Source organism: Bradyrhizobium sp. ORS 285 (assembly GCF_900176205.1).
GTDB lineage: Bacteria > Pseudomonadota > Alphaproteobacteria > Rhizobiales > Xanthobacteraceae > Bradyrhizobium.
Map to the genome: position 1 here is coordinate 5,331,854 of NZ_LT859959.1, position 55,556 is coordinate 5,387,409.

The 55,556-nt window shown below is 65.1% G+C and carries 56 protein-coding genes (1 of these 56 cut by a window edge); 25 read left to right on the top strand and 31 right to left on the bottom strand.

Going from position 1 to position 55,556, the window contains the following annotated elements:
- From BRAD285_RS23915 to BRAD285_RS23935, 4 genes are all read left to right on the top strand, one after another.
- On the top strand, positions 1-416 hold the 3' portion of the coding sequence (locus tag BRAD285_RS23915; protein ID WP_006612454.1) for a DUF4159 domain-containing protein. It extends 2,407 nt beyond the left edge of the window; the window shows 416 of its 2,823 coding nt (coding positions 2,408-2,823); its start codon lies beyond the left edge, outside the window; it ends in the stop codon at positions 414-416.
- Positions 417-558: 142 nt separating this feature from the next.
- Positions 559-2,622: a hypothetical protein gene (locus tag BRAD285_RS23925; protein WP_006612455.1), complete on the top strand. Its 2,064-nt coding sequence runs from the start codon at positions 559-561 to the stop codon at positions 2,620-2,622.
- Positions 2,623-2,822: 200 nt separating this feature from the next.
- Complete coding sequence (locus tag BRAD285_RS23930) at positions 2,823-3,194, top strand: DUF2946 family protein (RefSeq protein ID WP_006612456.1); 372 nt, start codon at positions 2,823-2,825, stop codon at positions 3,192-3,194.
- 162 nt (positions 3,195-3,356) lie between these two features.
- A complete protein-coding gene (locus BRAD285_RS23935) occupies positions 3,357-5,684 on the top strand; it encodes a TonB-dependent receptor (RefSeq protein WP_006612457.1) in 2,328 nt (775 codons plus the stop codon).
- A gap of 131 nt (positions 5,685-5,815) precedes the next feature.
- On the opposite strand, the gene BRAD285_RS23940 is transcribed toward BRAD285_RS23935, so the two are convergent.
- The 4 genes from BRAD285_RS23940 to BRAD285_RS23955 all read right to left on the bottom strand — a co-directional run bounded on the left by BRAD285_RS23940 (position 5,816) and on the right by BRAD285_RS23955 (position 9,243).
- Positions 5,816-6,328: a GNAT family N-acetyltransferase gene (locus tag BRAD285_RS23940; protein WP_006612458.1), complete on the bottom strand. Its 513-nt coding sequence runs from the start codon at positions 6,326-6,328 to the stop codon at positions 5,816-5,818.
- Positions 6,329-6,422: 94 nt separating this feature from the next.
- On the bottom strand, positions 6,423-7,595 hold the full coding sequence (locus tag BRAD285_RS23945; protein ID WP_006612459.1) for a M20 aminoacylase family protein: 1,173 nt from the start codon (positions 7,593-7,595) through the stop codon (positions 6,423-6,425).
- 103 nt (positions 7,596-7,698) lie between these two features.
- Positions 7,699-8,631: a glycosyltransferase family 2 protein gene (locus BRAD285_RS23950; RefSeq protein WP_172889801.1), complete on the bottom strand. Its 933-nt coding sequence runs from the start codon at positions 8,629-8,631 to the stop codon at positions 7,699-7,701.
- Between the two features lie 48 nt (positions 8,632-8,679).
- Complete coding sequence (locus BRAD285_RS23955; protein ID WP_244422227.1) at positions 8,680-9,243, bottom strand: NUDIX domain-containing protein; 564 nt, start codon at positions 9,241-9,243, stop codon at positions 8,680-8,682.
- A 76-nt stretch (positions 9,244-9,319) separates the two neighbouring features.
- Between BRAD285_RS23955 and BRAD285_RS23960 the strand changes: the two genes are divergently transcribed.
- Complete coding sequence (locus tag BRAD285_RS23960; protein WP_035646719.1) at positions 9,320-10,204, top strand: metallophosphoesterase; 885 nt, start codon at positions 9,320-9,322, stop codon at positions 10,202-10,204.
- Positions 10,205-10,212: 8 nt separating this feature from the next.
- Here BRAD285_RS23960 and BRAD285_RS23965 read toward each other — a convergent pair whose 3' ends face one another.
- Positions 10,213-10,761, bottom strand: coding sequence for a hypothetical protein (locus tag BRAD285_RS23965; protein WP_006612463.1), 549 nt, complete (start codon positions 10,759-10,761; stop codon positions 10,213-10,215).
- 240 nt (positions 10,762-11,001) lie between these two features.
- Positions 11,002-11,208, bottom strand: coding sequence for a hypothetical protein (locus BRAD285_RS23970; protein WP_006612464.1), 207 nt, complete (start codon positions 11,206-11,208; stop codon positions 11,002-11,004).
- Between the two features lie 195 nt (positions 11,209-11,403).
- Here BRAD285_RS23970 and BRAD285_RS23975 point away from each other — a divergent pair, with 195 nt between their 5' ends.
- Positions 11,404-12,849, top strand: a complete 1,446-nt coding sequence (locus tag BRAD285_RS23975) for a short-chain fatty acyl-CoA regulator family protein (protein ID WP_006612465.1) — start codon at positions 11,404-11,406, stop codon at positions 12,847-12,849.
- Positions 12,850-13,682: 833 nt separating this feature from the next.
- Here BRAD285_RS23975 and BRAD285_RS23985 read toward each other — a convergent pair.
- The gene (locus BRAD285_RS23985) at positions 13,683-15,629 is read right to left on the bottom strand and encodes a caspase family protein (protein ID WP_006612466.1); all 1,947 of its coding nucleotides are present in this window, start codon (positions 15,627-15,629) and stop codon (positions 13,683-13,685) included.
- A gap of 7 nt (positions 15,630-15,636) precedes the next feature.
- Positions 15,637-15,810 carry a hypothetical protein gene (locus tag BRAD285_RS23990; protein ID WP_157681692.1) on the bottom strand — a complete coding sequence of 58 codons (174 nt, stop codon included), beginning with the start codon at positions 15,808-15,810 and terminating at the stop codon, positions 15,637-15,639.
- Positions 15,811-16,395: 585 nt separating this feature from the next.
- On the opposite strand from BRAD285_RS23990, the gene BRAD285_RS23995 reads away from it, so the two are divergent.
- Positions 16,396-17,898 carry a glucan biosynthesis protein G gene (locus tag BRAD285_RS23995; protein WP_006612468.1) on the top strand — a complete coding sequence of 501 codons (1,503 nt, stop codon included), beginning with the start codon at positions 16,396-16,398 and terminating at the stop codon, positions 17,896-17,898.
- Entirely contained in the window at positions 17,886-20,015 is a 2,130-nt protein-coding gene (mdoH, locus tag BRAD285_RS24000) for a glucans biosynthesis glucosyltransferase MdoH (RefSeq protein ID WP_035646725.1), read from the top strand. The genes BRAD285_RS23995 and mdoH overlap by 13 nt, the downstream gene beginning before the upstream one ends.
- Before the next feature lie 18 nt (positions 20,016-20,033).
- On the opposite strand, the gene BRAD285_RS24005 is transcribed toward mdoH, so the two are convergent.
- Positions 20,034-21,332, bottom strand: coding sequence for a TadE/TadG family type IV pilus assembly protein (locus tag BRAD285_RS24005; protein ID WP_035646755.1), 1,299 nt, complete (start codon positions 21,330-21,332; stop codon positions 20,034-20,036).
- A gap of 305 nt (positions 21,333-21,637) precedes the next feature.
- Between BRAD285_RS24005 and BRAD285_RS24010 the strand changes: the two genes are divergently transcribed.
- The 3 genes from BRAD285_RS24010 (at position 21,638) to BRAD285_RS24020 (ending at position 23,940) form a co-directional block, all read left to right on the top strand.
- Positions 21,638-22,042, top strand: coding sequence for a hypothetical protein (locus BRAD285_RS24010; RefSeq protein WP_006612472.1), 405 nt, complete (start codon positions 21,638-21,640; stop codon positions 22,040-22,042).
- 172 nt (positions 22,043-22,214) lie between these two features.
- A complete protein-coding gene (locus BRAD285_RS24015) occupies positions 22,215-23,390 on the top strand; it encodes a zinc-dependent alcohol dehydrogenase (RefSeq protein ID WP_006612473.1) in 1,176 nt (391 codons plus the stop codon).
- A gap of 13 nt (positions 23,391-23,403) precedes the next feature.
- Positions 23,404-23,940 carry a hypothetical protein gene (locus BRAD285_RS24020; protein WP_006612474.1) on the top strand — a complete coding sequence of 179 codons (537 nt, stop codon included), beginning with the start codon at positions 23,404-23,406 and terminating at the stop codon, positions 23,938-23,940.
- Between the two features lie 19 nt (positions 23,941-23,959).
- On the opposite strand, the gene BRAD285_RS24025 is transcribed toward BRAD285_RS24020, so the two are convergent.
- Positions 23,960-24,829: a hypothetical protein gene (locus BRAD285_RS24025; RefSeq protein WP_006612475.1), complete on the bottom strand. Its 870-nt coding sequence runs from the start codon at positions 24,827-24,829 to the stop codon at positions 23,960-23,962.
- A gap of 268 nt (positions 24,830-25,097) precedes the next feature.
- Between BRAD285_RS24025 and BRAD285_RS24030 the strand changes: the two genes are divergently transcribed.
- The 8 genes from BRAD285_RS24030 to BRAD285_RS24065 all read left to right on the top strand — a co-directional run bounded on the left by BRAD285_RS24030 (position 25,098) and on the right by BRAD285_RS24065 (position 31,079).
- Positions 25,098-25,586 (top strand): hypothetical protein, encoded by a 489-nt coding sequence (locus BRAD285_RS24030; protein ID WP_035646728.1) that lies wholly within the window; start codon positions 25,098-25,100, stop codon positions 25,584-25,586.
- A 151-nt stretch (positions 25,587-25,737) separates the two neighbouring features.
- On the top strand, positions 25,738-27,378 hold the full coding sequence (gene pgm, locus BRAD285_RS24035; protein WP_006612477.1) for a phosphoglucomutase (alpha-D-glucose-1,6-bisphosphate-dependent): 1,641 nt from the start codon (positions 25,738-25,740) through the stop codon (positions 27,376-27,378).
- Between the two features lie 117 nt (positions 27,379-27,495).
- Complete coding sequence (locus BRAD285_RS24040; RefSeq protein WP_006612478.1) at positions 27,496-27,747, top strand: hypothetical protein; 252 nt, start codon at positions 27,496-27,498, stop codon at positions 27,745-27,747.
- Positions 27,748-28,004: 257 nt separating this feature from the next.
- On the top strand, positions 28,005-28,241 hold the full coding sequence (locus BRAD285_RS24045) for a hypothetical protein (protein WP_035646731.1): 237 nt from the start codon (positions 28,005-28,007) through the stop codon (positions 28,239-28,241).
- Between the two features lie 48 nt (positions 28,242-28,289).
- Entirely contained in the window at positions 28,290-28,505 is a 216-nt protein-coding gene (locus tag BRAD285_RS24050; RefSeq protein ID WP_087877667.1) for a hypothetical protein, read from the top strand.
- 229 nt (positions 28,506-28,734) lie between these two features.
- Positions 28,735-29,970: a lytic murein transglycosylase gene (locus tag BRAD285_RS24055; RefSeq protein WP_006612481.1), complete on the top strand. Its 1,236-nt coding sequence runs from the start codon at positions 28,735-28,737 to the stop codon at positions 29,968-29,970.
- A 26-nt stretch (positions 29,971-29,996) separates the two neighbouring features.
- Complete coding sequence (locus tag BRAD285_RS24060) at positions 29,997-30,227, top strand: tautomerase family protein (RefSeq protein WP_006612482.1); 231 nt, start codon at positions 29,997-29,999, stop codon at positions 30,225-30,227.
- Between the two features lie 84 nt (positions 30,228-30,311).
- The gene (locus BRAD285_RS24065) at positions 30,312-31,079 is read left to right on the top strand and encodes an SDR family NAD(P)-dependent oxidoreductase (RefSeq protein WP_006612483.1); all 768 of its coding nucleotides are present in this window, start codon (positions 30,312-30,314) and stop codon (positions 31,077-31,079) included.
- A 34-nt stretch (positions 31,080-31,113) separates the two neighbouring features.
- Here BRAD285_RS24065 and BRAD285_RS24070 read toward each other — a convergent pair whose 3' ends face one another.
- Together BRAD285_RS24070 and BRAD285_RS24075 are read right to left on the bottom strand one after the other, a co-directional pair.
- On the bottom strand, positions 31,114-31,491 hold the full coding sequence (locus BRAD285_RS24070; protein WP_006612484.1) for a VOC family protein: 378 nt from the start codon (positions 31,489-31,491) through the stop codon (positions 31,114-31,116).
- Positions 31,492-31,624: 133 nt separating this feature from the next.
- Complete coding sequence (locus tag BRAD285_RS24075; RefSeq protein ID WP_006612485.1) at positions 31,625-33,028, bottom strand: ABC transporter substrate-binding protein; 1,404 nt, start codon at positions 33,026-33,028, stop codon at positions 31,625-31,627.
- Positions 33,029-33,297: 269 nt separating this feature from the next.
- Between BRAD285_RS24075 and BRAD285_RS24080 the strand changes: the two genes are divergently transcribed.
- Together BRAD285_RS24080 and BRAD285_RS24085 are read left to right on the top strand one after the other, a co-directional pair.
- Entirely contained in the window at positions 33,298-33,801 is a 504-nt protein-coding gene (locus BRAD285_RS24080) for a DUF1993 family protein (RefSeq protein WP_006612486.1), read from the top strand.
- Between the two features lie 160 nt (positions 33,802-33,961).
- Positions 33,962-35,059 carry an alkene reductase gene (locus BRAD285_RS24085; protein ID WP_006612487.1) on the top strand — a complete coding sequence of 366 codons (1,098 nt, stop codon included), beginning with the start codon at positions 33,962-33,964 and terminating at the stop codon, positions 35,057-35,059.
- 169 nt (positions 35,060-35,228) lie between these two features.
- Here BRAD285_RS24085 and BRAD285_RS24090 read toward each other — a convergent pair whose 3' ends face one another.
- From BRAD285_RS24090 to BRAD285_RS24100, 4 genes are all read right to left on the bottom strand, one after another.
- Entirely contained in the window at positions 35,229-35,537 is a 309-nt protein-coding gene (locus BRAD285_RS24090) for a hypothetical protein (protein WP_050886871.1), read from the bottom strand.
- A 216-nt stretch (positions 35,538-35,753) separates the two neighbouring features.
- Positions 35,754-36,173, bottom strand: coding sequence for a hypothetical protein (locus tag BRAD285_RS24095; RefSeq protein WP_035646734.1), 420 nt, complete (start codon positions 36,171-36,173; stop codon positions 35,754-35,756).
- Positions 36,174-36,181: 8 nt separating this feature from the next.
- Positions 36,182-36,304 carry a hypothetical protein gene (locus tag BRAD285_RS36540; protein WP_006612490.1) on the bottom strand — a complete coding sequence of 41 codons (123 nt, stop codon included), beginning with the start codon at positions 36,302-36,304 and terminating at the stop codon, positions 36,182-36,184.
- A 303-nt stretch (positions 36,305-36,607) separates the two neighbouring features.
- Entirely contained in the window at positions 36,608-38,983 is a 2,376-nt protein-coding gene (locus BRAD285_RS24100) for a TonB-dependent receptor (protein WP_006612491.1), read from the bottom strand.
- 340 nt (positions 38,984-39,323) lie between these two features.
- Between BRAD285_RS24100 and BRAD285_RS24105 the strand changes: the two genes are divergently transcribed.
- Positions 39,324-39,959 carry a response regulator transcription factor gene (locus BRAD285_RS24105; protein ID WP_006612492.1) on the top strand — a complete coding sequence of 212 codons (636 nt, stop codon included), beginning with the start codon at positions 39,324-39,326 and terminating at the stop codon, positions 39,957-39,959.
- 121 nt (positions 39,960-40,080) lie between these two features.
- Here the strand turns inward: BRAD285_RS24105 and BRAD285_RS24110 are convergent, their stop codons facing one another.
- Entirely contained in the window at positions 40,081-40,437 is a 357-nt protein-coding gene (locus BRAD285_RS24110) for an EF-hand domain-containing protein (RefSeq protein WP_006612493.1), read from the bottom strand.
- A gap of 219 nt (positions 40,438-40,656) precedes the next feature.
- Positions 40,657-41,130 carry a hypothetical protein gene (locus tag BRAD285_RS35490; RefSeq protein ID WP_139020635.1) on the bottom strand — a complete coding sequence of 158 codons (474 nt, stop codon included), beginning with the start codon at positions 41,128-41,130 and terminating at the stop codon, positions 40,657-40,659.
- A 254-nt stretch (positions 41,131-41,384) separates the two neighbouring features.
- On the opposite strand from BRAD285_RS35490, the gene BRAD285_RS24125 reads away from it, so the two are divergent.
- Together BRAD285_RS24125 and BRAD285_RS24130 are read left to right on the top strand one after the other, a co-directional pair.
- The gene (locus BRAD285_RS24125; RefSeq protein WP_006612495.1) at positions 41,385-42,230 is read left to right on the top strand and encodes a hypothetical protein; all 846 of its coding nucleotides are present in this window, start codon (positions 41,385-41,387) and stop codon (positions 42,228-42,230) included.
- Between the two features lie 51 nt (positions 42,231-42,281).
- Entirely contained in the window at positions 42,282-42,623 is a 342-nt protein-coding gene (locus BRAD285_RS24130) for a hypothetical protein (RefSeq protein ID WP_006612496.1), read from the top strand.
- A 67-nt stretch (positions 42,624-42,690) separates the two neighbouring features.
- Here BRAD285_RS24130 and BRAD285_RS24135 read toward each other — a convergent pair whose 3' ends face one another.
- The 12 genes from BRAD285_RS24135 to BRAD285_RS24190 form a co-directional block, all read right to left on the bottom strand.
- Positions 42,691-43,602: a TonB family protein gene (locus BRAD285_RS24135; protein WP_006612497.1), complete on the bottom strand. Its 912-nt coding sequence runs from the start codon at positions 43,600-43,602 to the stop codon at positions 42,691-42,693.
- On the bottom strand, positions 43,599-44,024 hold the full coding sequence (gene exbD / locus BRAD285_RS24140; protein ID WP_006612498.1) for a TonB system transport protein ExbD: 426 nt from the start codon (positions 44,022-44,024) through the stop codon (positions 43,599-43,601). Before exbD ends, BRAD285_RS24135 begins: the two co-directional genes overlap by 4 nt.
- 3 nt (positions 44,025-44,027) lie before the next feature.
- Positions 44,028-44,804, bottom strand: a complete 777-nt coding sequence (exbB, locus tag BRAD285_RS24145) for a tonB-system energizer ExbB (protein WP_006612499.1) — start codon at positions 44,802-44,804, stop codon at positions 44,028-44,030.
- Between the two features lie 333 nt (positions 44,805-45,137).
- On the bottom strand, positions 45,138-46,880 hold the full coding sequence (locus BRAD285_RS24150; protein WP_006612500.1) for an ABC transporter substrate-binding protein: 1,743 nt from the start codon (positions 46,878-46,880) through the stop codon (positions 45,138-45,140).
- 126 nt (positions 46,881-47,006) lie between these two features.
- A complete protein-coding gene (locus tag BRAD285_RS24155) occupies positions 47,007-47,336 on the bottom strand; it encodes a DUF2160 domain-containing protein (RefSeq protein ID WP_006612501.1) in 330 nt (109 codons plus the stop codon).
- 215 nt (positions 47,337-47,551) lie between these two features.
- Positions 47,552-48,358 carry a carbohydrate ABC transporter permease gene (locus tag BRAD285_RS24160; RefSeq protein ID WP_006612526.1) on the bottom strand — a complete coding sequence of 269 codons (807 nt, stop codon included), beginning with the start codon at positions 48,356-48,358 and terminating at the stop codon, positions 47,552-47,554.
- Complete coding sequence (locus BRAD285_RS24165; RefSeq protein WP_006612525.1) at positions 48,358-49,260, bottom strand: carbohydrate ABC transporter permease; 903 nt, start codon at positions 49,258-49,260, stop codon at positions 48,358-48,360. Before BRAD285_RS24165 ends, BRAD285_RS24160 begins: the two co-directional genes overlap by 1 nt.
- A 3-nt stretch (positions 49,261-49,263) precedes the next feature.
- Positions 49,264-50,343 (bottom strand): ABC transporter ATP-binding protein, encoded by a 1,080-nt coding sequence (locus tag BRAD285_RS24170; protein WP_006612524.1) that lies wholly within the window; start codon positions 50,341-50,343, stop codon positions 49,264-49,266.
- Positions 50,344-50,355: 12 nt separating this feature from the next.
- Positions 50,356-51,438, bottom strand: coding sequence for an ABC transporter ATP-binding protein (locus tag BRAD285_RS24175; RefSeq protein WP_006612523.1), 1,083 nt, complete (start codon positions 51,436-51,438; stop codon positions 50,356-50,358).
- Positions 51,435-52,988 carry a glycerol-3-phosphate dehydrogenase gene (gene glpD, locus BRAD285_RS24180; protein WP_035646778.1) on the bottom strand — a complete coding sequence of 518 codons (1,554 nt, stop codon included), beginning with the start codon at positions 52,986-52,988 and terminating at the stop codon, positions 51,435-51,437. The genes BRAD285_RS24175 and glpD overlap by 4 nt, the downstream gene beginning before the upstream one ends.
- 153 nt (positions 52,989-53,141) lie before the next feature.
- Positions 53,142-53,975, bottom strand: coding sequence for a DeoR/GlpR family DNA-binding transcription regulator (locus BRAD285_RS24185; RefSeq protein ID WP_006612521.1), 834 nt, complete (start codon positions 53,973-53,975; stop codon positions 53,142-53,144).
- Between the two features lie 155 nt (positions 53,976-54,130).
- Positions 54,131-54,322 carry a hypothetical protein gene (locus tag BRAD285_RS24190; RefSeq protein WP_006612520.1) on the bottom strand — a complete coding sequence of 64 codons (192 nt, stop codon included), beginning with the start codon at positions 54,320-54,322 and terminating at the stop codon, positions 54,131-54,133.
- A gap of 251 nt (positions 54,323-54,573) precedes the next feature.
- Here BRAD285_RS24190 and BRAD285_RS35495 point away from each other — a divergent pair, with 251 nt between their 5' ends.
- The gene (locus BRAD285_RS35495) at positions 54,574-54,996 is read left to right on the top strand and encodes a hypothetical protein (RefSeq protein ID WP_157681693.1); all 423 of its coding nucleotides are present in this window, start codon (positions 54,574-54,576) and stop codon (positions 54,994-54,996) included.
- Between the two features lie 203 nt (positions 54,997-55,199).
- Here BRAD285_RS35495 and BRAD285_RS24200 read toward each other — a convergent pair whose 3' ends face one another.
- Positions 55,200-55,550: an acyl-CoA thioesterase gene (locus tag BRAD285_RS24200; RefSeq protein ID WP_244422231.1), complete on the bottom strand. Its 351-nt coding sequence runs from the start codon at positions 55,548-55,550 to the stop codon at positions 55,200-55,202.
- Positions 55,551-55,556 lie beyond the last annotated feature (6 nt).

Genomic DNA, 55,556 nt, shown 5'->3' on the forward strand with positions numbered 1-55,556 from the left:
GCATGCAGTCGCTGCGCGAGATCTTGTCCTCGCTCGACGTTCCGGAGCTGGAGCCGGTGCCGCGCGAGCACGTGCTGACCAAGACGTTCTATCTGCTGCGCGACTTCCCCGGCCGCTTCACCGCGGGCCAGACCTGGGTCGAGGCGCTGCCGAAGGACGAGGACGAAGACAGCGCCTCCCGGCCCGCGCGCGGCGGCGACGGCGTGTCGCCGATCATCATCACCTCGAACGACCTCGCCGGCGCCTGGGCGATCCGTCCCGACGGACAGGCGATGCTGCCGATGGTGCCGGGCGAGCCGCGCCAGCGCGAATTCGCCTTCCGCGCCGGCGTGAACATCGTGATGTACACGCTGACCGGCAACTACAAAGCCGACCAGGTGCATGCGCCGGCCCTGATCGAACGGCTCGGGCAGTGATGATGCGAGTTGTTGGTCCCGGTCTAACAACAAAGGTCGTCATGCCCGGCCTTGAGCCGGGCATCCACGTCTCACCTTGTACGCAGAACGACATGGATGGCCGGGACAAGCCCGGCCATGACGACATGCTGGGATATGCCTCATGAACTACGGCATCGCGTTTACGCCTCTGGTCCCGACGATCGTGCTGTGGCTCGCGATCGGTGCCATCGTGATCATCGCCGCGCTGCTGCTGATCAGCCGCTCGCGCTCCGCCTGGATCCGCGTCGCCGCGCTGGCCCTGATCGCGCTCGCGCTGGCCAATCCGCAGTTCACGCGCGAAGACCGCGAGCCCCTCACCTCCGTCGCCGCCGTCGTCGTCGACAAGAGCCCGAGCCAGAACTTTGGCGACCGCACCAAGCAGACCCAGGCGGCCCAGGAAGCGCTGGTCGACAGCCTGAAGAAGATCAAGGGCCTCGAAGTGCGCGTGGTCGAGGCCGGCCAGGCGGACGGCGAGACCGACGGTACGCATCTGTTCGGCGCGCTGACCTCGGCGTTGTCGGACGTGCCGGTCGACCGCGTCGCCGGAGCGTTCCTGATCACCGACGGCCGCGTGCACGACATCCCCGGCAACATGGCCGCGCTGGGCTTCCAGGCGCCGCTGCAAGCGCTGATCACCGGGCAGAAGGCCGAGCGCGACCGCCGCGTCGCGATCACCGCAGCTCCTCGCTTCGGCATTGTCGGCCAGCCGCAGACTGTCAGCTTCCGTCTCGACGACCAGGGAGTCACCGGCGCCAGCGCCAAGGTCGTGATCCGCCGCGACGGCGAGGTCATCAGCGAACGCACCATGGCCAGCGGACAGACGTCGAAGATCGACGTCGACGTCAAGCATGAAGGCCAGAACATCGTCGAGATCGAGGCCTCCCCGCTCGACAACGAGCTGACCCTGGTCAACAACCGCGCCGTGGTGTCGATCGACGGCGTGCGCGACAAGCTGCGCGTGCTCCTGGTGTCGGGCGAGCCGCATTCCGGCGAGCGTACCTGGCGCAACCTCTTGAAGTCGGACGCCAGCATCGACCTCGTGCACTTCACCATTCTGCGGCCGCCGGAGAAGCAGGACGGCACGCCGATCAATGAGCTGTCGCTGATCGCGTTTCCGACCCGCGAGCTGTTCCAGCAGAAGATCAACGAATTCCAGCTGATCATCTTCGATCGCTACGCCCGCCAGGGCGTGCTGCCGATCGCCTATTTCGACAACATCGCGCGCTATGTCCGCAATGGCGGCGCTGTGCTGGTCTCGGCCGGCCCGGACTACGCGTCGAACACCAGCATCTGGCGCACGCCGCTCGACTCCGTGCTCCCGGCCGAGCCAGTCGGCGTCACCGAGAAGCCGTTCTATGCGCATCTCTCCGACGCGGGCAAACGCCATCCGGTGACGCGCGGGCTGGAAGGCTCGGCGTCGGAGCCGCCGCGCTGGAGTCGCTTCTTCCGCACTGTCGAGACGCGCAACGCCGTCAGCCCGCCGGTCATGACCGGCGCGGACGGCAAGCCGCTGCTGCTCTTGTCGCGCTTCGGCGCCGGCCGCGTCGCGCTGCTGCTGTCCGATCACATCTGGCTGTGGGCGCGCGGCTATGAAGGCGGCGGCCCGCATCTCGATCTGCTCAGGCGCATGTCGCACTGGCTGATGCAGCAGCCTGATCTCGACGAGGAAGCTTTGCGGCTGCAGATGCAGGGCAAGGATCTCGTCGTGGTCCGGCAGACCATGGGCGACACCGTGCCGCCGGTGACGGTGACCTCGCCGTCGGGCCAGACGCGCGAACTCACTCTTGCGCAGGGCGATCCCGGCGAGTGGCGCGCGACCTTGCCGGCCAACGAGCTCGGCCTCTGGCAGGCCACCGACGGCACCTTGAAGGCGCTGATCAATGTCGGCCCGACCAATCCGAAGGAGTTCTCCGAGGTCACCTCGACCACGGAGACCCTGAAGCCGCTGGCGCAGGCGACCGGCGGCGATGCCCGCCGCATTGCCGACGGCTCCAGCCTCGACATGCCGCGCATCGTGCCTGTGAGGTCGTCGACCTTGTTCAGCGGCGACGGCTGGATGGGCGTGCGGATGCGCGACGCCAGCGTCGTCAAGGGCGTCGGCGTATTGCCGATGTTTGCCGGCGTGATCGGCCTGCTGCTGCTACTCGGCGCGCTCGCTGCGACCTGGGTTCGCGAGGGACGCTGAGCCCGAGGCGCCCGCACCTGTTGGTGCGGGCAGCGTGGCGCGAAGAGCACAATGGCTCCGATTCTGCGCAAGCGTATCAGCGGCTCGATTGACGCCGCACCACCCCGCCTGCGATGTTACAATGTAACAACGGCTGAGCTGCTCAGCTGAACGGGGTGGCCGATCGACATGAGCCAGATCGACATGAGCCAGAGCTGGCCATGAGCTGGTTTCGCGCGAACATCAAGCATGGCTCGCGGCTGGCGCTGTTCGCGCTGCTGCTGCAGTTCGCGCTCGCCTTCGGCCATGTGCATTGGCTTGCCGGACAGATTGCTGACAGCGGCCGGGTTACGACCGCCCAGGCCCACAGCGGCTCCGCACCGGCAAGCCGGGACCCCGACCAGCAACCATCCGCCGAGGGCTGCGCGATCTGCGCCGTCATGGCGATGGCGCAGTCGATCCTGCTGTCGCCGGCCCCCGTTCTCACCCTTCCCGAATCAGTCGCCTTCCGTCTTCCCGACACGATCACGGTCGCTCTCGCGGCTGTCGTCATCGACGCCGCCTTCCAGCCACGCGCTCCTCCCCTCGCCTGATCCGAGCCGCTCAAGACGCTGCAATGGATGCGCTCATACGCGTCTCGCAGCGTGCAGGAATGGACCCCGTCGCACGGCGACGGCAGGCGCATCCCACCAGCAACAGACCACGTGGGACGCCTGATCTGGATCAGGAATGTAAGAATGTTGCCGAGAGCTTTGATGTCGGGCTGCAGCGCCGCAGCCATGTTGTGCGTTTTGGGCGCGAGCGCGCGTGCCGATGATCCCAAGCCGGCGGCAGCGGAGCTGCCGGAGGTCAACGTCACGGCACCGAGCCCGATCCGCGCCCGCAAGCCCGTCGTGCCGCGGCCCAATCCCACGGCTCGCGTGGCCGGCCGAGGCACGCGCGCTCCGTCGCCGTCACGCGAAGCTCAGACCGCGCCGCCTCCGCCGCAGCAGGGCGTGACGCCCATCGTTACCGACCAGTTCGCGACCGTCACGGTGGTGCCGAACGAGGAGCTGCGCCGCTCCGGCGCCGCGACGCTCGGCGATCTCTTGAACTCCAAGCCCGGCATCACCGGATCGAGCTTCGCGCCGGGCGCCTCAACCCGGCCGATCATCCGCGGCCTCGACGTCAACCGCGTCGGCATCGTCGAGAACGGCATCGGCGGTGGCGGCGCCTCCGATCTCGGCGAGGATCATTTCGTGCCGATCGATCCGCTGACCAGCGACCAAATCGAAGTCGTCCGCGGGCCCGCGGCGCTGCGCTACGGCTCGACCTCGATCGGCGGCGTCGTCAGCGCCACCAACAACCGCATTCCGCAGGCTTTGCCGACCTGCTCGACGACGCCGTTCCAGACCTACGGCCTGCCGGCGAGCGCGCCGGCCGCGGGCGCCGCGCCTTGCGTCACCGCGGAGACGCGTACCTCCGTCAGCTCCGTCGATCGCGGGGTCGAAGGCGGCGTGCTGCTCGACGCGGGCGGCGGCAATTTCGCGCTTCACGCCGACGCCTATGGCCGCAAGACCGGCGATTATGCGATCCCCGGCTATCCCTACCGGTTCGATCAGACCCGCCCGGTGAACGGCCGCCAGCCGAACTCCGCCGTACAGAATGACGGCGCCTCGATCGGCGGTAGCTACTTCTTCACCGGCGGCTTCATTGGCGCTGCGATCCAACAGACCGATGCGCTCTACCACATCCCCGGCATCGACGGCGCCGACAGCCGCACCCGGATCGACGCCCACCAGACCAAGATCACCGCCAAGGGCGAGTACCGGCCGGACTCCGCCGCGATCGACGCCATCCGCTTCTGGGCCGGCGCGACCGACTATCGGCACAACGAGATCGGCTTGGCTGATACGACCGATCCGACCACCGACGGCGTGCGCCAGACTTTCACCAATCGCGAGCAGGAAGCGCGCGTCGAGATGCAGATGATGCCCGTCAATCTGCGCTTCGCGACGCTGACGACCGCCTATGGCGTGCAGGCCGGACACCAGGAGCTGAATGCGCCGAGCCCCGACAATCCCGGCTCAGTGTTCAACGGCCTGTTCGGTCCCAACACCAACAATCGCGTTGCCGGCTACGTCTTCAACGAGCTCGCGTTCGCGCCCTCCACCAAGGCGCAGATCGCCGGCCGCATCGAGCATGTCTCGCTGAACGGCTCGACGCCGAACTTCCCGGTCGACTATCTGCCGGATGGCACGCCGCAGGCCAACATCGCGCGCAACCCGTCCTACACGCCGAAGAGCGCGAGCGTCGGCCTGTTGCAGAACCTGCCCGGCGATCTCGTTGCCAGCGTGACCGCGCAATATGTCGAGCGCGCGCCGAAGGCGGCCGAGCTGTTCTCGCGCGGCGGCCACGACGCGACCGCGACGTTCGACATCGGCAATCCGAACCTCGGAATCGAGACCGCCAAGACCGTCGAGGCGGGCCTGCGCAAGGCGACCGGTCCGTTCCGCTTCGAGGCCACCGCCTACTACACGCAGTTCAGCAACTTCATCTATCGCAGGCTGACCGGCGTGATGTGCGACGATGATTTCGCCTCCTGCGGCACGACGGGCACCACACTGAACCAGGCCGTCTACTCACAGCGCAACGCGCTGTTCCGCGGCTTCGAGTTCCAGAGCCAGTACGATGTCTCCCAGCTCGGCAGCGGCATCTGGGGCATCGAGAACCAGTTCGACGTCGTCCGCGCCACCTTCCCCGACGGCACCAACGTGCCGCGCATCCCGCCGATGCGCGTCGGCGGCGGCCTCTTCTGGCGCGATGCCAACTGGCTGACGCGGATCAATCTGCTGCACGCCTTCGCGCAGAACGACATCGCGCCCATCGCGGAGACGCCGACGCCGGGCTACAACCTCTTGAAAGCCGAGGTCAGCTACCGCACCAAGCTCGATCCGAACATGTTCGGCGCCCGCGAGATGCTGGTCGGCATGGTCGGCAACAATCTCTTGAACGAGAAGATCCGAAACTCCGTGTCCTACACCAAGGACGAGGTGCTGCTGCCCGGCATCGGCGTGCGGATCTTTGCGAATTTGAAGTTCTGAGTGGCGGATGTAAGGGGCGCGGCGATCGAGCCGCGTCCCTTGTCGTCATTGCGAGGAGCGAAGCGACGAAGCAATCCAGAGACCGGATGGGACTCTGGATTGCTTCGCTCGCAATGACGGAGAGACCGAGATTACTTCGCGTGATCCCAATCCGGCCGAATCTCGCCCTCGACGCCCTCGAACGCGCCATCGACCAGCTCGTTCACCAGCAGCCGGTTGTAATCCACCGGGCCCGGCATGATCGCCCGGCCCTTCGGCACCGGCTTGAAGCCGACGCGGGTGTAATAGGCGGCGTCGCCCACCAGCAGGATGAAGCTGTGGCCCTGCGTTCGCGCGTCCGAGATCGAGCGCTCCATCAGCATGCGGCCGATGCCGTGCTTGCGGAACGGCGGCTCGACGGTCAGCGGCCCGAGCATTAGTGCCTTGGTGTCGCCGACGCAGATCGGCAGCTGCCGGACGGAGCCGACCAGCAGGGTGCCGATATGGGCCGTGAACGACAAGGCGAGCAGATGATCGACATGCTCGCGCAGGCGGTAGGCGCTCAGCACGAAGCGGCCGGGGCCGAAGGTACGTTCATGCAGCCGCTCGATGGCTTGCGCATCGCCCGGCTTCTCGGCGGAGATCGTAATGGACAGGTCACTCATGTGGGGTGGCGGGATAGCATCCCCGAGCGGCGCGGTCCATGGCTCCCTCTCCGATCATTGCCCCGGCGGCGAGCAGCCGGGTTCCGGCATCGGCTCACTCCGCCGGCATCGTCTTCTCGACCAGCCGCACCCAATAGGATGCGCCATGGCCGAGGATGTTGTCGTTGAAGCGATAGGCCGGATGATGGCAGTCCCTGCCGTCGCCCATGCCGAGGAAGACGAAGGCGCCGGGACGGGCCTGCAGCATGAAGGCGAAATCCTCCGCGCCCATCAGCGGCGGCGCGCTGTCGACGACACGCTCGGCGCCGACGATATCGCGGGCGACATCGGCGGCGACATTGGTCTCGCGCGCGTGGTTCATCGTGATCGGATAGAGCCGGGTATATTTCGTCGTCGCCGAGCCGCCATAGGTGCGCGCGATGCCGTCGGCGACTTCGGCGATGCGGCGCTCGACCAGGTCCTGCACCTCCGGATCGAGCGTGCGAACCGTGCCTTTCAGCTCGACCGTCTCGGGGATCACGTTCATCGCCTTGCCGGCCTCGACCATGCAGATCGAGATGACGGCGGATTTGATCGGATCGACGTTGCGCGAGACGATCGACTGCAGCGCGGTGATGATGTGCGCGGCGATCAGCACGCTGTCGACCGCCTTGTGGACGCCGGCGCCGGCATGACCGCCCTTGCCGTGCACGGTGATCTCGAGCTGGTCCGACGAGGCCAGCATCGGGCCTGGCCGCAGCGCGAACACGCCCTCGGGCACGCCAGGCGCATTGTGCAGGCCGTAGACCTCCTGGATGCCCCAGCGGGTCATCAGGCCGTCATCGACCATCGCCTTGCCGCCCGCGCCGCCCTCCTCGGCCGGCTGGAAGATCACGATCGCGGTGCCGTCGAAATTGCGGGTGTCGGCGAGATGCTTGGCGGCGCCGAGCAGCATCGCGGTGTGGCCGTCATGGCCGCAGGCATGCATCAGGCCCGGCGTCTTCGACGCATACGGCACGCCCGAGGCTTCCTCGATCGGCAGCGCATCCATGTCGGCGCGCAGACCGATGATGCGGCCCGAATCGGTCTTGCGGCCGCGGATGACGCCGACCACGCCGGTGCGGCCGATCCCCGTCACGACCTCGTCGCAGCCGAACTCGCGCAGCCGCTCGGCGACGAGGCCGGCGGTGCGGTGCACCTCGTACATCAGCTCCGGATGCTCATGGAAATCGTGGCGCCAGGCCGCCATGTCGTCGGTGAGCGCGGCGATGCTGTTCAGGATGGGCATGTGAAACGATGTTCTCGTTGAACGTGGACCAGCCCGAACCATGGCCGGAACGGCCGGCGGACACAAGCTTCGGTCCCGCGATGGCAGCCCCTCGATCCCAGCGTCAGCCTCCCACCGGTGATTGCGACAGATACGCCAGCAGCTTCATCTCGCGGCGGCCACGCGTGACGGTATCGAGCACGAGGCCCGAGGAGGCCGACAGCAGCGCCATGATCATCAGGCCCATCGACAGCACCGCGGTCGGCAGCCGCGGCACGAGCCCGGTCTCGATGAAGGTGACGAAGATGGGAATCGCGAAGCCGATCGAGACCAGCGCCAGGAAGATGGCGATCGCGGTGAAGAAGCGCAGCGGCTTCTCCGAGCGGTACAGCTTCAGGATGGTGTTGAGGATCCGGAAGCCGTCGCGCCAGGTGTTGAGCTTGGAGACCGAGCCTTCGGGCCGCGCGTAATACGGCGTCGCCACCTCGGTCACCGGCAACGCCAGCTCCAGGGCGTGAACCGTCAGCTCGGTCTCGATCTCGAAGCCATCGGACAGCACGGGGAAGGATTTGACGAAGCGGCGCGAGAACACGCGGTAGCCGGACAGAATGTCCTTGAACGCCTGGCCGAACACCTCGGCGAGGAAGCTCGTGAGCATCCAGTTGCCCGTGCGATGGCCCATGCGATAGGCGGCCTGCTCCTGGTCGACCCTGAGGCCCACCACCATGTCGAGCCGCTCGGCCACGAGCCGCTCGATCATCACAGGCGCGCTCGGCGCGTCGTAGGTGGCGTCGCCGTCGACCAGCACGTAGATGTCGGCATCGACGTCGGCGAACATGCGTCGGACGACGTGGCCCTTGCCCTGCCGCCGCTCGCTGCGCACCTCGGCGCCGGCCGCGCGCGCGACCTCGACGGTGCTATCCTTGGAATTGTTGTCATAGACGTAAACGACAGCCGTCGGCAGCGCCTGCTTGAAGTCGCGGACCACGGTCGCGACCGCCGCCTCTTCATTGTAGCAGGGCACCAGCACGGCGATCCGCATCGGTTGTGAGCTCATGAACCCGTCTCCCATGGCCGGGAGAGTGCCCGCATTCGGTGCAGAATCTCATAATGGCCCGGCGCCTTCGGGCCGCCATGTCGGAATGATCTTAACGCCATCCAGCACCTCGCGCAGGCGGGACAGCGTGCCCAATGTCGTTCCCTCGGGCAGAGCATCGCGCGCGAAAAAGCCGGTCTCGACGATCTCGCGGTTGGGCTCCGGCGGTCGGTCCTGCGTAAACCCTTTGATAACGAAGACGGCGACGTGATCGCGTGGCGAGACGTGGCTGTTGAGGAAGATGCCGTGCAGCTCCGGCTCGCCTTCGAGCGCAATCCGGCCTTCCTCGAACAGCTCCCGCTCCAGCGCCTCCAGGAACGTCTCGCCGACCTCGACACCGCCGCCCGGCAGGTGCCAGCCCGAGACATAGCCATGCCGGACCAGGAACACCCGGTTCTCGGCATCCAGCACCACGCCGCGGACGCCGAGCGTCATGCCCCGGGCGAAGCGCCAATAGAGGTGAAATCCGCGCCGGAGCACCGGCTCGAACCGGATCCGCAACCTGCTGAGCTGTGTTGTCGTCAAATCGCGTGATCCCCGGTTGGTCTTGCGCTCGACGGCCGGGCTTGCCATGAGAGCGCCAGCATGAGGGATAGCACGACATGACCGTTGCGCGCGCACGCATCCGCCATTGGCGCCGGGACAGGTGATGGCCGCCTTCACGCTCGCCCATCTGTCCGATCCGCATCTCGCGCCAGTCCACCGGCCGCGCCTGTCCGAGCTCGCCGGCAAGCGGGCGCTCGGCTATCTCAACTGGACGCGCAACCGCTACAAATATCACCGCCGCGACATCCTCGACCTGCTGATCTCCGACCTGCACACGCAGATGCCGGACCAGATCGCCGTCACCGGCGATCTCGTGAACTTCGCGCTGGAGTCCGAATTCCCGCTCGCTCTGGCCTGGCTCGAGACCGTCGGGCCGCCGGACAAGGTCACAGCGATTCCCGGCAATCACGACGCCTATGTACGCTCGACCCGACTGCGTTTCGCCGAGAGCTTTGCCGCCTATTTCGGCGGCGATGCAGCGGGCCCCGCGGCATTCCCCTCGCTGCGCCGGCGCGGACCGCTGGCGCTGATCAGCCTGTCCTCCGCCGTGCCCTCGGCGCCGTTCATGGCCACGGGCCGGATCGGCCACGCGCAGCTCGCAGCGTTGGAGCAGCTGCTCTCTTCGCTCGCGCATGAGCCGCTGTTTCGCGTGCTGCTGGTGCATCATCCCTTGCGCTCGGCCAACCGGATGAAGCGGCTGACCGATTCCAAGGAGCTGATCGCGCTGCTCGCACGTCACGGCGTCGAGCTGGTGCTGCACGGCCATGATCACGTGCATTCGACGATCTGGATCGACGGCCCAGAGCGCAAGATTCCGGTCGTCGGCGTACCCTCCGCGTCGTCGCTCGCGCACGGCCACACGCCGGCCGCGGCCTACAACATCTTCGCTGTCGCCCCCGAGGGCAATCACTGGCGCTGCGACATGACCGTGCGCGCCGTCAACGAGGCGCGGCGCGTGCGCGAGATCCGCCAGATCCGCCTGCTCTGACCGCGTGGTCAGAACGAGATCGGCTTCAGACTCTCGTACAGCGCGAAGCCGAACAGCGACGCCGCACCTAGCACGAAACCGAGCACGAACGGCCAGAATCGCCCACGCCGCGGCTCGCCATCCGCCCGCGCCTGCTCGCGCGCCACGCTGAAGGCGCGCTCGCGCTCCACCATGCGGCGGGCGACGTAGTCGGTGACAGCCTTCACGATCGCGCCGATGTCGTGCGATTCGGCCAGCACGATGCGGCCGTTGCGGGTGTCCTGCACGAAGCGGTACTGCCGCTTGTCCCGCCCCATCACCACATGGGCGACGACGTCGATCCACAGCCGCGGCGTCTCGCCCTGGCTGATGCCGCGATCGAACAGATCGATCTGGTTGGGAATCTCGGCGAAGAGGGGATCGAGCGCATCGCTGAGGATCTCGAGCCGCGCCACCTCGGCATCGCGCAGGTCGACCACGACGCCGGTTCGGTCCGCGGCCTCCAGCCGGGCCTGACGCAGCGCCTCGCGCAGGCGCACGGGACGCGGTTCGGTGCTGCTGTCGGGGGCCTCGGACATCGCTTACGCTTTCACGGTTCGGCCCTGGTTTCGCCAGGATTTCTCCCATTAACCTATCAGTAACCCAGTATTCCGCAAACCCCATTTGTCTTCAAAGACTTATACGCACGCTGAGATAAGCAGCATGCCCAAAACGGACGTGGGCGGCCTCCTCCGGTGTGACCCGGCTGAGACCGCCCCGTCCTTGGGCTCTTCCTCGAGCTTTATTCAGATACCTGGCAAGGCTTCCCTTGCTGGCTGTCAGGCCGCCGGCGCGCGCTGCGGCTCCTCGACGATGGAGAAGCGGACGCCGGCCTTGTGGCGGTTCTCCTCGGACACCTCGCGCCAGCAATCCTCGGCTTCCTTGCGCGACTTGAACGGACCCTTCACCTGGGCCGAGCCCTCCACCAGCTTGTGGAAATTCATCGAGCCGAACTCGCCGCCGATCACCCAGAAATTGCTGGTCATGAGACCCTCCATCAACCGTCACAATTTTGACAGTGCATTGCGATTTGCGTGACCGGAGATAAACGCGAAACCGGCAGCTTCGTATAGAGGCCTTGTTTTTGAATGGTGATGTCATGTAACATCATCACTTGTCACAAATGTCATTTTGTAAATCTTGTCACAAATCCAGGGCCGCGCGGCCCGCGGGAGAGCGCGATGGCCGGTGAGTCCGGAAAGAAGCTGTTCGTCGGCCCACGCTTCCGCCGTATCCGCCAGCAGCTCGGCCTGTCGCAAACCCAGCTCGCCGAGGGGCTCGGCATCTCGCCGAGCTACGTCAATCTGATCGAACGCAACCAGCGGCCGGTCTCGGCCCAGATCCTGCTGCGGCTGGCAGAGGTCTACGATCTCGATTTGCGTGATCTCGCCACCGCGGACGAGGACCGCTTCTTCGCCGAGCTCAACGAGATCTTCTCCGATCCGCTGTTCCGCCAGATCGAGCTGCCCAAGCAGGAGCTGCGCGACCTTGCCGAGCTCTGCCCCGGCGTCACCCATGCGCTGCAGCGGCTCTACGCGGCTTACGCCGAGGCCCGGCGCGGTGAGACCCTGGTCGCGGCGCAGATGGCCGACCGCAATGCCGGCGGCCATTTCGAGGCCAACCCGATCGAGCGGGTACGCGACCTGATCGAGGCCAACCGCAACTACTTCGCCGAGCTCGAGCAGCAGGCGGAAGCCCTGCGCGATGCGCTCGACGTACCGGCCGAAGGACTTTACGCCGCACTCGCCGCGCGATTGCGCGAGAAACACTCCGTGCAGACCCGCGTGATGCCGGTCGATGTGATGCGCGAAACGTTGCGCCGCTACGACCGCCATCGTCGTCAGTTGTTGATTTCCGAGCTGGTCGACGGACCCGGCCGCACCTTCCAGCTCGCGGTCCAGCTCGGCATGGCCGAGTGCCTGCCGCAGTTCGAGATCATCATCGGCCGGGCCGGCGCGATCGACGACACCTCGCGCCGGCTCTACCGCATGACGCTCGCGAGCTACTACGCGGCCGCCGTGATGATGCCCTACGCGCCGTTCCTCGCTGCGGCGGAAGCGCTGAGCTACGACATCAACGTGCTGGCGCAGCGCTTCGGCACCGGCTTCGAGCAGGTCTGCCACCGCCTCACCACCCTGTCGCGCCCGAATGCGCGCGGCATCCCATTCTTCATGCTGCGCGTCGACAATGCCGGCAACGTCTCGAAGCGGTTCTCGTCCGGTACCTTCCCGTTCTCCAAGTTCGGCGGCACCTGCCCGCTGTGGAACGTGCATTCGACATTCGACACGCCGGACCGTCTGCTCAAGCAGATCATCGAGCTGCCGGACGGCTCGCGCTATTTCTCGATCGCCCAGATGGTGCGCCGTCCAGTCGCGCCGCATCCGCTGCCGCAGCCGCGCTTCGCCATCGGCCTGGGCTGCGAGATCAGGCATGCGTCGCGCCTCGTCTACGCCGCCGGCATGGACCTGGAAAAAACCGAAGGCACCCCGATCGGCGTCAACTGCCGGCTCTGCGAGCGCGAAAACTGCGCCCAGCGCGCCGAGCCGCCGATCACCCGCACGCTCATCCTGGACGAGACGACGCGCCGCGTCAGCTCGTTCGCGTTCAGCAATGCGCGGGAGTTGTGAGGCCACGGCTCTCTCCACCGTCACGCCTGCACGGCCATCGCATTTAACAATCGGTGTTTTGGGCTCGTCTGTCTCCTCGTCGTCATGGCCGGGCTCGTCCCGGCCATGACGGAGTAACTAACGAGCAGGATTGTTCGCCACAACGCCCCGAATGTCTGAGGTAAAGACCGATAAAGCGGAAACTCGTGAGAAAACCCATGCGGTCACGTTCTCGCGGCGCATCCGCGCCCGAGCCTTACTGATAGTTTGCCCCTCCGGAAACAGAGGGCGCAGGGAAGACCGGGAGCGCGCCGCCCCCATGGCCCCCGTGCGTGAGAAAATGCACGGGGCAGGAACCACAGGTTTGGCTGGGACATCCCGGCCCTCCCTGCGCAATGGCTTTACGGCTTACTCCGTGCTCTCCCCAGGGACCGGCTGTCTTGCCCCTGTCGCCAGCGCCATCCTCGGCGCGGACTTGACCTCAGCTTCGGGAGGTCAGGACCACACGGCTTGACCGTGCGCACCGAGCTGTTCGTCCGCACGATTGCTCGCGCTGCAGCCCGACACACCCATCGCATCCCGCATCAACGCTCGTGACGACCGCGATACGCCCCATCCAATCGAAGCGGGATGGGCATATACAACCATAATTTCTGGAAAAAAGAAAGTGGTTTTCGCCGCGATTGCGAATTTTTCGTACCGGTCGCGACGCCGCTCTCGACGACGGTGCTCGCGATGCGCCGTAGAGTAGGCAAAGCGGCCGGCGACAGCCGGTCGCGTGCCCACCATCGATCCGCGAACGCGCAGATCCAGCTATGCGGTTTCGACGCGGGGTGGGATGATATGGGTCCCAGCTACCTCTTGGTCACTGTCTGTAAGACAGTGCCGATGACCTCCATCATCACCTTCTGCTGCTCAAGCTTCTGCACACGGTCCTTCTCTGCCTGCTCCAGCTTGGCAACCTCTGCCTGATAACATTGAGCCGCGCCAATATGCCCCAGCTCTGACGCCCGACGACACAGTTCCATCTTCGTTTCCGACGGATTGGCCGACGTGGCCTGCCCGCGGTCGATCATCTCGGCCAAGCTGACCATGGAATCGACATCACCGGCCTGCACGCCCGATCGAAACAGCGATACGGCCTGCGCAGGATTGTTCTTGTCAGTCAGATGCATCCATCCCAGATTGTCGTAGGCGGCGGGGTAACGCCGCGAGACCAACTCTTGAAACAGGGTGAACGCTCGCGTCCGATCCGAAAATTGCAACGCACGCGCGAGCTGATACTTGAAGCGCGGCTCGTTAGTAGCCTGCTTCACTGCAAGCTCGCATGTCTTCACGGCTTCGGAGGCCTGCGACTTCAGAACAGCAAACGAAACTCCGGGACCGGCCTTGTTCTTGTCGTTCGGATTGGCCGCCAATTCGTCGCAGCGCTGGCCGGCCTCCGACGCGCGGGCTGCCTCAACCTCCCGGGACTTCCGCTCTTCCTCCTGCTTCTTCGCAAGCGCCTCCTTGGCGGCCGCATCGCGGGCGTCTCGTTCGGCTCGTGACTTTTCCAGCAGTTCCTTTTCCTTGCGGATGGCGTCCGCTCGCTCGGCGCTCTGCTTGTCGAACTTCTTGGCCTCCTCGCTGCCGAAGGGCAGAAGCTTCTCGCCCGTACGGGGATTGAATCCGGGACCATCGAAGAACTCGTAGTCGAGGCTGGCGCGCGAGAACCAGAGCAGAGGCTTCCCGGTCGCAGGATCGAACAGCGCCGTATCGCGATCGAGCGTCACCCGATTTGGAATGCGGGCGCTGTCGCCTCCGGGCAGCTTGCGATCCGGCAAACCGGCCTGCCCGTCCCCTCCCTTCGGTGTTGGTTCCTCACCTTGGCGGGGCGAATTTGGCGCCTTGGAGCCCCTCTTCTCCAGCCGGTCTTTCTGGAGGAAAAAGAACTCGCCAGCATTGTTTCGAACACTGAGCAGATACTGCCGCGGCGACATCCGTCTCTTCATCCCCGTCGCGGAGCGATATTCGTCGATCGATCGTCCGACATCGAGCATGATCTCGCTCAGCGAGGCAACGCCATCAGGAGCGGGCCGTCGCGTACCGCGCGCCGCCTCGATGAATGCCTTTGTGAACAGGCTCTCGCCTTGGCTCGCGAAGCTTTGCTCGTCCTCGACGCCTGCCGTCACCAGTTGATGCGCGGGTTGAGAGAGACGACTGATCGTCTGATCCCGGACCGTGCCTTTCGCTTGTACGGCCGCAAGGCCGCTAAAGCACGCATCGAGAATGAACAGACTATGCCGCGATTGGCCGACATTCTCCGACCATTGCATGACGCGCGGCATGTCCAGCATCTCATCCCAATCCTCCTTACCGGCGGGCTTCAGGATGAGGTATCCGCGCTTCGAGCCGCCCGCGAGCTGCCTGGTCTCTCCGTGACCGGAAAAGTACAGCAGGAATCGATCATTGGCAGCAACGAGCTTCGGAAGCGTCTTCTCCATCAGCGTCTCGATCCGCGATCGAGATGCCCGCTCATCCGTCAACGTCACGATATAGTCGAATCCAGCATCGTCGCGCAGAAAGTCGCGCATCCGCTCAGCATCCGACGCGGGAGCATCTAGCTTCTGGTAGACGTCGTAGTCCCCCACCCCAATGACGACGGCGTAACTCTTGCCGAACTCGTTGCTCCCAAAGACGCTCTTGTAGACATCAGACCACGACGGCAACCCCGCCGGGCGGATATAGGTCTCGTCGATGCCCGCTGAGGCAATACCGGAGGTCAGAGCGAGAACAGAAAGCGCCAGCACCACCCGAAGCATGGGACCACTACCCCTTGCGATGTTGAAGCACCTGATAGATCGCGGACACGATACTTCCGATCATGGAGACGATCGACGTGACGAGTGACACGATGTTCACCCAATCGTCTCCTCCCTTGGCCTGAACGCCGGGCGGTAATCTGGTATCGTAATAGACATAGAACAGGACTGCAGCGAGCAACAGCAGTCCAATAGGAAGTATCTTCCTCGCCATCTGCAACTAGCCCCCGATACATTCACGCTGGTCAAAAAATACTTATTGCGCTGGCCGCCGGTGCTCCGCACCAACGAGCTCCAATCTGCTTACAGCTGATATCATTGCACAGATCATCTGAAATGGAATAGGAATAAGGGAGCAATCCGGGATTGCGGGGCGTTCGGGTCGCCGACGATGATGTCGCGGCCCGAGATACACACGTCCGCACCTATGTCATATTGCCGTCTCGATCGAAGCTTTCTGGCTCGATAAGACAGGCTGAGGGCAGAGACACGCACGACGACGCCGAGGACCTACACGGCACGACGTCGTCCAGAGAACCCACTGTCCTTGAAGTGCAGGCGCCGCCATAAAGGCTCGGCCCACATCCGTATAAGATCGTCCATCCTCGAACGCGACCCGCGCCTACGGCCGAGACGCCGGGCTGCCGCTCAGCGTGCGTTCATGACACTTCGGACAATCTCGGGCCCATCATCGGCCGAATTGAAGTGGAACCGCAGGCCTCCATAAATGTTGCTCCGCAGTTCCATGCAGCAAAGCGAGAATAAGTTGAATCGCCGTCAGTTCATTCAATCTGCGGCTGCGATCCCGGTCGCCGCATCCTTGGTGCGGAGCGCATCAGCGGCGCCGGCGGCGCAGCCGTTCAGTGCGGCCTCGTTGCGCGATCTCGCGCGCGCGCTCGCCGCCAAGCCGTATGCCGCGCCGGACGACAAGCTGCCGGATGCGCTGGCGAAGCTGGACTATGATGCCTATCGCTCGATCCGCTTCCTGCCGGAGCACGCGTTGTGGCGCGACGAGAAGCTGCCTTTCCAGGCGCAGTTCTTTCATCGCGGCTTCATCTACAAGGATCGCGTCGACATCTACGAGGTCGAGAATGGACAGGCCAAGCCGGTCGCCTATCGTCCGGAGGATTTCGCGTTCGGTCCGCAGGTGCCGGCGTTTCCGGCCGCCGATCTCGGCTTCGCTGGCTTCCGCATTCACACGCCGATGAACCGGCCGGACTACTATGACGAGGTCTGCGTCTTTCTCGGCGCGAGCTATTTTCGCGCGGTCGCCAAGGGCGAGCTCTACGGGCTGTCCGCGCGCGGGCTGTCGATCGACACCGGCGAAGCGAAGGGCGAGGAATTTCCCGTCTTCAAGGCGTTCTGGCTGGAGAAGCCGACGCAGGGCGCGACCGCGATGGTCGTGCACGCGCTGCTCGACAGCAAGAGCGCGACCGGCTCCTACCGCTTCACCATCCGCCCCGGCGATACCACGGTGTTCGACGTCGAGGCCTCGCTGTATCCGCGCGTCGAGATCGCGCATGGCGGATTGGCGCCGATGACCAGCATGTTCCTGTTCGGGCCGAACGATCGCAGCGACAGCGACGACTTCCGCCCGGCCGTGCACGATTCCGACGGGCTCGCGATGTTCAACGGCAAGGGCGAGCAGATCTGGCGGCCCCTCAGCAATCCGCGCGACCTGCAGGTCAGCGTGTTCAACGACCTCAATCCGCGCGGCTTCGGCCTGATGCAGCGCGAGCGCAGCTACGCCGCCTATCAGGACCTGGAGTCGCATTTCGAGCAGCGGCCGAGCCTGTGGATCGAGCCGATCGGCGACTGGGGCGAAGGCGCCGTGGTGCTGTTCGAGATTCCGACCAAGCAGGAGATCCACGACAACATCGCCGCGTTCTGGCGGCCGAAGACGCCGCTCGCCGCCAAGGGCGAGCACAACATGACCTATCGCCTGCATTGGGGCCCGGACATGCCGAAGCCGCATGCGCTGGCGCGCTTCACCCGCACCGGTGTGGCAGCGCAAGGCGAAGGTCGGCTGTTCGTGCTCGAACTCGCGGGCGACGCGCTCAAGGGACTCGATCCCGCCGCCGTCAAGGCCGTCGTCAGCGCCGAGAAGACCGAGGTGACGAACGTGGTCGCGCAGCCCAATCCCGAAACCGGCGGATGGCGCCTGAGCTTCCAATGCGCCGCCAAGGACGCTCCTGTCGAGCTCCGCGCCGAATTGTTCGCGAGCGACAAGCTCGTCTCAGAGACGTGGATCTACCGATGGACGCCGTGAGCGCACGCCTGCCGCGCCAGCCATTGGTCGAGCGTGGCGCGGAATTCCTCCCTGCGGAGGCGCCATGCACGATGGCGCCCTCGCCGCTCTCCGAACTGCCGTCCGGGACACGGGCGATCAGCAGCGGCATGGGCATTGCGCTGCGTCGCGGCCTCGTGCTCGCCGGCACCGCCGCGCTGACGGGCGCGGGCTGCGCCAAGATGTACGAGGTCGTCGAGGTCGGCGGCGTGACCGTACTGGAAGGCATGGTGCTCGTGCTGTTCACGATCCTGCTCGCCTGGATCGCCTTTGCATTCGTCACCGCGCTGGCGGGATTCGGCGTGATGCTGCTGCGGCCGCGGGAGACCATCCCGATCGACACCAGCGGTCCATTGCCGACGCTCTCCCACCGCACCGCGATGCTGCTGCCGACCTACAATGAGGATCCTGACGCGGTGATGGTGCGGCTGCGCGCCATGATCGAGTCGGTGGGTGCAACCGGCCAGGCGGAGCAGTTCGACTGGTTCCTGCTCAGCGACACCACTGATCCCGACATCTGGATCGGCGAGGAGGCCGCGTTCCTGGCGCTGCGCGACGTTTGCGGCGACGCCCGCGTGTACTACAGGCACCGCGCCGACAATGTCGCGCGCAAGTCCGGCAACATCGCCGAATGGGTGCGGCGGTTCGGTGCGGCCTATGCGCATATGATCATTCTCGACGCCGACAGCCTGATGAGCGGCGACACCGTGGTGCGGCTGGCCCACACCATGGAGCAGGCGCCGCAGGCCGCTCTGATCCAGACGCTTCCGGTGATCGTCAACGGCGGCAGCCTGTTTGCAAGGCTGCAGCAGTTTGCGGGCCGGCTCTATGGTCCCATCATCGCCTCCGGCAATGCCTGGTGGTACGGCGGCGAAGGCAATTACTGGGGCCACAACGCCATCATCCGCGTCGCCGCCTTCGCGCAGGATGCGGCGCTGCCGGAGCTATCAGGGCGAAAACCGTTCGGCGGCCACATTCTCAGTCACGACTTCATCGAGGCGGCGCTGATGCGGCGCGCCGGCTGGGGCATCTACATGACGGTGAAGCTCGGCGGCAGCTACGAGGAGGTGCCGCCGTCGCTGATCGACTATGCCGCGCGCGACCGGCGCTGGTGCCAGGGCAATCTGCAGCATCTCGCGGTGCTGCCAGCGCGCGGGCTGCACTGGGTGTCGCGGCTGCATCTCTTGATCGGCATCGGCGCCTATGTCACCGCGCCGTTGTGGCTCGCCTTCCTCGTGCTCGGGATCCTGATCTCGCTGCAGGCCAACTTCGTCCGCCCAGAATATTTTCCCAAGGGCTTCGCGCTGTTTCCGTCCTGGCCGGCGCAGGATCCGGTGCTCGCGGCGCAGGTGTTCGGCGCGACCCTCGGCCTGCTGATGATCCCGAAGCTGCTGGCCTGTCTCGCCACCCTGCTCACGCCAGCCGTGCGCCGTGGCTTCGGCGGGGCCCTGCGCCTGTGCGCGGCGTTGCTGGTCGAAACCGTGCTCGCCGCGCTGATCGCGCCGTCGATGATGATCTTCCAGTCGGTCGCCGTGATCGAGATCCTGCTCGGCCGCGATGCCGGCTGGCAGGTGCAGCGGCGCAGCGATGGCGGCATCAGCCGCCGCGAGATCGTCCGCAAGTTCACGCTGCCGACGGTGTGCGGCCTGGTGATGGCGGCCAGCGCTTATGCCGTCTCGTTGCCGCTGCTGGCCTGGATGTCGCCTGTCATCGCCGGCCTCGTGCTCGCGATTCCGCTCGGCCTGCTCACCGCCGGCCGCGGCCTCGGCGCGCGCCTGTTCACGACGCCGGAGGATCGCACGCCACCGCCGGTGCTGCTGCGGGCCAAGGCGCTTGCGGAGGAGCATCAGCCGCAGCGGCTGCAAGCGCTAGCCGAGCTGCGCGAGAACGCCGCGCTCCGCCGCCAGCACCTCGCATCGCTGCCGCCGCCGCGATCGCGCGAGCCGGGCGACATCGACGTCGACCTCGCCACCGCCCGCGCGCGGATTGCCGAGGCCGGCACGTTCGCGCAGGCAACCCGCTTCCTGTCGCGCCGGGAAACGATGGCCGTGCTCAACGATGGCGCCGCGCTGGAGCAGCTCGTCGGGCTTCCCGCCTGAGCGAGGAGGCGCGCCGCATTACTTCGTCAGATGGGCCGAGGCGATCGCCTGCTGGAACAGCGCCGTCAGCGCCGCGCCGATGCTGCCGCTGGAGTCGACCTCGTAGTAATAGCCCGGGCTGGCACAAGACTTCATCACGGTGCCGATATCGTTGCGCCACGGCGCGATATAGGTCGTGTACCAGCTGTTGTTCGTGATCGCGAGGTAGGTGGTGTAGAGCACCGCGATCTTGATGCCGCGGGCCTTCAGCGCGGTGCAGGTCGCGGTGTTCAGCGGCTCCTGACAGCGGCCGCCCGAGACGGTCGTCTTGCTGCATGTCGTCGGATAGTTATAGTCGGCGACACCGTCGGACACGAAGAAAAGCCATTTCTGCGGACTGGTCGAGGAGCCGTCGCCCTGCGTCGGGATGACGCCGCTCATGGCGGACATCGCACCGTCGAAATCAGTGCACTGGTCATTGTTGTAGCCGCTATAGGGAATGGTCATCAGGTCGAGCGAGCCGACCGACGACTTGACCGACGACATGCTCGACGACAGGCTGGCGACGGTGGTCAGGCCGAGCGAGCCGCAGTCGCTGCCAAGGCTGTAGACCGCCATTCGGTACTGGTTGCTGACGACCTGGCTGGCGGTCGCGGTGTCCGTCAGCGACTGCGTCGCCGAGCGCACCACGTCGATCCGCATCGTCACACCCTTGTTCTTGGCGATCTGATAATAGCTGTTGGTCTGCAGCGTCTTCTTGGTGCTCGACGTGTAGACGTCATGGCAGGCAAAGGCGCATTTGTCCGAGGTCGCATTCTGCAGCTTGGTCATGTCGGCCGTGGTCGCGCCGAGGCCCTGCGACGGCGAGTTGTCGACGAGTACGTAGAAGTCCATGTAGGTCGGGAACGACGCCGAGGCCGATGACGAGGTCGCGACCGTCATGGTCGGATAGCCGAACATGTACATGAAGATCGTCTTGACAACGACGTTGGCGCTGCCGACGACGGACCGCGCCGACACGCTGTCGGTGATCGTGATGTTGATGGCGTTCGCCGACAGATTGTGGGCTGCCATCTGGCCGTTGAACATGTTGGTCGCCGCTGTCTTGGCGTCGGAGGCCGATCCGCGCATGGCGGTATAGCCGGTCGCGGCCAGCATGGCGGCGTCCAGCGAGGCCGACAGCTTCGCCTTGGCGCGCACCGCCAACGAGTAGTCGATCGCCGAGCCGATGAAGGCGAGGATCGGCAGCAGCGCGATGGCGAAGATGACGGCGATATTACCGCTCTCGTCACGACGGAACCGCGACAGCAATGTGAGGTAAGGTTTTCCGGCCGACACGGCCACGCTCCCAACAGACAAGATCAATTGCGCGGGATGTTGCTGGCCAAGCGTTACGTTGGAATTGATTGAATTGCCGAGAGTCGGTTACACCGTCTTTCTGATTGTCGTAAACGGTGCGGCTGCACCGTCCCGGCGCCGCATGTCTGATATGCAGCCGCCCGGCGAGCCGCTGGGCCGCCCCCGCGCGGAGGCGCGGCGCCCCTCCTCCGGTACCCCGATTGCAAAGCGAGGTCGCCGATAGCATAGTCCCGCCGCTTTTCAGCGCCGTTGCGCTGATTCTTCAGGGGTGTTTGGGGACGACGATGGCAGATGCCGATCTTGATGCCGTGATCCGGCAACTGGCCAAGCAGCAGAACAAGACCATCCTGGCGGCGGCCAAGAAGCGGAAGGACCGCTTCAACGGCCTGGCCATGAAGGCCAAGGACAAGGACGCCAAGGAGCGGTTCAAGATGCTGGCCCGCGAGGCGGTCGAGCAGGCCAATGCGGCCGCGCGCCGGCTGCTGATCTCCGCCGACAACGTCGCCGACAGCTACGCCCGCGCGATGCGACAGGCGGCCGCGGCGGAGCTGCCGAAGACGATCGAGAAAAAGGCCGACAAGCCGGCCGACGCTGCGGCGGCGAAGCCGTCAGGCAAGGCGGCCAAGAAGGTCACCAAGCAGGCACCTGCCAAGGCCGCGGCAAAAAAGGCGGCGAAGGCGAAGGGCTGAGCCGGGCGTTCCGCCAAGCCGGACGCCTGCCGAAGATCGCCGGGACTCCGCGCGACGGCCCGCACGAAGGCGGGATCGCGCAGGCGTTGCGTCCCGAAAATTTTGCCGTTCCTAGCAACCATCGCCGCATCCCCGACTTGCTCCGGAGGTCTTTTTCGACGCGGAGATGGGAATGAAGGCGCTGGTCTGGCATGGCAAAGAGGACATCCGCTGCGACACGGTCAGCGATCCCGAGATCGAGCACGCGCGCGACGCGATCATCAAGGTGACGAGCTGCGCGATCTGCGGCTCTGATCTGCACCTGTTCCACAACTACATCCCCGCGATGATGCCCGGCGACATCATGGGCCACGAGACCATGGGCGAGGTCGTCGAGGTCGGCTCTGGCGTCAACGGCAAGCTGAAGAAGGGCGACCGCATCGTCGTGCCCTTCACGATCATCTGCGGCGAATGCGACCAGTGCAAGCGCGGCAATTTCTCGGTATGCGAGACCACCAACCGTAACAAGCACATGGCCGAGAAGGTGTTCGGCCATACCACCGCGGGCCTGTTCGGCTACACCCATCTGACCGGCGGCTATCCCGGCGGCCAGGCCGAATATCTGCGCGTGCCCTACGCGGACGCGACGCATATCAAGGTGCCGGACGGGATGAGCGACGAGCAGGCGCTGTTCCTCAGCGACATCTTCCCGACCGGCTGGCAGGCGGCGGCGCAATGCGACATCGAGCCGGAGGATACTGTCGCGGTGTGGGGCTGCGGCCCGGTCGGCCAGATGGCGATCCGCAGCGCCATTCTGCTTGGCGCGAAACAAGTGATCGCGATCGACCGCATTCCGGAGCGGCTGGCGATGGCAGAAGCCGGCGGCGCCATCACCATCAATTTCGACAAGGAGAGCGTGGTCTCCAGGCTCAACGAGCTGACCGACAACAAGGGTCCGGAGAAGTGCATCGACTGCGTCGGCTTTGAGAGCCATGTCAGCATGGCACAGCCGGACAGCGTGCTCGATCGCGCCAAGCAGATGTTCATGCTCGAAAACGACCGGCCGCACGTGCTGCGCGAGATCATCTATGTCTGCCGGCCCGGCGGCATCGTCTCGATCCCCGGCGTCTATTCAGGCTTGTCCGACATGGTGCCGATGGGCGCGCTGATGAACAAGGGGCTGACGATCAGGACCGGCCAGACCCACGTCAACCGCTGGACCGACGAACTCAAGCGGCGGATCGAGGACGGCCAGATCGATCCGTCCTTCGTCATCACCCACACCGTGCCGCTGGCGCAGGGCCCTGAGATGTATCGCGCCTTCCGCGACAAGCAGGACAGCTGCGTCAAGGTCGTGTTGAAGCCATAAGGGATCGTACAGCATGTTTCATTTTTCCAATCTCGTCCGTTCCAAGGGCGATCCCAAGATCATCTCCACCGGCCCGAGCTCGCTGACATCAGCGGATCGGCTGGCGCGCGGGCTCGGCTGGTTCTCGATCGCGCTCGGCACCCTTGAACTGCTGGCGCCGCATCGGGTGACCCATGCATTGGGCATGGAAGGCCGCGAGGGGCTGGTGCGCGCCTATGGGGTGCGCGAGTTGCTCGCCGGCGTGATGACCTTGTCGGTGGAGAAGCGCGCCGGCCTGATGAGCCGCGTGGCGGGTGATGGGCTGGACATGGCGACGCTGGTCGGCGAGCTCAGGCCTAGCAATCCGCGCGCCGGCTCCGTGCTGGCGGCACTGGTCATGGTCGGCGGCATCACTGCGTTGGACTACATGTGCGCGCAGGACCTCAAGGCGCAACACGATCCGCGGCGCGGCCGCAAGCGGCTGTACACCGATCGCAGCGGATATCCTAAGGGCATCACGGCCGCCAAGGGGGCAGCACTGCCGAAGCCCGCAAGCACGGCAGCGACCTAGAAGCCGAGCAGGAAGCGAGCTACGGCTTCAGCGTTACGGTGAACAAGCGGAAGCCTGCGATCTTCGGGAAGGCTTCCGCAGCCTCGGGCGAGGCCAGCGCAACGATCGCAGCGCTCACCTCGCCATTGCTGAGGCGCGTGATCGCGGTCGCCTGCCCTTCCAGCAGCAGCACCTCGGACGCACCGGACGCATTCATGGCCGCGGTGATCTTTGCGTTGGACTTGGCGTAGCGCTCGTCGATCGCGATCACCTTGCCGCTGAGATCTCCCACACTGCGCACGTTCGGCCGCGCCAGCAGCACTGCGACGAGATGACTGTCGGTGGGCCCTTCGGGGACACGCAGCGCCGTCATGCGCTCAGCGAGTTCGGCCGCCACCGTGACCGCCGCCACCATGACCTCGGTCTGGACCTTGCCCGCATTCGGCGCCGCCTCCTTGGCGGGGGCCGGCGTGCTGACCACGGGCGCGGACGCGCCATCGACGGGCGGAATCGGATCGGGCCGCGACGTCCGCGCCTGGGTGTCGGCCGGCTTCGGCGTCGGTGTCGATTTGGGTGTTGGCTTGGCGTCCTGCTTGGAGTCGAGCTTGGGTTCGGGCTTCGACTGGGGCTTGGACTCGGCTGCCGCGACCTGAGACGCAGCCCGGCGCTTGGCGGCGCGCGCATGCTTGCGCTGCAGGGCCGCGCGGCGCGCCACGCCGGCTGGAGCTTTGCGGCTTGCCTGTGCCGGCTCTGGCGACAGCGCCGGCTGGATGACGACCGGACTATCAGTGCAGCCCCCGCCGCTGAGATCCACACAAGGCGAGGCGAGTTGCGGCGGCGCCGTATGGCTGCAGCCCGCCAGTGCCAAGGCTGATATGATGGCCAACGCGCCAAAACAAAGCGCTCTCACTTTTCCCGCTCCTGACGACTTCCCCGCGCGCAAGATGCGCGTCTGCCTTGGCTGCCATCTCACCCGTGATGCGTTAAACTCCGGCTTATTCGCCGGTCACGAGCAGGCGTGTCAGTGTGGCGTGGTTAATGTCCCGCGCATGAATCGGCCATTCCTGCCGGCGCGACGGCTGTCTCGTCCGGGGCGCAGCGCAACTGATGAGAAAGGGCGAGACATGCCGGCCCTTTCAGGTAGGAATGTCGTGGTCATCATCAGGTCGGGGGAAGCTATGAGGTCGTTCCGTCGCGCCTGCGCCGCAGGTCTGGCGCTCGGCTTGCTGTCAGGCTCGGGTCCGGCGCGCGCCGACTCCATCGCCCGCTACGACTGCACGATTGTCGGCACGATGGGGCTTGAGCCGATCGGCGATCGCCCCGGCCACATGCTGGTCAGCTTCCAATATTCCTGCGTCGGCACCGACGGCCTGATGAAGGGCGCGACCTACACGGCCAACGTCGCCTCCGAATGGGAAAACCAGAAGGGGACCTATCTGTACGGCGCCGGCATCCATCGCAGCCCTGACGGCTACGCGGTCGCCGTGCTGACCGAAGGCAAGGGCTCCGTGCAGATGAAGGACGGCGCGCCCGCGATCTCCGAGGCCGCCGGCAAGGTCGTCTTTCGGCTGGCATCCGGTCGCTTCGCGGCGCTGGCCGGCCGCACCGTGAATTTCACCGCCCGGCTGGTCGGGCCCGGACACCTGGTCTACGAGCTCACCGATTGAGGCGCCGCGGCGGTCCGGATTTCCGTTGATCGGATCACCTCCCGCCGCCATGTTGGTCGGCAGGCCGGCTGCGACGGTCCTCGTCCCCGCCCTTCTCGGGGCGGAACGATCCGCCGCCGCCGATGTTTCTCGAACTTGCGAAGGATGCTCCATGGCCAAGACAGACCCCGCTGCCGGCAAGCCGATCGCCAATGCCGCGCTCGCCAACATTCCGCGGCTGATCACGGCCTATTATGCGCTGAAGCCCGATCCGCACGAACCGACCCAGCGGGTCGCGTTCGGCACCTCCGGCCATCGCGGCTCGTCGCTGAAGACCGGCTTCAACGAGAACCATATTCTGGCCACGACACAGGCGCTGTGCGACTACCGGCGTCAACAGGGCCTCGACGGCCCGTTGTTCGTCGGCATCGACACCCATGCGCTGGCCGAGCCCGCGCTCGCCAGCGCGCTTGAGGTGTTCGGTGCCAATGGCGTCGAGGTGATGGTCGACAGTGACGGTGGCTACACGCCGACGCCCGTCATCTCCCACGCCATCATCTCCTACAACAAGGGCCGCACGGCGCATCTCGCCGATGGCGTGGTCATCACGCCGTCACATAACCCGCCTGAGGACGGCGGCTACAAATACAATCCGCCGCATGGCGGCCCCGCCGACACGGACGCCACGGGTGAGATCGAGCGGCAGGCCAATGTCTATCTCGCCAACGACCTCGACGGCGTCTCGCGCATCAGCTACAAGCAAGCCAAGCAGCGCGGCTCCATTCACGCTCACGACTACATCACGCCATACGTTGCCGATCTCGCCAACACCGTTGATCTCGACGCGGTGAAAGCCTCCGGCGTCAAGATCGGCATCGACCCGCTCGGTGGTGCCGCCATCGCCTATTGGGCGCCGATCATCGAGCGCTATGGCCTCAACGCGACGATCGTCAACGATGTCGTCGATCCGACCTTCCGCTTCATGACCGCGGATTGGGACGGCAAGATCCGCATGGATTGCTCGTCGCCCTATGCGATGGCGAGCCTGATCGCGATGCGCGAGCGCTTCGACGTCGCCTTTGCCAACGACACCGACGCCGACCGCCACGGCATCGTGACGCGCTCAGGCGGGCTGATGAATCCGAACCATTATCTGGCGACCGCGATCGCCTATCTGTTTGCGCATCGGCCGGACTGGCGCAGCGATGCCGCGATCGGCAAGACGATCGTCTCGAGCTCGCTGATCGACCGAGTCGCGAACAAGCTCGGCCGCAAGCTGGTGGAGACGCCGGTCGGCTTCAAATGGTTCGTCGAGGGGCTCGGCTCCGGCAGCTTCGGCTTCGCCGGCGAGGAGAGCGCCGGCGCCTCGTTCCTGAAGCGCGACGGCACGGTGTGGACCACCGACAAGGACGGTCTCATCCTCGGCCTGCTCGCCGCCGAGATCATGGCCAAGCGCGGCCGCGATCCGAGCGAGCTCTACAAGGAGTTGACCTCGGAGCTCGGGGCTCCCGTCTACGAGCGCATCGACGTGCCGGCCTCGCCGCCGCAGAAGGCAGCGCTGAAGGCGCTGACGCCGGAGAAGTTGAACCTCAAGGAGCTTGCCGGCGATCCGGTCCGCGTCGTGCACACCAAGGCTCCCGGCAACGGCCAGTCCTTCGGCGGCATCAAGGTCGAGACCGACTACGGCTGGTTCGCCGCCCGCCCCTCCGGCACCGAGGACGTCAACAAGCTCTACGCCGAAAGCTTCCGCGACGCCGAGCATCTCAAGCGTATCCAGAGCGAAGCCCAGGCAGCGTTGTCCAGGGTGGCGTAGCCTCCGCCAACGCGAGGGCCGAGGCGCTTGTGACGGCTGTCACATACGTCTCGACCAGGTCGGGGCATGGTCCGGTCACAGGCTGCATCGTGCGGCCAGACCATAGGGACCAGAACAATGCTCCGTCGCATCGCGCTCTTCGCCGTCGCGGCCGCTGCCGCCATCACCATGCTCGCGGCCTCCGCGGCTCCATCGGCCGCCCTTGATCTCAGCTGGGTGAGCAACAAGGGTTACGTCCAATGCCTCAACTACGCCTCCGCGCATTCGCGCTACTATCCGCCTGGCTATCAGCGTGAAGCCGACTATGACAAGATGCAGCGCGCCTGTAACCGCGGCTATTATCCGAACCGCCCGGGCGTGCAATACTGATCGCTGAACTGTGACGCTGTTGAAGCCCGGAAGGTCTGCGCCTTGCGGGCTTTTCGTTTGCCGAGATGAGACTGTGTGTGACGCTTCGCACGTCGCATGAGCGGCGATGTCCGCATGCGTGCTTCGATAATCTCTTCCTCGACCGCCTCGGCGTTGCGCACGGAGCTTGCGTGAGCCGCGTCACATCCGTCCGCCGAGCGTCGGGGCATGCTGCCCACCACCACCGACGCCCCCCAACATCAACAAGAGATCATCCAATGACCGCGCGAATCTCCTCGATTGCCTTGGCCGCTCTTCTCGGCGTCGCCGCAGGCGGCCTCAGCATCACCTCGGCGAACGCCGCGACGCGCGTCGTGGCCGGCCCCGCGTCCATCGCCGACAGGCCGGCCAATTCGCTCGTCGTCCCCGCCGTCAAGCTGCAAGGCCCCAAGACCATCGGCAAGCGACCGGCGAGGGTCTGCCGCGGCGGATCCTGGCGCCACTGCCCGACCTGAGCGCGATCCTCGCACAAGCCACGCATTCATTTTCAGCCAGTGACCAAAATGACCAGATACATCCTCACCGTCGCAGCCGCCCTCCTCGTCACCGCGGTGACCGTCGCAAGCTCGGCCAGTCCGGCGGCCGCGGGGCGTTTCATCGGCGCTCGGAGCGACATCAGCAACAAACCGGCCGCGTCTCCCAGGCTGCCGCCGCTCGTCAATCAAAGCCTGATCAAGAAATGCCGAGAGGAGTATTACGGGCCGAAGTGCCGCCGCTGACGAACGCGAGACGCCGTAGCGTCGGCGGCAGGCCGTTGCTCGCCGCCCACCGTATCAACAGGTCTCGCCGCGGCCGTTTCCCTTTTTGCGCCAGTTCGGATATCGATGGAGAGACAAGGGATTAGACAGCCATCGGTGAGACCGGATGCGAAGCTCTTCGACTGCCTTGCGCGTCACCTTCAGCGCGCTCGCAACCTCCTTCATGCTGGTTGTCAGCGCGTCGGCGCAAATGGCGCCGGACGCCACGGCACCACGGCCGAAGCCGACGCCGTCGATGCGCGCCGCGTCCTGTCATAACGGCCAGAGCTTTGATCGCTTTCTCGCCGAGCTGAAGCAGCGCGCGGTCGCCGAGGGCGTGTCGCAGCGCGCGATCGCCGCTGCGTCGCCCTACCTCACCTATGACCAGGGCATCGTCAACCGCGACCGCGGCCAGCGCGTGTTCGGCCAGCTGTTCACCGAGTTCGCCGGCCGCATGGCGGCGGTCTACCGGATGCAGAACGGCCAGCAGCACATCAAGGCGCATGCGGCCGCGTTCGCGCGCGCCGAGAAGGAGTATGGCGTGCCGCCGGCGGTCATCGCAGCGTTCTGGGGATTGGAGAGCGATTTCGGCTCCAATATGGGTAACCTGCCGGTGCTGCCGTCGCTGGTGTCGCTGGCCTATGACTGTCGCCGCAGCGAGCGTTTTCAGAACGAGACCATCGCTGCGCTCAAGGTCATCGACCGCGGCGACCTCACGCCGTCAGAGATGATCGGCTCCTGGGCCGGCGAACTCGGCCAGACCCAGTTCCTGCCGACGCACTACGTCACCTACGCCGTCGACTATGATGGCGACGGCCGCCGCGATCTCTTGCGCAGCGCGCCCGACGTGATCGGTTCGACCGCGAACTACATTGCGACCGGCCTGAAATGGCGCCGCGGCGAACCCTGGCTGGAAGAGATCCGCGTGCCGCAGAATTTCCCCTGGGAGCAGGCCGATCTCACCGTCAAGGCTGAGCGCCGCAAATGGGCCGGCCTGGGGGTGACCTATGCCGACGGACGGCCGCTGCCCAACGATGCGCTGGAGGCCTCGGTGCTGCTGCCGATGGGCCGCAATGGCCCGGCCTTCCTGGCCTACGCCAATTTCGCTGCTTACACCGAGTGGAACAACTCGCTGATCTATTCGACCACCGCGGCCTATCTCGCCACCCGGATCGCCGGCGCCGCGCCGATGCGCAAGCCGGCAGGGCCCGTGGCGCAGCTGCCGTTCAACGAGATCAAGGAGCTGCAGCAGCTGCTCGTGAAGGCCGGCTTCGACGTCGGCAAGGTCGACGGCGTCCTCGGCCAGCAGAGCCGAATCGCGGTCAAGACGATGCAGCAGCGGCTGGGCTTGCCGGCGGATTCCTGGCCGACGGCCGAGCTGCTGGCGCGGATGCGCGGCGGCACGCCGCGGGCAGCCGCGCCCGCACCGGCTACGGCATCGCGCTGATCATCAACCGCTGAAGGACAACGGCCATGCCTCACGTCATCGTCAAACTCTATCCGGGCAGGACCGAGCAGCAGAAGCAGGCGCTGGCGAAAGCCCTCACCGAAGCGGTGACGCGCACGCTCGGCTCCAGCGAAGACTCGATCTCGGTGGGCATCGAGGACGTCGCCCCGAACGAATGGACGGCCAAGGTGTACGGGCCCGACATCATCGACAAGGCCAGCACGATCTACAAGAAGCCCGGCTACGAACCGCAGTGAGCCGATGGTGCCATGATCGCGCCGAGAGCGTTGTGATGGGCCGCCGCAGCGATCGCGCGGAGACACGTTCGGAGGATCACCCTCATGGCCATCGTCTTCATCACCGGCAGCACCGACGGGCTCGGCCGCGCCGCTGCGCAATCGCTGCTCGATCAGGGGCATCGCGTGGTGCTGCACGCGCGGACGGCCGATCGCGCCGCTGCACTCGGCGAGTTCGGATCGCGGGCGGCCGGGATCGCAGTCGGCAATCTCAGCAGCGCCGCGGAGACGCGTGATATCGCGGACCAGGTCAACGCGATCGGGCGAATGGACGCCATCATCCACAATGCGGGCGTCTATTCACAGCCGGGTCGCGGCGACACGCCGGAAGGCCATGGCACGACGCTCGCGGTCAATACGCTCGCACCATATCTGCTGACGGCGCTGGTCAAGCGCCCTTCCCGGCTGGTGTATCTGAGCAGCGGGCTGCATCGCGGTGGAGAAGGCTCACTGGCGGATCTCGACTGGACGAAGCGGGACTGGGATTCGGCCAAGGCCTACGCCGAGACCAAGCTGCACGTCGTGGCGCTGGCCTTTGCACTGGCGCGGCGCTGGCCCGAGGTCCTGAGCAACGCCGTCGACCCCGGCTGGGTCCGCACGCGCATGGGCGGAGCGGGTGCCCCTGTCGACATCGACACCGGCCAGCGGACCCAGGCTTGGCTCGCGGTCAGCGAGGATCCCAAGGCTCGGGTCAGCGGGCGATACTGGCATCACCTTCAGCAACAGAAGCCGGCGCGCGAAGCGACCGATCCGGCGTTCCAGGATGCGCTCATGGCCAAGCTGGGCGAACTGACCGGCGTTGCCCTGCCCTGACGGGCCCGGACGTCACCGAAGAATTACAGGCGAGTTAGGCCGATCCAGTGCGTAGACGGGTCGGCCGGCCGACGCGGACTAACGTCTCATCGGGATCTGAGACGGCGAACTCGTACATTCCCCACGGCATGTCTTGGGCGATTTGCTGAAACTCACGCGCCAAGGCATCGACATCCTCTACGTAGAGATAAAGCCCGAAAGGGTTTCTGCCTGGTACGAGCCATCCCTCGACGACGTCGGTCAGATGCAGATGACCACCATGGCCGTTCGACAACGTGCGATAGGTGTCCGGCTCGCCGGCGGCGGGCTTCTCACTGTCCGGACGCGTAAAGCCTAGCCGGTTGTAGAACCGCTCCGAGGCGTCGAGGTCATTGCACGGCAGGATGGCGACCAAGGATCCGGAAGGTGTCATTCGCGCACTCCGACGTCAGGCACACTTGGTCGATTCTTCAAACCCGTCATCTATTACCGTGGAATTGCGTCAAGCAGCTGATCACTCCGGACCACAGCCTGTCCTCTGGTCAAAGACTCTCGGCCCAGCGCCCCTATCGCCGCGAAGCGAGGGTTGGACCCGAGGCCCATGTCTGATCGGCGGAGCCGCTCTGCAAGGCCGCGCGCCGTTCGGCAACGGCATGATTGAACAGTTCGAGGACCAGACCGAATGCGACCAGGTCATCCTGTTCGATGCCTCCATCGTCATAGTCCTTGAGGGTCTCCCCGATGATCGCGTCGACCTCCCGTTGCCGCGTCAGCAGATCGCTTTCCGACTCCGCATTGCGCACCTCCGACACCGCCGCAAGGATGCGGTTGCGACAGCTGTTGTCGTCGTCCAGGTCATCCCGGTTCAGATAGCGGCGCAGCCACTCGGCGGCCGACCCGAGGCCGGACAGAACAAGCAAGGCGAACCAGAAGTAGTCGCTGTACTTGTCCAGGAAGGTTCGCTCCGTGCCGTTGATCACCGCTGCGGCGCCCCGATGAATGGAGGGTTCGGTCTCCTTCTCGGTGTCGGGCTTGGCGATGTGCGCGGCGCCGGCGAGGCCTTGCGTGATCGTGTCGCGGACCGCGAAGAGCTGCCGGAAGAAGGCCGCAGCCTTGGCTTCCGACAATTCCTTCTTCGCCAGGATCAGGTGATTGACGCTGATCGTGTCGACCTTGTCCTCCGGCCAGGCTGGCTTCGCGCTGAAGACGCTGGCCGGGATTTCCTCGGCGTCATAGCGCGGGTGTTTCAGGGCAATGGCTTCGGAGGCATCGATGGGAAGGAACTTGGGAGCGCCGCGCGCCCTCGACGTCGCGGCAATGGCGTCGATCGTGATCTTGCTGTCGAGCGGACCGACCGCGAGATAGGCATCGAGGGTGGGGTCTTGCGCCAGCTTGTCGATCTCGTCCGTCCCGAATTGGACGGTCGCAACCTTGTCGGGCGGCACGCCGGAGCCCTCCAGAATGGCCTGGAGGACCGCGACGTTTGCTCCGGTCCTGCCGATGATGCCGACCTTGTGACCTGCGAGCTCGGCAATCTCCGTGATCTTGCCGCCGGCCTTCTTCTTGGGCTCATTGCCGCGTCGCCCGGACGGCGACCACAGGACGACATAGTTCTTCCGCAAGACGGCCAGCGTTTGCGCGTCCGGCGGCATGCTGAGGTCGCCGCGGCCGATGGCGAGGTCGGTCTTGTCGGCTGCGAGCAGGGACAAGGATTCAGCCGCTCCCGCGGTCGTGATCGGAGAGAGCCTGACCGTCCTGCTTTCCTCAGCGAAGGCGTCGGCCATCGCCTGGACGACCTTGTGGTCGTCGCTCCCCGCCGGGCCCACGGCGATCCGCAAAGTCTCGGGCTGCAAGACGTAGAAAAGAGCGGCTGCAGCGGCTCCAAAGGCCAGGAATCCCAAAGCCAGCACGATCAGCAACCTTCGTTGCCGACGATCGTGAGCACTCTTGACCGGATCGGACGGTGACATCAGCGGCCCCTCTGAGCGCAAACGCGTGTTCGCGACAACCGCGCTGGAACTTGGGCGAACCGGTGTCAGTCCGGAATGTTCCGCGAGGTCTTCAGATAGGTCGGGTGGCCGACTTTGCGAGGGGGCGGGAGCCGGCTGATCTCCTTTTGAGGAACACCGCCATACGGGCCCGCAAAACAGCAGAAAGATGCAGTTGCATTATCTTGGACGCCGCCCCATGTCGGGAACACGCATCCTTTGCGCCGTCTCCTCCCTTTAGCGAGAGCATCATGTCCTTTTACGATTCGACCGTGCCGGCCTACCTTCCGATCCTCGGCAGCCTGTCCGGGCTGCTCAGCAAGGCCGAAGCCCATTGCGAGGCCAAAAAGATCGCGCCGGAGGTGCTGCTCGGCGCGCGGCTGTATCCGGACATGCTGCCGCTGTCCAAACAGATCCAGCTCGCCTGCGACTTCGCCGCCAAGGGCTGCGCGAGGATCACCCACAGCGAGGTCCCGACCACGCCCGACACTGAGACCAGCTTCGCCGAACTGCGGCAGCGGCTGGCCAAGACGGTCGACTACCTGAAAACATTCAAGCCCGCGCAATTCGAGGGCGCCGATCACCGTGACGTGACCTTCCCCGCCGCGGGCGGTGTCAGCATGACGCTGAAGGGCCAGGACTTCGTCAACCGGGTCTCGTTTCCCAACTTCTATTTTCATGCCGCGATCGCGCACGGAATCTTGCGCCACAACGGCGTCGAGATCGGCAAGCGGGACTTCCTCGGCGTCGCCTGAGGCACCGTTCTACTTTTGATCGCAGGCGTCGCAAGCGAGCAAATGCTCGGCCGGCAAGGTCGCGCAGCTCGTCTGCATCTGACGAGTAGCTGACAGACTTGCGGCGCCTGCCGCAATGCACAATTGACCACCACCCCTCCTCTCTCCTGGGAAGAAACCGATGAGCACATCCAAACTGTTCGAGCAGACCAAGCTGGGCCCCATCACCCTGGCCAATCGCGTCGTGATGGCGCCGCTGACGCGCAATCGCGCCGTTGCGGGCCTCGCCGCGGGGCCGCTGACGGCGGAATATTATGCCCAGCGCGCCAGCGCCGGCCTCCTGATCTCCGAGGCCAGCCAGGTGTCGCAGCAGGGCCAGGGCTATCAGGACACGCCCGGCATCTATTCCAAGGAGCAGATCGCCGGCTGGCGCAAGGTGACCGACGCGGTGCATGCCAAGGGCGGTCGCATCTTCATCCAGCTCTGGCATGTCGGCCGCATCTCGCATGTCTCGCTGCAGCCTAACGGCGGCGCACCGGTCGCGCCCTCGGCGATTGCCGCCAAGACCAAGACTTTCGTCGGCGGCACCTTCGCCGATGTCTCGACGCCGCGCGCGCTCGAGCTCGCCGAAATTCCCGGAATCATCGACGCCTTCAGGCAGGCGGCGCTGAACGCCATCGAGGCCGGCTTCGACGGTGTCGAGATCCACGGCGCCAACGGCTATCTGCTCGACCAGTTCGCCAAGGACGGCGCCAACAAGCGCACGGACTCCTATGGCGGCTCGATCGAGAACCGGGCCCGGCTGATGCTCGAGGTTGCCAAGGCCGTCTCCGGCGCCATCGGGGCCGACAAGACCGGCATCCGGCTGTCGCCGGTGACGCCGGCCAACGACATCAGCGACTCCAACCCACAGGCCCTGTTCGACTACATTGTCGATCAGCTCGCCGCGCTGAACCTCGTCTACATCCACGTCATCGAGGGCGCCACCGGCGGCCCGCGCGACGTCGCGCCGTTCGACTATGCGTCGCTGCGCAAGCGCTTCAAGGGCACCTACATCGCCAACAACGGTTACGACCTCGCGCTCGCCAACAAGCAGCTCGATGCCGGCGCCGCCGACCTGATCGCCTTCGGCCGCCCCTTCATCGCCAACCCCGACCTGGTGGAGCGCCTCAAGGCCAACGCGCCCCTCAACGAGCTCGACCGCGCCACGTTGTATGGCGGCGGCGAGAAGGGCTATACGGATTATCCGACGTTGAAGGCTGCGCAGGCGGCAGAGTAGTGATGATCGCGTAGGGTGGGCAAAGCGCCGCCGTCAGGCGGCGCGTGCCCACCGTGCATCCGCGTGAGTGGAGAGAATGGTGGGCACGGCGCAAGCGAGACCGCGTTCGACGCAAGATCTCGTCCGCGCCTTTGCCCACCCTACCGCCCTTACGACCCGCCGCTCTCACCTACGTCATGCTGCCCGGCAGGAAGCAGCGCACGTCGATGCGCAGCCCCGTGTTGAGCTCGCGATAATATACTGGCCACACCATTGTCCGTCCGACGCGGTTGGGCTCGGTCACGACGGCCTCGTCAGGGACGGCCCACCACTGGCCCTCGATGCGAACGCGATAGCGGCCGTCCTTCATGTCCCAGTCCATGTCCGACAGCGCCGTGCCGTCGGCATCCGAGCAGCACGGCCCCTTGCCCGAGCGCAGCGTCTCGAACCAGCTCTTGAGCGGAGAATTCGCATAGCGGCCATCGAGATCGCGCGCCATCGCGGATAGGACCAACGAACAACACGCCAGACCGATCGCGAGAGCCGCTGCGGAAATCACCGATAAGGACGTCGACGACTGGCCATTCATATCCGTCACCTCAGTGCTCGATGCGAGAGATGCGCAATAGCTCGTCGAGCTCTGTGGCAGAACTTCGTAGTTGCGGACGGCAAATGAAGCTGGTCCGCAAATTCCTGGTGTGGCCAGCGATCTCGTTCACGACGGCTGCGGGATCATTGCCCGAGGCCCAACTAACAGACGACATCTCCAATAGGCTGAGCACGCCGGGCGCGCCTTGGTCGCACTATAGGCCATCAGCATCGATGCCAGCGGATCGGTCTCGGACGCGAAGGCCGCGGCGACGCAGGAATTTGGCGAGGCCGCGGCCGCTGTGAGCCGGTTGTCGATCTGGTTCTGGAACAGCGAGGCCGTGCTGAGCGGCACCTGCACCTGTGCGCCATTCACCAGCGGACGCAGCTGATCACCGGCGTTGCGCACCTCGCGCTCCGTGCCCAGGCTCTGCACCGCGCCGCCCAGAGCCTGCACCTGCGCGTTGCCGCCGGTGGAGGCGAACAGGCCGTCGATCGCAGCGAGGCTGCTCGGAGAAATGCCGGCGATGGACGCGGGGGATCTCACGGACGCATTCAGCAGCAGCGCGCTCCAGTGCTCGTGTCGGCGGCAAAGCCGACCAGCGCGCTGGAGAAATCGACGTCGAGCGGCGTCGCCGACACCGCGGTCGCGACCCGGTAGACGTCGCCGCTGCGCACGATGGCAGGATCGGGTAAGGCGAAATTTTCTCAAACTGATAGGGACAAATTCCAACTAACAAGACGACATGATTTAACTGAACCTAATAATTATCTTCGCTCGACAACCGCTTCACACAGCGAGCCGACATGCAAGCCGCCCGATCTGGCCAGACCGGTCGCAGGGTTATCGAAACCGGCTATTGCTTCACCTCATCGACAAGCGAAAAGGCCGGGATCTCTCCCGGCCTTCTTGCCACGGTGGGGGGGGGCTTCCGTGGCGCGGCGCAGCTGCGCCTGTGGAATCTTGCCGTTCGTAACGCCTCAGAACTTGGCGCGGATACCGGCATACGCGGCGAGCGGCATGCCCGGCACCATGCTGCGCGGATCGTTCATCGCAAACGCATTCCCGCCGCCGGCGGTGTTGAAGCCGGCCGGGTCGAACACGGTGCCTGCCGAGTAGTAGCGCTGGTTGAACAGGTTCTGGATCAGCCCGAACACCTCGACATTCTTGGTCACCTGATAAGACGTGTTGACGTTGACGACCCAATAGGACGGGACCTTCGGATAGACGTTGGTCTCGTCGTGCAGCAGATACTGGCTTCCAACGTAGTTGACGCTGGCGCCGACCTTCCAGTCGTCGGTCACGGCATATTCAGCACCCAGCTTCAGGCGGTGCGACGGAATGCCGGGAATGTGGTTGCCGGAGACGACGCCGACGGGAACTTTCCGGAACGGATCGTTGACGTCGAAAGAGCTGCGGAATGTGGCATCGATGAAGGTGTAGTTGGCGTAGGCGGTCCAACGATTCCACGTCAGGTCGACCTTGGCCTCGACACCCTGGCGCAACGTGTTGCCGGCGTTCTTGAAGTAGCCGCGCACCGGGTTGAGCGGGTCGACGACCTGGAGGATGTCGTCGGAATTCTCGGTGCGGAAAAGGCTGAGGCCCCAGCGCAGCTTCCAGCCGTCATCGACGGCGACCGACTTGATCGGCGCCTTGCGGTAGGCCGGCAGATCTGCCGCATAGGCGGAGCGGCCGCCGGAGATCTCGCCACGCAGGCCGCCTTCGACGGTGCGCGAGACGACCTGCTTCAGCGGCGGATCGGCGATCAGGAAGTTGTCGATCAGGCAGGGATTGGCCGGATCGGAGCAGCCGAGCTCGAGCGGCGTCGGCGCGCGGTTGGCCTCGGAGTAGCCGGCATAGGCGGTCATATCAGGCGTGATCTTGTAGGTCAGGCCGACCACCGGGTTGAAGCGCTGGAAATTGTTGTTGCTGTTGAGCAGCGGCGCGAAGCCGGTCTGGTCGCGCAGATTGATCTGCGCCCAGTTGAAACGGCCTCCGGCGGTCAGCGCCAGCTGCGAGGTGATGTCGAAGGTGTTGGTCGCGTAGACGCCGAGATAGGTGTTCTTGGCATTCAGGTTGACCGGCGCGAGCCCCGCATTGGGCTGGTCGATATAGACGCCGAGGCCGGTGACGAACAGATTGTTATCGATGGTGCCGAGCTCGGAGGTCGCCTGGAAGTTGGTGTTGCCGTGATCGACGCTGGCGCCGACGACGAAATGGTTGTCATGGCCGAACAGCTGCGTGGTCGAGGTCGCCTGCAACGAACCGCCATAGCTGTCGGTCTTGACGGTGTTGCGGTCGATCTGGCCAAGCGCCGTGTCAGCGGCGAGCGTGTTGGCGACCGGGCCATTGCGGTTGATGTCCCACGGCGTGCCGGCGGCATCCTCGAGGACGAACACGCCGCCGCCATCCTGCACTTCGGTGCCGTTGCCGTCGATGCGCGACGACTTGTAGTTGCGGTAATAGCCGTTGGCCTGGATCGACAGCGTGTCCGTCGGCGCCCACTTCAGGCTGGCCTGCACCATCTGCATCTGCAGCCGCAACGATTGCGGCCAGGTATAGACGCTGGACCAGCGCCGGTTCAGAATATCGATCGGCGTCGCCGCCACCGAGCCGAGCTTGTTGTCGGCGCCGGTGAAGGACAGATGGAACTCGGTGTTGTCGCCGCGCGCGCCGAAATCGGCATACATGCGCCGGATCTGCGAGGCCGACGAGTAGTCGCGCCAGCCGCGGTCATAGGCGCCCTCCGCCGCGATATAGGCCGAGTAGGTGCCGTTATTCCAACCGTATTGCGCGCCCGACTGGATGCGGCCGAACGAGCCGCCGAACAGCTGCGCTTCTCCGCCCTGGTACGTGAAGCCGTTCTTCATCTCGATCGACATCGCGCCACCGGTGGCGTTGAGGCCGAACAGCGGATTGTTTGGCATCAAGGTCATGCGCGCGATCGCCATCTCCGGGATCAGGTCCCAATTGACGACGTCGCCGAAGGCTTCGTTGATGCGGGTGCCGTTCTGGTACACGGCGATGCCCTGCGGGGTGCCGAGCACCGGCGAAGCCGTCTGGCCCCGGTAGTTCAGGTCGCGCTGGAACGTGTTGCCGGTCTGATCGCTCAGGGAGACGCCGGGCACCGACTGCAGGATGCTGTCGAGCAGCGACGGAGAACGGGTGTGATCGAGTTCGCGCGCGCCAATGGTCTCGACGTTGGACGGGATCTTGTCCTTGGCCATTTCGCTGCCCTGCACGGGCGAAACGTTGACGACGTCGAACGTCGGTAGCGCATCCTGCGCAGATGCAGCTGCAGGCAGCAACGCGCACGTCGCGAGAAGCGCGCTTTTCAGCGCCGAGAGTCTGGTCAAGAACGTCCCCCAGTTTCTTGCCGACCGGTTCCGGCTCAAGCTCACGCCCTGAGCCCCACCCGCACCGAAACTGGCCGATTTACCCGTTTACGAACGTTAATATTCGTAAACAGCCGTCGAGTTCGTCGCAACGGGCAATATTCTTCGGCCCCTAGGGACAATCTTCCCAGATCCGGAAAGAGGCGATCAATTCGTCAGCTTGTTTCCGCGGCGCGGTCGCATTGTTGCACTCGGTCCTGGTTTGCAAGTAGCACGATCAAAAGGAACAAGAACGTGCGCCAGAGCCGCAGTCCCAATTTTGCAAGTGCAGCATTGACCGAGAGAACGAGACCTTTGCCGAATGTATCGCGTTCTGCTCGTCGATGACCATCCGGTCGTGATCACCGCCTGCCGCTCTCTGCTGAATGCGGCCGGCATTGGTTCCCTGTCCGAAGCGCACGACGCGGAGAGCGGCTACACAGCCTATGTCCGCGACCGACCGCACGCCGCGGTGGTCGATCTTCGGCTCAAGGGTGATGACCTCGGCGGGATCGGGCTGATCGAGCGGATGCGGTCTCATGACCCCGGAGCCAGGATCCTGGTCTTCAGCATGCTCGCCGATCCGCGCATCGTCCGCTCGGCAATCGACGCCGGCGCCAGCGGCTATCTGCTCAAGGACGCTCCACCGCACGAGTTGCCGAAGGCACTGGAGCAGGTTCGCTCGGGCGGCACTTACCTCGATCCGCAGCTTGCAACGCGAATCGCCATGCTCCTCGCCGATACGGACGGCGCGCCTGACACGGCGTTGACGCCACGGGAGCGCCAGGCGCTTGCGTTGCTCGCGCAAGCCAAGTCCTATCAGGCCATCGCCGACCAGCTCGGCATCAGCTACAAGACCGTCATCAACCTGACCTACCGGCTACGGCAGAAGCTCGGCGCGCGCAGCCTGCCCGACCTCGTTCGCCTCGCTGTCGAGATGTCACGCCCCCGCATTTAAGGAGGTCGCGTCGACTCGGCTGCGGGCGAGACATCCGCTGTATACGGCGCGCGCCAATAAAAAGGCCCGCGACGGCGCACCGTCGCAGGCCTTCACCACGTCGTCCGATCTCGATCGACGTTTACTTCAGCAGCTTGGCGACGGACTTCAGCTCCTTCGAATCGAGCGTGCCGTCATTATCGGGATCGGCCGCCTTGAAGCGGCCCTCCACCAGCGCGAGATACTCGTCCTTGGTCAGCGTCCCATCATTGTCGGGATCAGCGGCCTTGAGGTCCTTGGCCGAGACGCGGCCGCGCAGCTCCTTGGCATCGAGCGTGCCGTCATGGTCGCGATCGAGCTTGTCGAAAAGCGCGCCGGCCGCGGCGCGAACCTCGTTCATGTCGGCCGTGCCGTCCTTGTCGGGATCGATCGAGGTCAGCAGCTTCGAGGGCGCCGGTGCGCTCACCGCCATCGTCGAGGTGCCGACGATCGCGGCCATGCCGACGGCAGCAGCCGTCATCATCAGTTTCCAATTCATCGAATAGATCCTCTGTCTCCGCCGTCCGACGGGGCGGCGATGAAGGCCTGGCAAACAACGTATGCGAGCGCCGCCGGTTTCAGCGGTAAGGCGGCATCACGGAACTGAGGTATTGGACGTACCGAGATTTCGCAAGTGCAAGAAGGTCCGGCATGGGAATTTACTGCTGATGTGTCGGGATCAGAACCTCGGCCCGTGTAGGAAATATCTCCCCGGACGATCACGGCGCGGCACCGGTTCGCGGACCGAAGCCGCGGTGGCGCGGGCTTGGGCCCGGGTGTTGACGGCGACGTCATGCCTGCGCTTCGCAGCATGCCGCCGCTTGGTCCCGCCATGCGCAGTCTTTCCCCCGCCCGTGCTGACGCGCTTGGCGCCGACATGGGTTTCATTCCACCAGGCTTCCAGCCGATCTCGCATCGATTGCTCCCGCGCGAGCGCGTGGCCATCAGGCAGCAGCATCGACAGCAGCAGTATGGCCATCATCCCCAGCCGTAACGGCAGAGACCGGCGATGACGATGAGCAGGAGTGTGAAGCACGTCGGATCCATTCTCCGGCTGATCTGCGATCAGCAACACATGCCGCAAGGCATGTCCTTGCTCTATGACCTCATTGTGTTTGCAACGCGCCACATTCATCGCGGCGTTGAGATTCATTCGCGAATGGGCTGCCACATTGTATCGGTCAAAATGTCCCGATCGGCTTGCCAAAACATCCCTATTGCCGCCGATGCGCTCGCTGAGCTGACAAATAGGGCGAGCGGCTCCTGATCGTTTCCCGATTGCGTCATCTTTCAGCCGAGACCGCCGCATGTTTTCGCCGTGCGCGCTCGTTAGCTCCTGTTCAGGGGAGCGCAAGGATGCAATCGAGCGGCGGCACAAGCGGACAACAAAGACGATCGCGATGGTGCATGACCGTTGCGGCCCTTCTTCTCGCTCCATTTGATGCGGCCGCCGAGGAGATCCAGGGAAATGACCCGGCATCTCCTGGCCATTTCCAGATCGAGCAGCGCTTCGGCTACGTCACGACCTTCAATCCACAGCAGCAGAACAACGGCCGCCGTGCCACGCAGCGCGCACTCACCGGCGAGACCGAGATCGGCTACTCGCCGACCGAGTGGTACGAGATCGCGCTGACCTCGCCTTACGCCATCGCGCGCGCCAACGTGCCGATGGCCATGGGCAACGTGATGGACAATGGCGTGCCCGGCTACTCATTCCAGTCCGGCGGCGTCACCATCCGCCAGACCTTCATCCAGGGCGACCGGCTCGAGCGAACGGTCTTTCTCGGCCTGGTGTCACGTACCATCCTGGCGCCTCAGGGCGGCCTCACGCCGGATCTGTGGGTCGCCAACAAGGCCGGCGCCGGCCAGCCGGGCGCGCCGCGCTTCGTGCAGGAGGCGACGCCGCGCGTGGCGCAGATGTTCACGCCGATCATCGGCCTCAACCTGCCCAACGACTATCAACTGATCTTCAACGCCAACATGACGTTCGGCATCGATGGCGCCGGCTCGGCGTTCGAGCCATCAGTGCGATTCGTCAAACGGCTCAGCGACCGCTGGACCGTCGGCATCGAGCATTTCTCCAATCTCGGGCCGCTCGGCCACATCCTGCCGTGGAATCAGCAGATGCAGACGCTCTATGCCGTCGCCGACACCAAATTCAAAGGCTTCGAGTTCAGCTTCGGCGTCGGCTACGGGCTGACCAACGCCTCGCGTGGCCTCGCGATCAAGACCAGCATCGGCAAGGATTTCTGACCTCGCCACGCGCCCTGCTCGCTTCAACTCAACCTACCAAAAGGACTCGTCATGCGTCGCCTCGTCACCGCCTGCGCCGTTCTCCTGCTGGCCGGCTCCGCCGCCTCAGCCGAGGACGGCCCGCGCTTTCTCAACCGCACCGGCCAGACGATCGTGAAGATGTATCTCGCAGCCGCCGGCACCAAGAACTGGGGCGCCGATCAGTGCAAGAACGACGACGAAGGCATGGTCGACCACAATGAGCGTATGACCCTGGTCGGCGTGAAATCAGGGCGCTACGACATCAAGCTGTCCGAACAAAACGGCCGCACCTGTTTCGCCAAGAACATCGAGCTGAAGGAAGGTGCGCAATTCGTCGTGCGCGACACCGACCTGACGGAGTGCTCCAAGTAGAGCGCGATCTCGCCGCCCCACAGAGCAGGACATCGTCGTGCGCTCGCGCTCTTTCGAGTTGCTCAGCCTACTGAGGTCGAATGCGGATCGGGATGACCAGCGAGGTTTGCGCCTGAGTCATCTCGGCCGGAAATGGCGGGAAGGGCTGGGCGCGATCGACCAGTTCGAGCGCGGCACGATCGACGGTGGCAGAGCCGGAGCTCGACGCGATCCGCCGCGAGACGAGACGTCCGTTGCGCGCGATGACGGCGCTGACACTGACCGTTCCGCCCTCTTTGCCGCCGCTGGCCGTGGTGTTGTAGCGCCGGAAATGAGCGATGAATTCGCTGTTCCAACTGGCCCTGCCCTGCCGTGCGCCCTCGCTATCGGCGCCGGCATTCGGCGCAGCGGCCGAACGGGCCGGCCGGCTCGGCAGCGCCGCAACCTGCTTCGGCGGCGCGGGCTTCTTCTCGACCTTCCTCTCGGGCGGCTTGTGCTCGACGCGCTCGGGGGCCGGCTTCGCCTCCGGCGGCTTGGCCTCGATCGGCTTCGGCGGCGGCGGAGGCGGCAGCACGACGTCATCGGCGCGCGGCGGCTCGGGCGCCAGCGCCACCTGCGGAGCGGGCTCGGGCGTGGGAGTGACTTCGGGCACGGGCACCGGCTGGGCCATCACCTGGGGCTCGGGCTCGGATGAAGGCTGCGGCACCGGCTCGGCGACGGCTTCGCGCGCAACGGGTTCGTCCTTGGCCGGCTCGTCCTTCGGCGTGGGCTCGGCCTGAGGCGCGTCCTGAATTGCCGGCGCCGGCTCGCTCACCACGGCCGGCGTAAACACGACATCGAAGGCAGGAGCTTCTGCGCGCCCTTGCGGCGCCGGCCGCAACAACAAATAGCCGACGGCGAGCCCGACATGCAGCCCGGCCACCACCAGCGCCGCCGTCGTCCACAGCGCCCGCTCCCGGCGGTCCTCATTCTCATATGGATCAAGCGTCAGGACGCTCACGGCGCGGCCCGATCTTCCAGCGCGACCAGCGCCACCTTGGTGTAGCCGGCGCGGCGCAAGCTGTTCATCAGCGCCATGACCTCACCATAGGACAGCGTCTGGTCGGCGCGCAGCAGCACGCGCTGGCCATGATCGGACTTGGTCGCTGCATCGAGCGAAGCCGCAATATCCCCCTGCCCAACGCTCTGGTCGCCGACGGCGAGCGAGCGGTCGGCCTTGAACGTCACGAAGACAGGCGTTTCCGCGCGCGGCTGCGGCTCGGCCGAGATCGCCGGCAGGTTGACCGGGATATCGACGGTCGCGAGCGGTGCCGCCACCATGAAGATGATCAGGAGCACCAGCATGACGTCGATGAACGGCGTCACGTTGATGTCGTGCGTCTCCTCGAACTCGTCGGGACGCTTGGCGAGCTTGACGGCCATGGCCTACTCCGCCGGATTGACGATCGACATCAGCGGCGCATCGACCGCGCGGATGGCGCTACGCCGCGCTTCCGCGGGACCGGCATGCTGACGGTCGAGATCGCGGCTGAGCAGGCGCATCACCGCCACCGAGGCATCGGCGATCACGGCGCGATAGCCGCCGGTGGCGCGCGCAAACAGATTGTAGATGACAACCGCGGGTATCGCTGCCGCAAGGCCGAATGCAGTCGCGAGCAGCGCCTCGGCGATTCCAGGTGCGACCACCGCGAGGTTGGTGGTGTGAGCATGCGAGATGCCGATGAAGCTGTTCATGATGCCCCAGACCGTGCCGAACAAGCCGACGAAGGGCCCGACCGCGCCGACGGTAGCCAGAAGGCCGATGCCGCGTCCGATCCGGGCCACGGCGCCGGCTTCAATGCGTTCGAACTGCCAGGCGACGCGCTCCTTGATGCCGTCGGCCGGCAGGCCGCGCGACTTGTCGATTTCATCCTCGGCCACGGCAAGCAGACGCCCGACCACGCCATCTTCGGCGGCACTGCGTCCCGTCGCATCCGACAAAGAGCGCGCAGCAACGGCAACCCCGAGCGCACCGCGCGCCGTGCGCAGTGCGGAGCGCAGCTGGATCGTCTTGACCACGAGAACGGTCCAGGTCGCGACCGACGCCAGCGCCAGTCCGATCATCACCGCCTTCACGACGATGTCGGCCTGCATGAACATGGTCCAGGGCGACAGCGCTTCGGGCAGCGTGCTCGCGAGACTGGCGATATGCGCCTGATCCATGGCCGAACTCCCTCGATGGCCCCGTGATTGGTGATCGCGATCCCAACGCGGTTCGCATGGAGCGACGCCGGATCGTGCCGAGGCCTTGTTGTTTCCCGTCGTTGGGGCAAAGTCGCGGCGAAGATCGCGACAAATCCCGATGAGGAAGAGTGCCGCCTGTCCTCATCGGCTTCAAGGCGCTTGCAATGTGGAAGTTGTCCCAGGTGCCCCGGGAAGAATTCCCGAATGGAACGGGAGACGCTCTCATCCAGGCAAAAGAAAAGGCCGGGATCGCTCCCGGCCTTAGGTGATTGGATCGCCCGGTCGAGCCGGACGATCCCTTTGACAAGATGCTTACTTGGCTTCGGCGCGCTTCGGCGGGGAGGCCGGCCACGACTTGATCAGCGTGTCGTAGTCGATCGTTTCGCCCTTCGGCTTCTCGTTCGCGAGCTTGCGCTGCGGAGCGATGTTGCCGTCCTTGGCCGACTTGTTGAACCAGAACTCGGCCGATTCCTTCTTGTTCAGCTTCGGACCGCAGTCGCCCTGCACCTTGGACTTCTCGAGGCGCTCGAGCACGGAGTCCTGAGCCGCCGCGAGGGCGTCCATCGCCTGCTGCGGAGTCTTCGCACCCGACGCCGCATCGCCGATGTTCTGCCACCAGAGCTGCGCCAGCTTCGGATAGTCGGGCACGTTGTTGCCGGTCGGGGTCCACTGCACGCGCGCGGGCGAGCGGTAGAACTCGATCAGGCCGCCGAGCTTCGGCGCACGCTCGGTGAACGACTTGTCCCAGATGTCGGATTCACGGATGAAGGTGAGACCGACATGGCTCTTCTTCAGCGACACCGTCTTGGAGACGATGAACTGCTGATACAGCCAGGCCGCCTTGCGGCGATCGACCGGGGTCGACTTCAGAAGCGTCAGCGAGCCGACGTCCTGATAGCCGAGCTTCATGCCATCCTTCCAATACGAGCCGTGCGGCGACGGGGCCATGCGCCATTTCGGCGTGCCGTCGTCGTTCATGACGGGCAGGCCGGGCTTGACCATGTCGGCGGTGAAGGCGGTGTACCAGAAGATCTGCTGGGCGATGTTGCCCTGCGACGGCACCGGACCCGACTCGGAGAAGGTCATGCCCTGGGCCTGCGGCGGAGCATACTTCTTCATCCAGTCGAGATACTTGGCGATCGAGTAGACGGCTGCGGGACCGTTGGTGTCGCCGCCACGCTCGATCGACGAGCCGACCGGACGGCAGCCTTCCATGCGGATGCCCCATTCGTCGACCGGCAGGCCGTTCGGCAGGCCCTTGTCGCCGTTGCCGGCCATCGACAGCCAGGCGTCGGTGAAGCGCCAGCCGAGCGACGGGTCCTTCTTGCCATAGTCCATATGGCCGTAGACCTTGACGCCGTTGATCTCCTTGATGTCGTTGGTGAAGAAGTCGGCGATGTCCTCATAGGCCGACCAGTTCACGGGCACGCCGAGCTCATAGCCATACTTGGCCTTGAACTTGGCCTTGTAGTCCGGGTTGGTGAACCAGTCGTAACGGAACCAATAGAGGTTGGCGAACTGCTGGTCCGGCAGCTGATAGAGATGGCCGTTCGGCGCCGAGGTGAACGACGTTCCGATGAAGTCCTTGACGTCGAGCATCGGATTGGTGACGTCCTTGGCCTCGCCCGCCATCCACTCCGTCAGGTCGACCGCCTGGCCGTAGCGGAAGTGGGTGCCGATGAAGTCGGAATCGTTGATCCAGCCGTCATAGACGTTCTTGCCGGACTGCATCTGGGTCTGGATCTTCTCGACGACGTCACCTTCCTGGATGATGTCGTGCTTGACCTTGATGCCGGTGATTTCCTCGAACGCCTTGGCCAGCGTCTTGGCTTCGTATTCGTGCGTGGTCAGGGTCTCGGAGACGAAATTGATCTCCATGCCCTTGAAGGGTTGCGCGGCCTTGATGAACCACTGCATCTCCTTCATCTGGTCGTCCTTCGAGAGCGTGGACGGCTGGAATTCGGAGTCGATCCATTTCTTGGCAGCAGCCTCGTCGGCTCGCGCCGGCGCGGTGACCGCGGCCGACGCCGCCATCAGCGCAACCGCGCTCGTCATCATCCAGGCCCTTGCCCTCGTCGCAGGCCCGTTCCTTACCGGCAGATGTCGCATGGTGTTCCTCCGTTGCAGCGACAGACTTTTTTCAGGCCCGGGTTGCCCCCGGATCTGCTCGTTCTCGTTTGCTCAGACGATGCGAAAGATCGCAACGGCCGAGGCAAGCGAAACCACGGTTGCGAGCCACAGGCTCGAAATCTCGTATCCTTCCTCGCCGACCGGCAAGGTTGCAATGGTATCGGTGCCGACCAGGGCGATCCATGCCAGATGGATGACGGCCGCCAAAATCAGCGAAATGAACAGGCGGTCGCCGCGCGTGGTCGGAATGCGCAGCACGCCGACCCGCTCGACCTCAGGATAGCGCGCAGCGAGCAGCGTCATGATGACAAGCGTGCAGGCGAGCGCAGCGAAGAAGATCGCCGTCGGCGGCGTCCAGGCCATCCATGCGAGACTGTCCATGGCTCAAACCCTTCTGCCAGAAAGTTCGAAAGCTCCAGCGCGGAACGCGGTGCGCTCCCCTCCCCCCGCGCGAAGCGGAGCTTCGCTAGGCGGGGAGGGGTCGGGGGTGGGGGTCCACGCGAAGACTGCCCGTGGGGTACCCCCCTCCCCAGCCCTCCCCCACAAGGGGGGAGGGAGCGCACCGAGCTTCTGGCTGAAAGCTTGCGCCCGCATCCTCACACCCGCCCCAGCGCGAAGCCGCGCGCGATGTAGTTGCGGACGAACCAGATCACCAGCGCGCCCGGGATGATGGTGAGCACGCCGGCGGCGGCGAGCAAGCCCCAGTCCATGCCGGCGGCCGACACCGTTCGCGTCATGATCGCCGAGATCGGCTTGGCCTCGGTCGCGGTCAGCGTGCGCGCCAGCAGGAGTTCGACCCAGGAGAACATGAAGCAGAAGAACGCCGCGACGCCGATGCCGCTGGCGATCAGCGGCATCAGGATCTTGATGAAGAAGCGCGGAAACGAATAGCCGTCGAGAAACGCCGTCTCGTCGATCTCGCGCGGCACCGACGAGACGAAGCCCTCGAGAATCCACACCGCGAGCGGGATGTTGAAGATGCAATGCGCCAGCGCCACGGCCCAGGGCGTATCGAACAGCCCGATCGCCGAATAGAGATTGAAGAACGGCAGCGCATAGACCGCAGCCGGCGCCATGCGGTTCGACAGCAGCCAGAAGAACAGGTGCTTGTCGCCGAGGAAGCGGTAGCGCGCAAAGGCATAGGCCGCCGGCAGCGCCACGGCGATCGAGATCACCGTGTTGATGACGACGTATTTCAGCGAGTTGATGTAACCGGAATACCAGCTCTCGTCGGTGAAGATGCGCATGTAGTTCGCGATGGTCGGCTGATGCGGCCACAGCGTCATGGTCGAGACGATCTCGGTGTTGGTCTTGAAGCTCATGTTGACCAGCCAATAGATCGGCAACATCAGGAAGACCAGGAACAGCGAGATGATGAGTCGACGGCCCGGAATGGTGTTCATCACGTGCCCCCTTCCGCCGGCCGGCGCTCGGCGCCGGCATTGGTCATGATGGTGTAGAATACCCAGCAGACGATCAGGATGATCAGGTTGTAGACCAGCGACAGCGCCGCAGCCTTGCCGAGGTCGAACTGGCCGAGCGCGATCTTGACGAGCTCGATCGAGATGAAGGTGGTCGAATTGCCCGGACCGCCGCCGGTGACCACGAAGGGCTCGGTATAGATCATGAAGCTGTCCATGAAGCGCAGCAGCACGGCGATCAGCAGCACGCGATGCATCTTCGGCAGCTGGATCGCGGTGAACACCGCCCAGCGCGAAGCGCCGTCGATCTGGGCCGCCTGGTAGTAGGCGTCCGGGATCGATTTGAGGCCGGAGTAGCACAGGAGCGCGACCAGGCTTGTCCAGTGCCAGACGTCCATCAGGATGACGGTGAACCAGGCATCAGCCTCGTTGGAGACGTAATTGTAGTCGAGCCCGACATGGTTGAGCACATAGCCGAGCAGGCCGATGTCGGGACGCCCGAAGATCTGCCAGATGGTCCCGACCACGTTCCACGGAATCAGCAGCGGCAATGCCAGCACGACCAGAGTGAACGCCACGGTCCAGCCATGACGCGGCATGGCCAGCGCAATCACGATGCCGAGCGGGACCTCGATGGCGAGAATGGCGGCGGAGAAGATCAGGTTGCGCCACAGCGAGGCCAGGAAGCGGCCGCCGAGATCGGTCGAGGGATCGAGCAGCTCCTTGAACCAGCCGACGCCGTTCCAGAAGAACTGGTTGTTGCCGAAGGTGTCCTGCATCGAATAGTTCACCACCGTCATCAGCGGCAGGATCGCGGAGAACGCGACCAGCAGGAAGACGGGCAGCACCAGGAACCAGGCCTTGTTGTTGATGGTCTTGTCCATCACTCAGGCTCCCTCGACCAGACGGCTGTCGGCATAGACGTGGACATAGGCCGGGTTGAACTTCAGGCCGATCGCCGAGCCTGACGGCGAAAAGCCCGCCGGCAGACGCGCGGCAAACTTGACGTCGCCGACGCGCACGCGCGCGAAGCGGATGCGGCCGAGATCGTCGACCCGCTCGATATTGGCGTCGAGCAGGCCGGGACCTGGCGCTGCGACATCGACGAATTCCGGGCGCACGCCGATCTCGATCTTGGCGCCGGCCGGGAGCGCGTCGTAGCTGCGCGCAAGCTGCAGCGTGTGGCCGTCGATGCGGGCCTCGCGGCCCTTCACCTGGGCGGAGAGGATGTTCATGCCGGGTGAGCCGATGAAATAACCAACGAAGGTGTGCGCGGGCTTGTCGAACAGCTCGGCCGGCGTGCCGCTCTGCACGACGCGGCCGTCATGCATGACGACGACGGTGTCGGCGAAGGTCAGCGCCTCGGTCTGGTCGTGGGTCACGTAGATCATGGTGAGATCGAGCTCGCGGTGCAGCGCCTTGAGCTTGGAGCGCAGCTGCCATTTCAGCTCGGGATCGATCACGGTCAGCGGCTCGTCGAACAGCACGGCGGCGACATCGGAGCGCACCAGGCCGCGACCGAGCGAGATCTTCTGCTTGGCGTCGGCCGTGAGCCGCGTCGCCTTGCGATTGAGATCTGGCGTGAGATCCAGGAGCCGTGCGATCTCGGCGACGCGCTTGTCAATCTCGGCCTTGGGCACGCCGCGGTTCTTCAGCGGAAACGCGAGATTCTCGCCGACCGTCATCGTGTCGTAGATGACCGGAAACTGGAACACCTGCGCGATGTTGCGCTCGCGGGTCGAGCGTTGCGTGATGTCGGTGCCGTCGAACAGGATCTTGCCGTGCGACGGCGTGAGAATGCCGGAGATCAGGTTCAAGAGTGTGGTCTTGCCGCAACCGGACGGGCCGAGCAGCGCGTAGGCGCCGCCCTGGCGCCAGGTCATCGTCACCGGCTTCAGCGCGTAGCTCTCGACGTCGCTGCCATTGCCGTAGGAGTGGGCGAGACCTTCGAGGTCAATGCGGGCCATGCGGCATCTCCCTCAGATCGCCGGTGCCGCGACCAGGCGGTCAGCGGCGTCGAACACGAAGACGTTGGCGGGATCGAGCACGGCATCGAGGATCTCGCCGGGCTCGTATTCATGCACGCCGTGCAGCACCGCGACCCAGTTCAGGCCGTCGCGCCTGAGATGCACGAAGCTCTCCGAGCCCGTGATCTCGGTGACCGAGACTGTGGCCGGAAAGGCGTGGCGGCCATGGCTGCCGTCGCCCTTGGCCAGCCCGAGCTGATGCGGCCGGAAGCCGACTCGGTAGCTGCCATCGGGCAGATCCGCATACAGACCAATGGCGGGCGCCTTGACGCTCCCTGCGTATTCGACGCTGTCGCCGCGCTTCTGGATATCGACCGTGTTCATTGGCGGATCGGAGAACACCTGGCCGACGCGCAGCGTGTCGGGACGGCGGTACACGGACGCGGTGTCACCCGCCTGCAGCGCCTCGCCTTCCCACATGCAGATGGTGCGTCCGCCGAGCAGCAGCGCTTCCGATGGCTCGGTCGTGGCATAGACGAAGATCGCGCCCGACGCCTCGAAGATGCGCGGCAATTCGGTCCGCAACTCCTCGCGCAGCTTGTAGTCGAGGTTGGCGAGGGGCTCGTCGAGCAGCACGAGATCGGCGCCCTTCACGAGCGCCCGCGCCATGGCCGTACGCTGCTGCTGGCCGCCGGAGAGCTGCAATGGCGTGCGCTTCAGATAAGGCTCGAGCCGAAGCAGCCGCGCGGCTTCCGCCACGCGCTTCTCGATTTCCTCGCGCGGCTTGCCCTGCACGCGTAGCGGCGAGGCGATGTTCTCGTAGACGGTCAGGGAGGGATAGTTGATGAACTGCTGATAGACCATCGCGACCGAACGCTGCCGTACGTCGGCGCCCGTGACGTCCTTGCCGTCGACCAGCACGCGGCCGGTGGTCGGCTTGTCCAGGCCGGCGAGCAGCCGCATGATCGAGGTCTTGCCGGACAGGGTCGGGCCGAGCAGCACGCTCAGCGTGCCGCGCTGCAAGGTCAGCGAGACGTCGCGAATCGTGGTGACGCCATCAACGACGCGCGAGACGTGATCGAGCGTGACGCTCATGCGCGTCCCCCGGCTTCACGCGCCGTCGCGGCCGCGCGCTCGCGGTTGGCGATGATCCATGCATCAAGCGCGGCGATCTCAGCCGCCGACATCCGCAACCCCAGCTTCGATCGCCGCCACACGATGTCCTCGGCCGTCAACGCCCACTCGTTCGTCATCAGGTACCGGACTTCACGCTCCGTCAAGGTGCCACCGAAATCCTGGCCGAGATCGGCCGAAGATGTCGCACCCGCGAGCATGGTCTTGGCCCGCGTGCCATAGGCATGTGCGATGCGCTTCGCATGTGCATCGGCCAGGAACGGATAGGTCTTGCTGATATCCGCGATCAGCGTGCTGACGGCCTGCACCTTCATGTCGCCACCGGGCAACGTCGCCTTGCCGGTCCAGCCCTCTTCCGCCTTGGCGCCTTTCAGATAGGGCGCGAGACGCTCGAGCGCCTCTTCCGACAGCCGCCGATAGGTGGTGATCTTGCCGCCATAGATCGACAGCAAGGGCAGACCGCCGGGCGTATCGAGCTCGAAGACATAGTCGCGCGTCGCCGCCTTGGCTTCGCTGGCGCCGTCGTCATACAGCGGACGCACGCCGGAATAGCTCCACACGACGTCGGCCGGCGTCACCGGCTTGGCAATGTATTCGCCGAGCGCTGCGCAGAGATAGGCGATCTCCTCGTCGGTCGCCTTCACCTTGGCCGGATCGCCCTGGTAGTCGCGATCCGTGGTGCCGATCAGCGTGAAATCCTGCTGATAAGGAATGGCGAAGATGATGCGGCCGTCGGCGTTCTGGAAGATGTAGGCACGGTCGTGATCGTACAGCTTGCGCACAACGATGTGCGAGCCCTGCACCAGGCGCACCTTGGCCTTCGCATTCACGCCGGCGCCGGTCGACAGCACCTGCTCGACCCACGGCCCGGCGGCATTGACCAGCGCGCGCGCCTTGATGGTCTCGCGCTCTCCTGTCTGGGTATTCTCGGTCGTCACCAGCCAGACGTTGCCGTCCTGGCGGATCTCGGTGGCACGCGTACGCGTGCGGATCTCGGCACCACGATCGGCAGCGTCACGCGCGGTCAGAACGACAAGGCGGGCATCGTCGACGAAGCAATCGGAATATTCGAAGCCGGTGGCGTAGCGCCCGGGGATCAGCGGACGGCCGACCTCGTCGCTGCGCAGGTTCACCGACCGGGTCGGCGGCAGCAGCTTGCGGCCACCGAGATGGTCGTAGAGGAAAAGACCGAGGCGCAGCAGCCACGCCGGGCGAAGGCCCGAATGATGCGGCAGAACGAAGCGCAAGGGACGGATGATGTGGGGCGCGATCTGCCACAGGATCTCGCGCTCGATCAGCGCCTCGCGCACGAGGCGAAACTCGTAATATTCGAGATAGCGCAGGCCGCCGTGCACGAGCTTGGTCGACCAGGACGAGGTTCCGCTCGCCAGATCGTTCATTTCGCACAGGAAAACGGAATTTCCGCGTCCGGCCGCATCGCGCGCGATGCCGCAGCCGTTCACGCCGCCTCCGATAATGGCGAGGTCGTAGATCCGCTCCAACAGACGCATCCCCCGAACAATCGCCTTGCGTAGGCGATTTCACTTTCGGTTTCGAGTTAAACACAAACGAAAGTGAAAGCAAATCGAAATTCGCATGTTGGCCCGGGATTGGGCAAAACCTGCCCAAACCAGGATCAAGCAGCCTGCAGGGGTGGCGGGACGTCAGGCGCGGCGGAGCACGGAAGGCGAGGCGGTTTCGTTTGCCTCTGCGGCCTCCTCGGCCTCGTCCGCGGGCATGGCCGAGATCACCTCGATGCCCCGGCTGTGGCAGAGGCTGGCCAATCCGTCCGGCAACGGACGGCCGGTGACGAAGGTCTGGATCTGGCTGAGATGGGCGATACGCACCGGCGCGCTGCGGTGGAGCTTGGTGGAATCGGCCACCAGCATGACGCTGCGTGCATTGGCGATGATCGCCTGCGCGACCTGCACCTCGCGATAGTCGAAGTCGAGCAGCGCGCCCTCCTCGTCGATGGCAGAGGCGCCGATGATCGCATAATCGACCTTGAACTGGCCGATCAGCTGCGTCGCCGTCGAGCCGACCACGCCGCCATCCGAGCGGCGCACGCTGCCGCCCGCGACGATCACCTCAATGCGCGGATGCGGATAGAGCAGCATCGCGACGTTGAGATTGTTGGTGATGACGAGGAGATCCTGATGGGACGTCAACGCGCTCGCCACCTCCTCCGTCGTCGTGCCGATATTGATGAAGAGCGAGGAGCCGTTCGGAATGCGGGCGGCCGCGATCGCGCCGATGGCCTTCTTCTCGTCGGCAGCGACGAAGCGACGCGCCTCGTAAGCGAGGTTCTCGACCCCCGAAGCGATGATGGCGCCGCCATGGATGCGGGTCAGCGCGCGCTGCTCGCAGAGATCGTTCAGATCCTTGCGAATCGTCTGCGCGGACACTTCGAACCGGCGCGACAGATCCTCCACCATGACGCGGCCGGAGGCGCGGGCGATGTTGAGGATGTCGGTCTGGCGTTGAGACAGGACGGCCATGGCAAGCTTTCGAAACGAGCTGCACCATGGTGATGCTGATCGAGTCAAGGGTCAATGCACGTGGCGCCCGAACGCACCGCAACAATCACCGGCCTGTCAGAGGGGCAGCATCACATCTTGCGGCTGACAGCGCCCCACAGGCGCCGTCGCTCCGATCAGGCCGCCGCGCTCAGCTCGCCGGTGACGATGCGCAGCGCGGCGCGCTCGGCTTCACGGGCATTGCGAAACACCTGGCCCTCGAGCGCATTGAAGCGATGCGACGCGGCGAAGAAGCGAAAGCCGCCGCGATCGCGGACGACGATGCCTGCCGCCTGAGAGCTGACCTCGATGATGTAGGTGTCGGACATTGCGAAATCCCGTCGTTCATTCCGGGGCTTATAACGGAACACCGAAGGGAATGTTCCCTGCAGCGCCCGCGGCTTCGGTCCATGCGGAATGTCAACAGGCGATTCTGTCCGTGGTGTGTTTGACTGATGCCAGGGTGATGATGAGGTGTTGTCGTTTCCGTTGTCTCGCAACGCAACCGGATTACCGAAGAGCGTGACACGATCCGGCACGCGGATCGCGATCGTCACGATGATTGGCAAGAGCGCCGAACATGGGCTCCACCACGTCAGTGCGGATCTTCCGGCACCAGAGTGGCCTTGCGATGCGACGCATCGAATCCGCCCAGACGATCATGGTGACGGCCGAGCAGTTGGTAGATCGTGCGAAGATCCTGCAGCACCTCGACGTGGTGCTGGCGGAACGCACTGAGCTGAATCTCGTAGACGCCGATTCGCCGCTCGGCGTGGAGAAGCCGCTGTTGCAGCTTCTTGAGGACCTCCAAGGTCAGCTTTTCTTCGACATCCGACATGGATTCTCTCCCACCCTGTTTGCGCAAGATGCCCCCGATCGTTTCCCGCGCGTGATCGGCCATTTTTTCCGGCCTGTTGTCGCCGCCCCCAGCGAGCATTCAATCACGAATATGAGTTCTCAACGGAGACTCGCAATGCGGCAGAGACGCGGCACCGCCGCCTGACGCAACCTCAACTTGCGATCATCGTAAACGTGCCCGGCCGCAGCCCGCGCTCGACGACACCGAATGCATCCTTGCGGGCTTTCCTGTTCGCGCTGTCACGCAAACGCCGGCCGTCACGACGCGGTTCCGCGATCAATGTCGCGTCATGTGCAGCGGGAATTAACGGACGTTATTGACGGATGCAGCGATGCAACGCGCTGCGATCACGTCGTGATCACACCATCGCGCTTGATCGGCTGCGGACGGCCGTTGTCATCGATCGAGACGTAGGTGAAGTTGCCGTCGGTGACCAGGATCGGCTGCTCCTCCTTCCGGCGCAGCACCCAGGCTTCGAGTCGCACCGTCATGGACGTGCGGCCGACGCGCACGAGATGCGCATAGACCGACACGAGATCGCCGACATAGACCGCCTTGCGGAAGTTCATCGCCTCGATCGCCACCGTCACGGTGCGCGACTTCGCGACCTTGGCCGCGAACACGCCGCCGCCGACGTCCATTTGGCTGAGCAGCCAGCCGCCGAAGATGTCGCCATTGGCATTGGTGTCGGCCGGCATCGCAAG

What these genes read in the sequence shown, in the direction of transcription:
- BRAD285_RS24105 (WP_006612492.1), top strand. Translation starts at nt 39,324, where the DNA reads ATGTATCGCGTTCTGCTCGTCGATGACCATCCGGTCGTGATCACCGCC.
- BRAD285_RS24040 (WP_006612478.1), top strand. Translation starts at nt 27,496, where the DNA reads ATGCTCCGTCGCATCGCGCTCTTCGCCGTCGCGGCCGCTGCCGCCATC.
- mdoH (WP_035646725.1), top strand. Translation starts at nt 17,886, where the DNA reads ATGGACGCCGTGAGCGCACGCCTGCCGCGCCAGCCATTGGTCGAGCGT.
- BRAD285_RS24055 (WP_006612481.1), top strand. Translation starts at nt 28,735, where the DNA reads ATGGCGCCGGACGCCACGGCACCACGGCCGAAGCCGACGCCGTCGATG.
- BRAD285_RS23950 (WP_172889801.1), bottom strand. Translation starts at nt 8,631, where the DNA reads ATGAGCTCACAACCGATGCGGATCGCCGTGCTGGTGCCCTGCTACAAT.
- BRAD285_RS23955 (WP_244422227.1), bottom strand. Translation starts at nt 9,243, where the DNA reads ATGGCAAGCCCGGCCGTCGAGCGCAAGACCAACCGGGGATCACGCGAT.
- BRAD285_RS24165 (WP_006612525.1), bottom strand. Translation starts at nt 49,260, where the DNA reads ATGGACAAGACCATCAACAACAAGGCCTGGTTCCTGGTGCTGCCCGTC.
- BRAD285_RS24150 (WP_006612500.1), bottom strand. Translation starts at nt 46,880, where the DNA reads ATGACGAGCGCGGTTGCGCTGATGGCGGCGTCGGCCGCGGTCACCGCG.
- BRAD285_RS24170 (WP_006612524.1), bottom strand. Translation starts at nt 50,343, where the DNA reads ATGGCCCGCATTGACCTCGAAGGTCTCGCCCACTCCTACGGCAATGGC.
- BRAD285_RS24200 (WP_244422231.1), bottom strand. Translation starts at nt 55,550, where the DNA reads ATGCCGGCCGACACCAATGCCAATGGCGACATCTTCGGCGGCTGGCTG.
- BRAD285_RS24030 (WP_035646728.1), top strand. Translation starts at nt 25,098, where the DNA reads ATGAGGTCGTTCCGTCGCGCCTGCGCCGCAGGTCTGGCGCTCGGCTTG.
- BRAD285_RS35495 (WP_157681693.1), top strand. Translation starts at nt 54,574, where the DNA reads ATGGGCTCCACCACGTCAGTGCGGATCTTCCGGCACCAGAGTGGCCTT.
- BRAD285_RS23940 (WP_006612458.1), bottom strand. Translation starts at nt 6,328, where the DNA reads ATGAGTGACCTGTCCATTACGATCTCCGCCGAGAAGCCGGGCGATGCG.
- BRAD285_RS23960 (WP_035646719.1), top strand. Translation starts at nt 9,320, where the DNA reads ATGGCCGCCTTCACGCTCGCCCATCTGTCCGATCCGCATCTCGCGCCA.
- pgm (WP_006612477.1), top strand. Translation starts at nt 25,738, where the DNA reads ATGGCCAAGACAGACCCCGCTGCCGGCAAGCCGATCGCCAATGCCGCG.
- BRAD285_RS24090 (WP_050886871.1), bottom strand. Translation starts at nt 35,537, where the DNA reads ATGGCGCGCGATCTCGATGGCCGCTATGCGAATTCTCCGCTCAAGAGC.
- BRAD285_RS24050 (WP_087877667.1), top strand. Translation starts at nt 28,290, where the DNA reads ATGACCAGATACATCCTCACCGTCGCAGCCGCCCTCCTCGTCACCGCG.
- BRAD285_RS24065 (WP_006612483.1), top strand. Translation starts at nt 30,312, where the DNA reads ATGGCCATCGTCTTCATCACCGGCAGCACCGACGGGCTCGGCCGCGCC.
- BRAD285_RS24110 (WP_006612493.1), bottom strand. Translation starts at nt 40,437, where the DNA reads ATGGCCGCGATCGTCGGCACCTCGACGATGGCGGTGAGCGCACCGGCG.
- BRAD285_RS24010 (WP_006612472.1), top strand. Translation starts at nt 21,638, where the DNA reads ATGGCAGATGCCGATCTTGATGCCGTGATCCGGCAACTGGCCAAGCAG.
- BRAD285_RS24060 (WP_006612482.1), top strand. Translation starts at nt 29,997, where the DNA reads ATGCCTCACGTCATCGTCAAACTCTATCCGGGCAGGACCGAGCAGCAG.
- BRAD285_RS24160 (WP_006612526.1), bottom strand. Translation starts at nt 48,358, where the DNA reads ATGAACACCATTCCGGGCCGTCGACTCATCATCTCGCTGTTCCTGGTC.
- BRAD285_RS23935 (WP_006612457.1), top strand. Translation starts at nt 3,357, where the DNA reads ATGTCGGGCTGCAGCGCCGCAGCCATGTTGTGCGTTTTGGGCGCGAGC.
- BRAD285_RS24190 (WP_006612520.1), bottom strand. Translation starts at nt 54,322, where the DNA reads ATGTCCGACACCTACATCATCGAGGTCAGCTCTCAGGCGGCAGGCATC.
- BRAD285_RS24085 (WP_006612487.1), top strand. Translation starts at nt 33,962, where the DNA reads ATGAGCACATCCAAACTGTTCGAGCAGACCAAGCTGGGCCCCATCACC.
- BRAD285_RS24130 (WP_006612496.1), top strand. Translation starts at nt 42,282, where the DNA reads ATGCGTCGCCTCGTCACCGCCTGCGCCGTTCTCCTGCTGGCCGGCTCC.
- exbB (WP_006612499.1), bottom strand. Translation starts at nt 44,804, where the DNA reads ATGGATCAGGCGCATATCGCCAGTCTCGCGAGCACGCTGCCCGAAGCG.
- BRAD285_RS23970 (WP_006612464.1), bottom strand. Translation starts at nt 11,208, where the DNA reads ATGACCAGCAATTTCTGGGTGATCGGCGGCGAGTTCGGCTCGATGAAT.
- BRAD285_RS35490 (WP_139020635.1), bottom strand. Translation starts at nt 41,130, where the DNA reads ATGAATCTCAACGCCGCGATGAATGTGGCGCGTTGCAAACACAATGAG.
- BRAD285_RS24080 (WP_006612486.1), top strand. Translation starts at nt 33,298, where the DNA reads ATGTCCTTTTACGATTCGACCGTGCCGGCCTACCTTCCGATCCTCGGC.
- BRAD285_RS23985 (WP_006612466.1), bottom strand. Translation starts at nt 15,629, where the DNA reads ATGCTTCGGGTGGTGCTGGCGCTTTCTGTTCTCGCTCTGACCTCCGGT.
- BRAD285_RS23925 (WP_006612455.1), top strand. Translation starts at nt 559, where the DNA reads ATGAACTACGGCATCGCGTTTACGCCTCTGGTCCCGACGATCGTGCTG.
- exbD (WP_006612498.1), bottom strand. Translation starts at nt 44,024, where the DNA reads ATGGCCGTCAAGCTCGCCAAGCGTCCCGACGAGTTCGAGGAGACGCAC.
- BRAD285_RS24185 (WP_006612521.1), bottom strand. Translation starts at nt 53,975, where the DNA reads ATGGCCGTCCTGTCTCAACGCCAGACCGACATCCTCAACATCGCCCGC.
- BRAD285_RS24075 (WP_006612485.1), bottom strand. Translation starts at nt 33,028, where the DNA reads ATGTCACCGTCCGATCCGGTCAAGAGTGCTCACGATCGTCGGCAACGA.
- BRAD285_RS23930 (WP_006612456.1), top strand. Translation starts at nt 2,823, where the DNA reads ATGAGCTGGTTTCGCGCGAACATCAAGCATGGCTCGCGGCTGGCGCTG.
- BRAD285_RS24175 (WP_006612523.1), bottom strand. Translation starts at nt 51,438, where the DNA reads ATGAGCGTCACGCTCGATCACGTCTCGCGCGTCGTTGATGGCGTCACC.
- BRAD285_RS24125 (WP_006612495.1), top strand. Translation starts at nt 41,385, where the DNA reads ATGACCGTTGCGGCCCTTCTTCTCGCTCCATTTGATGCGGCCGCCGAG.
- BRAD285_RS24015 (WP_006612473.1), top strand. Translation starts at nt 22,215, where the DNA reads ATGAAGGCGCTGGTCTGGCATGGCAAAGAGGACATCCGCTGCGACACG.
- BRAD285_RS24155 (WP_006612501.1), bottom strand. Translation starts at nt 47,336, where the DNA reads ATGGACAGTCTCGCATGGATGGCCTGGACGCCGCCGACGGCGATCTTC.
- glpD (WP_035646778.1), bottom strand. Translation starts at nt 52,988, where the DNA reads ATGCGTCTGTTGGAGCGGATCTACGACCTCGCCATTATCGGAGGCGGC.
- BRAD285_RS24020 (WP_006612474.1), top strand. Translation starts at nt 23,404, where the DNA reads ATGTTTCATTTTTCCAATCTCGTCCGTTCCAAGGGCGATCCCAAGATC.
- BRAD285_RS24070 (WP_006612484.1), bottom strand. Translation starts at nt 31,491, where the DNA reads ATGACACCTTCCGGATCCTTGGTCGCCATCCTGCCGTGCAATGACCTC.
- BRAD285_RS24045 (WP_035646731.1), top strand. Translation starts at nt 28,005, where the DNA reads ATGACCGCGCGAATCTCCTCGATTGCCTTGGCCGCTCTTCTCGGCGTC.
- BRAD285_RS23975 (WP_006612465.1), top strand. Translation starts at nt 11,404, where the DNA reads ATGGCCGGTGAGTCCGGAAAGAAGCTGTTCGTCGGCCCACGCTTCCGC.
- BRAD285_RS23945 (WP_006612459.1), bottom strand. Translation starts at nt 7,595, where the DNA reads ATGCCCATCCTGAACAGCATCGCCGCGCTCACCGACGACATGGCGGCC.
- BRAD285_RS23965 (WP_006612463.1), bottom strand. Translation starts at nt 10,761, where the DNA reads ATGTCCGAGGCCCCCGACAGCAGCACCGAACCGCGTCCCGTGCGCCTG.